Below are 54,774 nucleotides of genomic sequence, written 5' to 3' on the forward strand. Positions count from 1 at the left end.
CGGAGCGTCGCGGCGCTCACCGGGTAGGGCCACCCACAGCTGTACGCCGTGCAGCACGTCGACGCGTCCCGTAGAGACCTCGGAGTGCGCGATCCCGTATCCGCCGGTCATCAGGTTCAGCTCCCCGGGCCGGATCAGCGCGTGGCTGCCGAGGCTGTCGCGGTGTTCGATCTCCCCGCTGAACAGCCAGCTGACGGTCTGCAGCCCGGTGTGCGGATGCGGCGGGACCGTCATGCCGCCGGTCGTGGAGGTGTCGTCGGGCCCGTAGTGGTCGGCGAAGCACCACGCTCCGATCAGGGTCCTGGCCCGCTGCGGCAGCGTGCGCCGCACGAGCATCGCGCGCGGGCCGCCGAGGGGCACCTCCCGGGCGGTAAGCACCTCGACGCCGGGCGCGTCGGCCGGGCGGCCGCCGTCGACCGCCGCCCCGCACTTGAGTTCCGCGGGCTGGGTTTCCACGTTGCTCACCGTCAGCTCCTCCTCGTGCATCGCTCGTTCATCGCCGGGGGGCGGCGCCGGGAGACGCCGCCGGCCGGCCGTGGTCAGGACTGGTCCTCGTTCAGCTTCTCCACGACGCGGTCGGAGAGCTGCGCGAGCGTGCGCAGCTCCGCCGGCGTGACGTGGTCGAGGAACAACGCGCGCACCGCCTCGACGTGGCGCGGGGCGGCCGCCGCGAGCAGCGCCCGGCCCGCGTCCGTGATGACGATGAACGCGCCGCGGCCGTCCTCGGGACACTCCTCGCGCACCACCAGCCCGCGTTTGACCATGCGCGAGAGGTGGTGCGACATCCGGCTCTTCTCCCACTCCAGGGACTGGGCCAGGTCCAGGAACCGGCGGCGCCCCTCCGGCACGTCGGTGAGCTGGACGAGCACCGAGAAGTCCGCGCTGGAGACGTGCGACTCGGTCTGCAGCAGGTGCGCCAGCCGGCCGCCGAGCCGTTCCTGCAGGCGCACGAAGCTGCGCCAGGCGCGCTGCTCCTCGGGCGTCAACCACGGCACGGGCTCTCCCATGGTCAGAGTGTAGGCACAAGACGAGGTTAGTTGACACATCAATCATCCTCGGAGATGATTGAACCGTCAACTAAATTCCGTCTCCGCGGCCGCCGGATCCGGCACCCGCCTGAGGGAGCGCGCTCATGTCTGACCTCGTCTTCGGCCTGGACACGTTCGGCGACGTGCCGATCGACGACGATGGCCGGCCCGTGTCGTACGCCCGGGCGATCCGCCAGGTCGTCGACGAGGCGCTGGTCGCCGAGCAGACCGGCGTCGACGTCATCGCCCTCGGCGAACACCACCGCCCCGAGTACGCGATCTCCACCCCGGAGACCGTCCTGGCCGGCATCGCCACCCGCACCGACCGCATCCGGCTCTCCTCCGGCGTCACCGTGCTCAGCTCCGACGACCCGGTCCGCGTCTTCCAGCGCTTCGCGACGCTCGACGCGCTCTCCGGCGGCCGGGCCGAGATCATCCTCGGACGCGGCTCCTTCACCGAGTCGTTCCCGCTGTTCGGCTACGACCTGAGCGACTACGACGTGCTCTTCGAGGAGAAGATCGAGCTGTTCGCCCGGCTGCTCGAGGAGAAGCCGGTCACCTGGAGCGGCACCAAGCGCGCCGCGCTCGACCACGCCGAGGTCTTCCCCAAGACCGAGTCCGGGCGCCTGAGCACCTGGGTCGGCGTCGGCGGCTCGCCCCAGTCGGTGGTGCGCACCGCCCACTACGGCTTCCCGCTGATGATCGCCATCATCGGCGGCGCCCCCGAGCGCTTCGCGCCCTACCTCGACCTCTACCGGCGCGCCGCCGAGAAGTTCGGCACGACCGCTCACCCGGTCGGCATGCACTCGCCGGGCTTCATCGCGCCCACCGACGAGGAGGCCCGCGAGGTGCACTGGCCGCACTACAAGGTCATCCGCGACCGTATCGGCGCACAGCGCGGCTGGCCGCCGGTCACCCCGGAGGAATACCGGCGCGAAATCGAGCACGGCTCGCTGTACATCGGCTCGCCCGAAACGGTCGCCCGCAAGATGGCCCGCGCCATCGCCTCGCTCGGCGTCGGCCGCTTCGACCTGATCTACACCATGGGCACTCAACCGATCAGCGCCCGCCTGCGCGCTGTGGAGCTGTACGGCACAAAGGTGATCCCGACGGTCCGCGACATCCTCGCGGGCTGACTGGCCTCGTGAGCGGAGAAGACGCAATGGCCGGGAACGTTCGCACGATCGGCATTCTGGGCGCGGGAAAGGTCGGCACCGTGCTGGCCCGGTTGGCTCTCGCGGCCGGCTACCGCGTGCTGATCGCCGGGTCGGGGGACCCGGCCAAGATCGACCTCACCGTCGAGGTGCTGACCCCGGGCGCGCTCGCGGTCACCGCGGCGCAGGCCGCAGCCGAGGCGGACGTGGTCATCCTGGCGCTCCCGCTCGGCAAGTACCGCACCATTCCCGCGGACGCGCTGCGCGGAAAGCTCGTCATCGACGCGATGAACTACTGGTGGGAGGTCGACGGCATCCGCGACGACCTCACCGACCCCCTCACGTCGTCCAGCGAGATCGTGCAGGGCTACCTGTCCGAATCGCGGGTGGTCAAGGCGTTCAATCACATGGGTTATCACGACCTGGAGGATGGGGCGCAGCCCGCGGGAAGCGAGGGGCGCCGGGCCATCGCGATCGCCGGCGACGCTCCGGCGGACCTGGACGCGGTCGCGCACATCGTCGATGCGCTCGGCTTCGATCCCGTCGTCGCGGGCCCGCTCGCCGCGGGAGTGCGCCTCGAACCCGGCACCGAGCCCTTCGGAGCCAACGTCGGGGCCGAGCACCTGCGCGCGATGCTCGACCGCTTCACGCAGTCCGAGCGCGGACGCTTCGTGAACGAGGCGCGGGCGAAGGCAGCCGCGGGAGCTCTGCGCGACGCAGCGTGACGGCCGCCGGGTGGACCTGGAGGGCGCCTTGCGCGCTCTGAGGCGCCGAAAGTTTCAGAATATTGATCTTGTTTCAAGCCGCTGATCGCGGGTTCCCGCTGATCGGGGCCCGGCGGCAGCCGCGGCCGGAACGAGGTTTGGTGACGTCAGCTGGTCGCCGGACCGCCATCAGGGCTCGTGGATCTTTCGAAAGGTCTCGAAAATCGTTGACGGCCCGCGCGGGCCGCGCCGATACTCTCGCCATCGACATAGCTCAAAGACAGAGCTCGAAGACAGTCGATCCGGGCCACCCGCAGCCCGGTCCCCGCGATCAGGGTTCGGGAGATCGGTCAGTCCGCCGCGCTGCAGGACGCCGATCCGCAGTAGCCACCGGCCCGGCCGCTCATACCTGCACCGGGTCACCTCGCGCTGCGCCGACCCGGCGCGCCTTCAATGAGGAAGGAGCACCCTTCATGCACTCCACTTCCCGCCCGGACCGCCCCGGGCGCCGGCTGGCCGGACTGCTCACCCGCGGCAGGCTGCTGATCGGCCTCGGTTCCGTGATCGCGGTGGCCGCCACGACCGTGCTGATGCCGACGTCGGCCAGCGCCGCGACCACGATCTGCTCGAACCGGACCGGCACGAACAGCGGCTACTACTACCAGATGTGGTCCAACGGCCAGGGCTCGGCCTGCATCACGCTGAACTCGGGCAACAGCTACTCGACGACGTGGAGCGGCATCGGCGACTTCGTCGCCGGCGTCGGCTGGAGCAAGGGCAGCGGCCACACGGTCAGCTTCTCCGGCAGTATGCACTCCTCCGGTGGCGCCACCCGGGTCTCCCTCTACGGCTGGTCGACCAGCCCGCTGGTGGAGTACTACGTGATGGAGGACTACAACGGCTCGGCGCCCGGCTCGGGCACCTACAAGGGCCAGATCACCAGCGACGGCGGCACCTATAAGATCTACGAGCACCTGCAGGTGAATCAGCCCTCGATCCAGGGCACCGCGACCTTCGAGCAGTACCTGGCGGTCCGTACCTCTCCGGTCACCAGCGGAACCGTCACGGTGCAGAACTTCATCAACGCCTGGGCCGGCTACGGGATGAAGCTGGGCACGATGAACTACCAGATCCTGGCCACCGAGGCCTGGGGCGGCGGGAGCGGCGGCTCCAGCATCACCGTGCACTGACGAACTCTCCCGCGGCACCACCCAGCGAAGGATCCGCCCATGAGCATCAGACCACGACCATCGAAGCGCGCCGTGCACACGGCGCTGGCCGTCGCGGTGACGGTCTCAGCCGCCGCCGTCGGCTCCGCCGTCAACGCGACCGCGGCGCACGCGGCCGGCTGCAGCGGCTACGTCGGACTCACCTTCGACGACGGCCCCTCCAACGCCCACACCCCGGCCCTGCTCAACGCGCTCAAGCAGAACGGGCTGCGGGCCACGCTGTTCAACGAAGGCCAGTACGCGGCGGCCTACCCCGCGCAGGTCCGGGCCGAGGTGAGCGCCAGGATGTGGGTCGGCAACCACAGCTACACCCACCCGCACCTGACCCAGGAGACTTACTCGCAGATCGACGCGGAGCTCGGCAACACCCAGCGCGCCATCGCCAACGCCGGCGGCGGCACGCCGAAGCTGTTCCGGCCGCCCTACGGCGAGACGAACGCGACCGTGCGCTCGGTGGAGGCCAAGTACGGCCTGACCCAGATCATCTGGGACGTCGACTCGCAGGACTGGAACGGCGCGAGCGTCTCCGCCATCGTCGCGGCCAACGCCAGGCTCAGCAACGGCCAGATCATCCTCATGCACGAGTGGCCTGCCAACACGCTCACCGCGATCCCGCAGATCGCGCACGTGCTGGCCGGCAAGGGCCTGTGCGCCGGAATGATCTCTCCGCAGACCGGCCGCGCCGTAGCGCCCTAGCGGCAGCCGCCAGAGCCGGGCTGTGTGCGGCGCTGCACGAGCGCCGCACACAGCCCGGCTCGCGGTGCGTTCGACGCCGTGTAGTACGATCTGCGCGATCTGGCGATCATCCCACGCGCGGCGGGCGGAGGCGGACATGGCAGGCGGCGACGCGCCCACCCGTGGCAACGGCCTGATACCTGCTGGCACGCCGGCGTCGGCGATCGACACCAGCGTCCCGCATCCGGCCCGCATGTACGACTACTTCCTCGGCGGCCGCGACAACTACGAGGTCGACAGGTACGCCGCCGAGCAGGTCATCGCGGTCGTGCCGGAGGTGCGCGACATGGCCCGGGAGAACCGGGCGTTCCTCGGGCGCGCGGTGCGGTTCCTGGCCCAGCAGGGCATCCGGCAGTTCCTCGACATCGGCACCGGCATCCCGGGCCCGGGCAACACCGGGGACGTCGCGCGCGCGGTGAATCCGGACGCCCGCGTGGTCTACGTGGACAACGACCCGATCGTGCTCGTCCACGCCAACGCGCTGCTGGCCGGGCAGGATCCGCAGCGCACCACGGTGATCCAGGCCGACCTGCGCGACCCGGACGCGATCCTGGGACACCCCGCGACGAACTCAGTGCTCGACTTCGCCGAGCCGGTCGCGATCCTGCTGGTCGCGGTGCTGCACTTCATCATGGACGACGAGGACCCGGTCGGCATCGTCGACCGGCTCAAGCAGGTGATGGTCCCCGGCAGCTACCTGGTCGTCTCGCACGGCACCAGCGACATCGACCCGGAGCGGGCGGCGGAGGCGGTGCGCACCTACAACCGGGGCGGCGCGCGGATCATCGCACGCACCGGGGAGCAGATCCGCCGGTTCTTCGAAGGGCTCGAACCGGTCGATCCTGGACTGGTCCAGCTCCCGCTGTGGCGGCCGGACGCCGAGGTCTCGCACGACATCTCAGGCATCTGGTGGTACGCCGGCATGGCCGGCAAGAGCTGACCGGCTCGGCACAGCCTGCGCATCCGGCCGCCCAGCGCGGAACGTATCAGGGCACGAGCGCGCCGAGGAATTCGTTGCTGAACACGCGATGTGGGTCAAGCGAGTCGAGGGTGCTCACCGCGCTGTCCCAAGACGGATCGGGACCGGCGTTGAACGCGGCCGGAATGGTGGTGCCGATGACGGTCGCATCGGTCCACGCCCCTGCCGTGGTGAATGCCCAGCCCTTCGACCATTCCGGCCGTACCGCGGCATAAGAACCCGAGTAGTTCTCGAAGATGAACTGTTCGAGGTCACGGTAGAACCTGCCCAAGTCCGGCGTGGTCGGCAGGGTCAGCACGTCCAGCCAGACCGCGACGTCCCATTCCGGATGCTCGGCGCGTTCCCGGATCGCGGAGAGTTCCGGCGGCGCGGCGCCCGCGACGGGGCTGGCGGCCGCGGTGTCCAGCCGGGTGACCCGGATCTCCACCGGCCCGTTGATCGGGTAGCTGCCGGCCGCCGCGTAGGCCTGCAGCCGCTGCTGGAAGTAGGTCGCGAATTCCGAGACGACGCGCTGGATGCCGGCGCTGCTGGTGAGCACCGCGTATCCGTTGGCGAACATGCGCAGCGTGGTGGGTTTGACGTAGAGCAGCAGGTTCTTTGACAGGCCCCACAAGTCGGCCGACAGCGTCGCGGTGAGCCCGGCGGCGGCGGTGGTGTACTGCGCCTGGCCGAAGGTGGGCGCGAGGTACCACTGCCCGCTGACCATCGCGCCGGCGAGATCCGCGACCGGCTTGGGTACCGTGTCCGCGAACGGATAGTTGTACGGGGTCGTGGTCAGACGCGAGGTCGCCGGAGCCTGCGGGCTCAGCGTCCAGACCTTGAGCCACGGATTGTCGGTGAACGGGAACCAGATGGCCTCGACGCGGCCCGAGGCGTGCACGTAGGACGCGAAGCTGCGTGCTCCGGCTGTCGCGGGGGCCGCGAACAGTTCGGCTGCCGGAATCGTCACGTCGCTCACGCACCGCAGGTGGTAGTTGGCCCGCACACTCAGGGTGACCTCGGTGAGGAAGGCCCGGCCCAGATGCGTGAGCAGCGCGGCGCACTGCGCGTCGGAGCGTTCGAAGGTGCGCAGCACGTACGATGCGCTCCCGGCGTCCCAGACCACTGCGTCGAGTGACAGGATCCTGTTGCTGAGCGACCCGTAGTAGTCGCCTGCGACCGGGGTCTCGCCGTCGGCCGGGACTGCGGTGCCGTGCGCGTCGACGGCCAGGACGCCGCCCACGGTCAGGTCGCCGGGTGCGGGCGTGGCGGTCACGCCGTAGCCGTTGGACTCGAGATACGCCAGCAGATCGTCCATCACCGCGCCGGTCTGCACGCGCACGACGCCCGGCCTCGCCATGCTCATCGAGGCCAGCGAACTGGTGTCGACGAGCACAATGGGCGAGGCGCAGCCGGTGTCCGCGGTGATCGTCAGCGGCGACCAGCCGTGCCTCCGGCCGCGGGCCCGCAGCCGATACCCGTTGGCCACGGCCCAGTTCGCGAGCGTCACCACGTCCTGCGTGCTGCTCGGTGTGCAAGTCCAGACGTCGTCCGCGGTGAGCCCTCCGGACCAGTTTTGATACGTCTGCTGATACACCGGGTTGTTCGCCGGAAAGCTCGGAGGCGGCGCGCAACTGGCGGCGGCCGCGCCGGGGGAGAGCTTCCCGGCCGGCTGCCACAGCCGTGGGGCGCCGAGGCCCAGGAGCGCTGCCGAGCCCGCCAGCACCCGCCGTCTTGGCAGGCCTGAATCAGAGTCATTCATCGCTGTCCCTCCCCACCCGAGATGTATAAGCGCTCTCCCGTACCCGCGATTGCGCGGTCGAACCGCAGCGGTTACTCAGACAGGTGGCTTCACACGTCCGCGGCCGGCGGCGGCGCGGTGCTGTCGCGGACGACGAGCGTCGTGCCCAGTTCGACGCGGCTTCGGTCCGGGGCGTCTCCGGAGGCGACGGACAGCAGGATCTGCGCGGCCAGCTCGCCCATCTCGGCGAACGGCTGCCGCACCGTGGTCAGCGGCGGGGCGCACCAGCGGGCGACCGCGATGTCGTCGAAGCCGATCACGCTCAGGTCGTGCGGGATGCGCAGGCCGGCCCGGCGCGCCGCCTCGTACACGCCGAGTGCCTGCAAGTCGTTTCCGCACAGCACGGCGGTCGGGCGTTCCGGCTGCGCGAGCAGTTCCTCGGCCAGCCGCAGGCCGTCCTGGAACTGGAAGTGGCCGCTGCGCACCAGCTGCTCCTCCAGCGGCGCGCCCGCGGTCTCCAGGGCCGTGCGGCAGGCCTCGAGGCGGGCGCGGGCGACCAGGAGCTGCGGCGGTCCGCTGATCACCGCGATGCGCCGGTGCCCGAGCTCCAGCAGATGCCGGGCCGCCACCACGCCGCCGTTCCAGTTGGTCGCGCCGACCGAGGGCGTCGCGTGGGCGGGCTCGCCCATCGGGTCCAGCGCCACCAGCGGGATGCCGCTGACCGCGAGCTGGGCGTGCTGCTGCGCGGTGAAGTGCGAGTGCACCGCGATGACCCCGAGCGGGCGGCGGGCGAGCAGCTGCTCGGCCCACGGCCGGCCGGCCTGCACCGGGCTGAGCGCGTCGGTGAAGACGACGGCGAGGTCGTGCTGCCGGGCCACCCGGGCGACGCCGTCCAGGATGTACGTCGTCAGCTCGCCTTCGAGCCCGTAGAAGACCACCTCGATCGCGTCGGCCGGCTCGGTCACCTGCGGGCGCCGGTACCCGTGCTCGTGCAGCAGCGCCTCGACGCGTCGGCGGGTGTCCGCGCCGACGCCGGCATGCCCGTTTAAGACCTTTGACACGGTGGTCGAGGACACCCCGGCCAGTCGGGCGACCATCGCCACGGTCGTCTCGCCGCGCCGGCGCCCGCGCCGGTGGCCGCCGCTCAGGGTGCCGCCTGTCACGCGGGCAGTCTACGGCCCCTGATCACCGCCGTGAAAGTTACGTTCCCCGAAAGCAGAGAAACGTTTACTCCGCCGAGATCGGGCGCTACGGTGACCGCGATCGACGGGCTCGCAGGCCCCTTGCACCCACCTCACCGACGAGCAGGACGAGACAGCATGCGAAGAATCCCCGGACGGGCAACGCTCGCGGTGGCGACGGTCACCTGCGTCATCGGCGCCACCGCATTGGCCACGCGCGCTCCCGCCGCCTACGCCGCGTCGACGGCGACCATCAACGGCGCCAGCGTGCTCCAGCAGATCGACGGGTTCGGATTCTCCTCGGCCTTCGCCCGCGCCGAGACCATCCAGGCCCTCTCCGCGGCGAACCAGAAGCAGGCGCTCGACCTGCTCTTCAGCCCCACCACCGGGGCCGGCCTCGACATCCTGCGCCTCGGCATCAGCTCGACCAGCAGCTCCATCGAGCCGAACAACCCGGGCGGCCCGAGCGCGCCGCCGCAGTACGTGTGGAACGGTAACGACGACGGGCAGGTGTGGCTGGCGAAGCAGGCGCAGTCCTACGGGGTCTCCCGCTTCTACGCCAACCCCTGGAGCGCCCCGGGCTACATGAAGGACAGCGGCAGCGAGGCCAACGGCGGCACCCTGTGCGGGCTGTCCGGCACCTCCTGCGCCAGCGGCGACTGGCGCACGGCCTACGCCGACTACCTGATTCAGTATACGAAGTTCTACGCCCAGGAAGGCGTCAAGATCACCGATCTGGCCTTCACCAACGAGCCGAACTTCACCGCCACCTACTCCTCGATGCGGTTCACCCCGGCGCAGGCGGTCGAGTTCGCCAAGATCCTCGGGCCGCTCGCGCACGCCGCCGGGCTCAACCTGACCTGCTGCGACGCGGTCGGCTGGAGCAGCCAGCTGGGCTACACCCAGGCGATCACGGCCGACCCGGTGGCGAATCAGGACGTCGACATCCACACCGGCCACTCCTACGGCAGCAACCCCACCTCGCCGCTGCCGGCCGGCGGCAAGCACGTGTGGATGTCGGAGTGGGCGCCCAGCGGCAGCGCCTGGAACGGCAACTGGGACGACAGCACCAGCTACGACGGCTTCGCCATCGCCCAGCACATCCAGACCTCGCTGACCCAGGGCGACGTGAACGGATACCTGTACTGGTACGGCATCTCGACCGGCGCCACCCAGGCGTTCCTCCAGGGCAACGGCACCACGTATCAGGTCTCGAAGCGGCTGTGGGCGATGGCAAACTTCAGCCGGTTCATCCGGCCCGGCGCCAACCGCATCGGCTCCACCAGTTCGGACGGGAACATCCAGCTGTCCGCCTACCGCAACGCCGACGGGTCGATCATCGTCGTGGCGCTGAACTCCAACTCCGCCGACACCCCGGTGACCTACTCGTTGCAGAACACCGGATTCACCGCCGGCACCGCGACCCCGTACTTGACCAACTCGGCGAGCAGCACCGCGGCGCAGGCTCCGATCAGCGTCGGCGGCGGTGCGTTCAGCGTCACCGTGCCGGCCCGATCGCTGGTCACGTACGTCATCCGCGGCGGCAGCGGCGGCAGCCCGTCGGCCAGCGCGTCAGCCTCGCCCTCGCCGTCGGCCTCTTCGTCGCCGTCCAGCAGTCCCTCGGCTTCCCCGTCGGCGTCGAGCACCGGCAGCGGCGCCGGTGCATGCAAGGTCTCTGACACGGTCAGCGCCTGGAACACCGGGCTGACCGAGAACATCACCGTGACCAACACGGGTTCCACTGCGGTCAACGGCTGGAAACTCGGCTTCACGCTGCCCTCAGGCCAGACCGTCACCAGCTCCTGGAACGCCACGATCAGCCCGTCCAGCGGCGCGGTCACGGCCACGAATGTCAGCTACAACGCGGCGATCCCACCGGGCGGCAGCACCAGCTTCGGATTCCAGGCCAACCACACCGGCAACGCCGCTCCACCCGCCGGCTTCACTCTCAACGGCGCGGCCTGCGCCTCCGGCTGACCGGCAGTATCAGCGGCACCGGCGGGACCAGCAGCAGTACCAGCGGGATCGGCAGTATCAGTGGGATCAGCAGGCGGATTCAGGCAACCGGCTCGAGGGTGAGCCGCATCGCCTCCACCAGGGCGTTGCGGCTCGCGCCGAACTTCTGCCACGCCTGATCGAACGCCTCGTCCCCTTTCCGGGAACCGCCGTGCGCGATGTCCCGCCATGCGACGAAGGCGGAGATGAGCTCGTCGGCGCACTTTCTGACGGCGGTCGGCGCCTCGAGCGAAAGCGAGAAGCGGGAGGCGTTCACGTCGTTGTCGCGCAAGGCGGTCAGTATCGCGTCCTTCCAGCCGGGTCCGTGCTCGCGCGCCGCGTGCCACACCTGTTCGCCGGCCTTGGTCACGTTCGTCAGGAAGCCGACATACGAGCTCTTCAACACATCGCGCTTGCGGTCATTGCGGCCGAGGGACCAGCGGGCCCGCTCCGACAGTACGGCGGCCCCGAGGCCGGCTGTGGCGCCGAGCGCCGTGCCGAGCAGCGTGCTCCATTCCATGGAAGCAGACTACTGAGTAAAGGCTATGCGCTTGTGTCCGGCGCCGCGCGCATCGCCTGCGCGAGGTGCGTGGCCCGGAACAGCTCGGCGGTCATGGGCGGAGAGAACAGGTAGCCCTGGCCCTGGTCGCAGCCGAGTTCGCACAGGCGGCGGTACTGCTCGGCGGTCTCGATGCCCTCGCCGATCGTGGTCATGCCCAGTGCCCGGGCCATTCCGATCACGGCGGCCACGATGGCCTCGTCCTGACCGAGGCGGCCGAGTTCGCTGACGAACATCCGGTCGATCTTGAGGATGTCCACCGGCGCCTGCCGCAGGTGCATGAGCGATGAGTAGCCGGTGCCGAAGTCGTCCAGCGCGATGCGCGCGCCGAGCTCGCAGAGCGCTTTGAGCACGGTGCCGGCTGAGAACGGCGCGTCGTGCACCGCCGTCTCGGTGATCTCCAGGCTCAGCTGCGCCGGTTCGAGCCGGTGGCGGCGCAGCACGGCGGCGACCTCGTCGGCGAATCCGGAGTCCGCGATCTGACGCACCGACAGGTTCACCGCCATGGTCGGTGCCTGCTCGGCCGGGTTCGCGGCGTGCGCCCGGTGGTAGATCCGGGTCCAGGCGGCGAGCGTGCGGCACGCTTCGCGCAGCACCCACAGGCCGATCGGAACGATCAGGCCGCACTCCTCGGCCACCGGGATGAACTCGGCGGGCGGGAGCAGGCCGCGCCTCGGGTGCTGCCAGCGGATCAGGGCCTCCGCGCCGATCAGGCGCCGCTGGCGCAGCGCGTAGATCGGCTCGTAGAACAGGCGGAACTCGCCGCGCTCCAACGCCAGCCGCAGCTCGGTCTCCACGGCGAGGCGGGAGACGGCCTGTTCCCGGATCGGTTCGGTGAAGAACAGGTGACCTCCCGCGCCGTTGCCGCGCGCTTTGACCTGGTACATCGCCGCGTCGGCGTCGCGCAGCAGCGCGTCGGCGTCCGCGGCGGGTCCGGACTCAGATCCGGACCCGGAGTCGGCCGTCGCGACGCCGCAGCAGGTCGCGATGCCGATGCTCGCGCTGACGTGGATCTCCTGGCCGGCGTGGCGAATCGGTTCGGTCAGGGCGCGATTGATCCGGTCCGCCAGCGCGGCGGCGTCCTCGCGTCTCGACAGCCGCTCGCACAGCACGGCGAACTCGTCCCCGCCGAACCGCGCCACCAGGTCGGTGCGGCGCGCGGCTGCTTGCAGCCGGGCGGCCACGGCGACCAGCAGGGCGTCCCCGGCCGCGTGCCCGAGGCTGTCGTTGACCACCTTGAACCGGTCCAGGTCCAGGAACAGCACGGCCAGCAGGGTGTCCGCGCCCTCCAGCGCGGCCAGCGCCCGATTGGTGCGCTCGACGAAGAGGCGGCGGTTGGCCAGCCCGGTGAGCGGATCGCGCACCGCCTGCTCGGCGAGGGTCTCCTCGATGCGCTTGCGCTCGGTCAGGTCCCGGCTGACCACCAGGAGGCTGCGCACCTGCCCGTCGTCGTCGAACTCCGGGACGATCCTGGACTCCAGGAACCGCCGGGTCCCGCCGAGCACCAGGTTGCGCTCCACGTCCGCGGGCTCGCCGGTCGCGAGCACGTGGCGCAGGGCCGACTCCCAGCCGCGGGTGTAGTCCTCCGGGAAGCCGAGCTCGCTGCTGGTGCGGCCGAGGATGTCCGCGGCCTCCAGGCCGGCCAGCGCCGTCGCGGCCGGGTTGACGTAGGTGTAGCGCAGGTCTCGGTCCATGCGGGCCATCGGATCCGGGCTGGATTCCAGCAGCGTGCGCAGCTCGCGTCCGATCCGCTCCAGCTCGTGCGTCTTGGCCAGCAGTTCGCGCTCGGTGTGCTTGCGCGCGGTGATGTCCCGGGTGATCCCGAAGGTTCCGATGATGCGGCCGGAGAAGTCCCGCAGCGGCTGCTTGGTCGAGCTGAGCACGCATTCCCGATCGCCGATGCGCACGTTCCACTCGTGCAGGTCGGTGACGGGCCGTCCGGTGCGGATGATCTGCCGCTCGTAGGCGAAGGCCTCGGCGGCGTGCTGCGGCGAGAAGTAGTCGAAGTCGGTCTTGCCCACCATCGCCGTCGGCGACTCGGCGCCGATGAGGTCCGCCTGGCTCTGGCTGACCCGGATGAACCGGGACTCGAGGTCTTTGAAGTAGATCGTGTCCGCGCAGGCCGACAGCAGGTTGAACAGGCAGATCTGGTCCAGCCTGGCCGAGTCGGTCCGCTCTGTGCCGTCCATCGCGCCGACCAATCCGTACTTGGCCACCGAACTGCGAACTCCGCGTTCACGGGATATCTGGCCATGATATGAGCATCAGCGCGTTTGTGAACCGTTTATCCGGATGTGAGCCGTCCTGCCGGAAAACCGTGCGGCACCCTCGCCGAGGATGCCGCACGGTCCGGTGCGTTTGTGGCCGCGCAGCCGGCGGCCGGCGCGGTCAGGCCTTGGAGTAGCCGCCCGCGTCGATGTCGGCGACCAGGGTCGGCCCGGTGGGCGTCCAGCCCAGCAGCTCCTGCGTGACGGTGCTGGTCGCCGCCCCGTTCATGGAGATGTACCTGCACATCCAGCCGAAGTGGTCCTGGACCTTGTCCTGCGGAATCGAGGCGACCGGCAGGTTCAGCGCGCGGCCGAGCGCTTCGGCGATCTCGCGGGTCGTGACGCCTTCCTCGGCGGTCACGTGCAGCCTGCTGCCCGCCGGCGCCTTCTCCAGCGCCAGGGTGACCAGGCGCGCGGCGTCACTGCGGTGCACGGCGGCCCAGCGGTTGCTCCCGTCGCCGGGGTAGCCGGAGACGCCCTTCTCCCGGGCGATCGCGGCGATGACCGCGATGAACCCGTGGTCGCCGATGCCGTGCACGGTCGGGGCGAAGCGCAGGCTCACCGTGTGCACGCCGCGGTCGACGAACTCCAGCGCCAGGTTCTCGCTTCCGCCGCGCGGCGAGTCCGGGCCGTGGAACGGGGAGGCGTCGGCCTCGGTGGACGGCCGGTCCGCGGCGAGGCCCGCGATCCCGGAGGCGAGCAGGAACGGACGGCCGGAACCCGCCAGCGCGTCGCCGATGGTCTGGACGGCGGTGCGCTCGGCCGCGCTCGAGTTGGCCGGGTTGGTGAAGTCGTGCTTGTTGGCGAGATGGATCACCGCCTGGGCGGCCTCGGCGCCGGCGCGGATGGAGCCCGGGTCGTCGAGGTCGCCGCGGCGCACCCGCACCCCCTTGGCCTCCAGCGCCTTGGCGGAGGCGTCCGACCTGGCCAGGCCGGTGACCTCGTGGCCGGCTGCGAGCAGGTCGTCGACGACGGCGGAGCCGATCCAGCCGGAGGCTCCGGTGACGAAAACGTGCATGTCATCTCCTTCAAGTCGCGCGGCCGTCGGGCGGGCGCGAGTCCAGCCGGGAATGATGTCTGTGACTGACGTCAGTCACAGACATACCTTACGCCCTGGTGTCAGTCGCTGTCATCCCGCGGCTTGAGTCCCTAGAATCGGTCGCATGGCGCGTTGGGAACCGGGAACCGCGGAGCGGCTGCAGCGGGCCGCGCTCCAGCTCTTCGCCACCCGCGGCTTCGAGCAGACGACCGCCGCGGAGATCGCCCAGTCCGTCGGCCTGACCGAGCGCACCTTCTTCCGGCACTTCAGCGACAAGCGCGAGGTCCTCTTCCAGGGGCAGCAGCGCTTCGCCGCGTCGTTCCTGGACGGCGTGCGGTCCGCGCCGCCCGAATCGGCCCCCATGGAGATCGTCGAGTGCGCGCTGCGCAGCGCGGCTGCGTTCTTCCCGGAGGAGCGCCGCGCGCACTCCCGCACGCGGCAGCAGGTGATCGACCAGAACCCCGCGCTGCAGGAGCGCGAGCGCAACAAGCTGGCCGATCTCGCCACGGGGTTGGCCGAGGCCCTGCGCGAGCGAGGGGTCGGCGAACCGGCGGCGACCCTGGCGGCGCAGTCGGGTGTGACCGTGTTCGGCATCGCCTTCACGCAGTGGATCCGCGACGGCGAACAGCGCTCGTTCGCCGATCTGGCGGCCGGGGTCCTCGACGAGCTGCGGGCGGTGACCGGGAAGACGGCCTCGGTAGCCCGAATCGCCTGAGCGGCGGCCCGCCGATTGGGCGCACCGTCTCGGGGAATCAGCAGCTCTGCATTCGGAGCCGGCCTGGCAGTCCGGGAGGGGCGAGCATGGGTGAATCAGAGGTCGTAGAGGAGGGCCCGCAGCTTGCGCCCAGGGTGGTGCCGCGCTGGTGCGGGGTCCTGCTGGTGGTGCTCGGCCTGCTGACGCTGCCGTGGATCGCGGGCCTCGCCCTGGTGCTGCCGAGCAGCGAGCGCAGCGCGCACTACGACGTCTCGTGGGTCGGCTTCGACGTGCTGTTGTGCGTCCTGCTGCTGCGCACCGGATGGCTGGCGCTGCGCCGCCGGGAACAGAGCGAGGTGACCGCCGCGATGGCGGGCACCCTGCTCATCGTCGACGCCTGGTTCGACGTGCTCAGCGCTCCGGACACCGCCGAGTTCCTGATCGCGCTCGCCATGGCGGTGCTGGTGGAGCTGCCGCTGGCCGGGGTGTGCCTGTGGATCTGCGCGCGGGTGGAGATCGCGCGCCGCCGCCGCGAGGCGGTCCTCGCCACGGCGCTGCGCAGGCGGCTGACCGCGGCGCGGGTCAGGTTCCCGGGTCTCCGGAGGCAGGCTGCCGCGAGCCGGTCCGGCAGGCCTCAAGCTGCGCCGCCACGGACAGGCCGAGCAGCAGCGCGATCGAGGTCAGATTCGCCCACGCCATGAGGGCGATGACGGCGGTCAGCGGCCCGTAGGTCGCGCCCAGCCCGCTGCTGCCGCCGACGTACCAGCTGAGCAGGGCGGTCAGCCCGGCCCACAGCGCCAGGCTGAGCGCGGCGCCGACGGCCAGCCAGCTGAGCGAGGGCTGGCGGCGGCGCGGGGCCCGGCGGAAGATCGCGCTGGCCGAGACGAGGGCCAGCGCGATGCCCAGCGGCCAGCGCGCCACCTGCCAGGCCAGTCGCTCGCCGCCGGACCAGTGGTACACCTGCGCGAGCACCTCGCCGAGCGGGCCGCCGGCCGCCACGACGACCATGCCGGCGGCCATGGGCAGTCCCGCGATCAGCACCAGCAGCAGCGCGTTGCCGTACTTGCGCACCGACGGCCGGTCACGTTCGACCCCGTAGATGCGGTTGGCTCCGCGCTCGATCTGCCCCATCGCGGTCGCCATGGACACCAGCGCGACCGCGAGGCCGAGCCAGAGCGCCAGCGCGTCGTCCTGGCCGCGGGCCCGTCCGGTCTCCAGGGCGTTGCGGACGATCTGCTGGCTCGCTCCGGGCGTGATCCGTTCAAGCACGCCTTCAAGAACCTGGCCCGCGCCGTCGCGGTGCAGCGTCGCCGAAAGCCCTACGAGCGCGATGACAGCGGGGATGACACTAAGGCAGACCTGAAACGCCAACGCTCGGGCGTGGCTGAATCCGTCGGCGTAGCGGAACCGCACGAACGAGTCGCGCACGATCGAGCCCAGACCCGTGCGCCGCAGCGTGACCCACGCGTCGTCCGCGGATAGCTCGTCGCCTGACATCAGCCGGGTCTGAGCGACCTTGGTCGCAGTACTCATAGCCGAATTCCCGCCTCTCGCAGCGGATCAGAGGGCTGCCGCGACTCCGGCGTCCGCACCAGCAGCGCCCCCGGTCTGACCTGGACGGAGAGCAAGGTCGCGGTGCGATACGGATCCCCGTCGAGCTCCAGCGGCACCGGACGGCGCACCCGTGCCTCGACCTGCTTGGCCCGATAGCGGCTGATGTACGGACCGTCGCGCCGCAGCACGATCCGCACCAGCACCCCGAGCCAGCCCCAAAGCCGGCCGTACGGCTCCAGGACGATCACGTCGAGTAAGCCGTCGTCCGGTTCGGCCGCCGGCATCAGGTCGATGCCGCCGTGCAGCCGCCCGTGGTTGCCGATGATCAGAGCTTTGACATGCCGGTGCCGCACCCGGCGCCCGTCCACGCGCAGCGTCACCCGCTCGCCGCGGTCGCGCAGATGGCGCAGGATCGAGGGCACGTAAGCCGGCCAGCCCACGCGCGCCTTGAGCCGTTCCGACGCGTCGGCGATCATCGCCGCGTCAAGCCCGAGACCCGCCATGCCGACGAACACCCGGTCGCCCACCACGCCCAGGTCGATGCGCCGGTCCGATCCCTCCAGCAACACCGCGATCGCCTCGTCGAGCGCGCTGGGGATGCACAGCTGCCCGGCGAGCAGATTGCCGGTGCCCAGCGGCAGGATGCCGAGTACGACACCGGTGCCGCCCAGCGCCTCGGCCACCGCGTTCACCGTGCCGTCCCCGCCGCAGGCCACCACGAACTCGGCGCCGGACTCGACCGCAGACCCGGCCGCGGTCGCACCGTTGTCCTCCGGTGTCGTCATGACCAGCCGGGGCTTCGGCCGGCCCTTCTCGGCGAAGGCGCGAGCCACGCGCTCGTGCAGCTCGGCCGCGGCGCGCGCGTCCGCCTTCGCCGCGTTCACGATCATGACCGTGTCGCTCACCGGCGTCCCTCCGAGATCGCGGAGCGAGATCGGTATCTCGGGCCGCGCGCGGGGGAGAGGTGGGCCCGGCCAGACAGCGGGCGTTGCGCGTACACGGCGTGTACGGCGATCGCGAGCGAGCAGGCGCCGAGGAGGAACCCGGCGACGACGTCGCTGGGATGGTGCATCCCCCGGTACAGGCGCGCGAACGCCACCGCGGCCGGCATCAGCAGCAGGAGCCAGGCCTGCCAGCGTCCCGTCCCGCGCGCGATCAGCCAGGCCACGGCCCCGTACAGGGCCATGGCCGCGGCGGTGTGCCCGGACGGGAAGCTCGACGTGGGCGGCGAATGATCGAGCTCGATGACGCCCGGACGAGAGCGGTGCACCAGCACGGTCGTGATCAGGAAGAGGCTGACCTCGATCAGCAGCGCCGACGCGATGAGCGCCGAGGCCCGCCACCGGCGCGTGACGAGCCGCGCGACGATGATTGCCGCCACCGCCAACAGGACCGTGACCGGCGTGTCGGCCACCGTCGACAACACGCCGGTCACCGTGGTGAGCACCGGGTCGCGATGCGCCGCGAGACCGCGGTCTACGCCGTCTTCGGCGGTGAACGGCCACGCGTGAGCGAACGAGTGTGTCACCAACCACCCGAGCCCGACCATCACCGCGCCGAGCAACAGCACCGAGAGCAGCACCCAGATGACCGCGCGCCAACGCGTCGCGTCGCGGCCAACGGCGGCGCGGTTCGACCGCGTCACGTTAGATTCACTGCGGAGATACACGGCCCGGCTGGTTACCGCTTTCCGCGCACTCATGCGTCCCGGCCGCGCAACGCGTGATGCGCAGCCGGGGTTTCAGGCCACTGACGCCGCTATCAGCGCTCGTCGATCGGTACGAAAGCGCGTTCGGTCGCACCGGTGTAGATCTGGCGCGGCCGGCCGATCTTGCGCACCGGGTCGTTGATCATCTCGCGGTAGTGGGCGATCCAGCCGGGCAGCCGGCCGATCGCGAACAGCACGGTGAAGAACTTGGTCGGGAAGCCCATGGCCCGGTAGATCAGGCCGGTGTAGAAGTCGACGTTCGGGTAGAGCTTGCGCTCGATGAAGTACTCGTCCGAGAGCGCCGTCTCCTCCAGCGACTTGGCCAGGCCCAGCAGCGGATCGTCCGGCGCGAGCTTGGCGATGACGGTGTCGGCGATCTGCTTGACGATCTTCGCGCGCGGGTCGTAGTTCTTGTAGACCCGGTGCCCGAAGCCCATCAGCCGCAGGCCGGGGGTGCGGTCCTTGACCTTGCCGACGAAGGTGGCGATGTCGTCGCCCGAGCCGTGGATCTGTTCGAGCATGTCCAGCACCGCCGCGTTGGCGCCGCCGTGCAGCGGCCCGAACAGCGCGTTGATGCCAGCTGAGATGCTGGCGAACAGGTTGGCCTCGGCCGAGCCGACCAGGCGCACCGTGGAGGTGGAGCAGTTCTGCTCGTGGTCGGCGTGCAGGATGAACAGCACGTCCAGCGCCCTGGTCAGCTCCGGGTCGACCTCGTACGGCTCGGCCGGCAGCCCGAAGGTCATCCGCAGGAAGTTCTCCACCAGGCTCAGCGAGTTGTCCGGGTAGAGGAACGGCTGGCCGACCGACTTCTTGTACGCGTACGCGGCCAGCGTCGGGAGCTTGGCCAGCAGCCGGATCGTGGACAGCTCGACGTTCGGCTCGTCGAACGGGTTGAGGGCGTCCTGGTAGAAGGTGGACATCGCCGACACGGCGGAGGAGAGCACCGGCATCGGGTGCGCGTCGCGCGGGAAGCCGTCGAAGAACCGTTTGAGGTCCTCGTGCAGCAGCGTGTGCCGCCGGATGTTCTCGGCGAACCGCTCGTACTGCGGCCGGGTCGGCAGCCTGCCGTAGATCAGCAGGTAGGACACCTCGATGAAGTCGGCGTTCTCGGCCAGCTGCTCGATCGGGTAGCCGCGATAGCGCAGGATGCCCGCGTCCCCATCGATGTAGGTGATCGCGAAGGAGCAGGCGGCGGTGTTGACGAAGCCGGGGTCCAGCGTGACCAGGCCGGCTTTGGCCGCGAGCTGTTTGATGTCGATGCCGTGCGCGCCCTCGGTGCCGGCGGTCACCGGCAGTTCGAGCTCGGCGCCGGCGTGGCGCAGTGTGACGGACTCTACGGATTCAATGGTGTCTGACATGCCGCTTCCTCGCGCCGATCGGCTGGTCCGGCCGCCGTCGCGGCCACCGCTCCTCCCACCGTAACCCGCGAGCCTGCCGCGAACACCGGAGGAGCGGAGAACGGCACGCGGCTCCCGCCGGGGCGGGAGCCGGGTGCCGCGTTTACCGTCGCCGGATTCAGGCGGCGGAGGTCTGCGGGACCTCGTGCACCAGGATCTCCGCGTCCGGGGCGACCCGGCGGGAGTGCCAGAACCCGAAGCCGACCAGGATCGCCATCAGGAACGCCAGGGTGAAGGACGCGATGGCGGCCCAGAAGGCGATGGCCGCGAACACCGAGAACGCGTAGGCCTCGAGCAGCAGGCCGCGCAGGGTGGTGCCCCGGAAGACGGTCTGGACCTCGCCCTGCAGCGTGGTGTTCGTCGGGTCGGCCTGGGCGGCCGCGCTCACCTTCGAGTAGACCCCGCCGTACGGCATCTCGGACAGGTGCACCGCGATGAAGTGGTCGGCGTAGGCCTTGGCCTGCGGGCCGGTGGTCAGCTGCTGGCCGGCGTACTGGTTGAGGTACGGGCCGATCTCCGGGCTGGCCAGCGCCTGGCTGCCCTTGGCCGGGAAGGTGATCTGCTGCTGGGAGAGCTGGTCGTGGACGTTGTTGCTGGCGAAGCTGTAGCCCCAGGTGGCCAGCACGCCGGCGATGAGAAGCGCCACCACGACCAAGATGCCGCCGAGGCTGGCCAGGATGTCGAAAGTCTTGCGGCGCATGACGCCACCCCTTCTGGTTTTTTCGCGTATCAGGTCTTGGCCCTCACGATCCACCCGAGGGCGAGACGGCAGTAATGGACCGTCCGACCTGGTAATCCGGGCCGAAAGTCCCCAGCAGGGCCCCCGGCTCGGCGGGAGTACAGGCGGCGCGGGACCGAACCCTGATGCCGGGACCTTGGGCCCTGGGCCGGCCTCTCGCGCGCGTGCTTCGCTTGAGGCCGCGGGCGAATTCTGCGGATCCCGCGCAGGCGGAGGTAGGAGACTTCATGGACCTGACGACCCGTTACCTGGGCCTGGAGCTGCGCAACCCGATCGTCGCCTCCGCCGGGCCGCTCTCACGCACCGTCGACGGCGTGCGCCGCCTTGCCGACAGCGGCGCCGGCGCCGTCGTGCTGGCCTCCCTCTTCGAGGAGCAGATCCGCCGCGAGGCCGAGTACGACCCGCAGCCGGGGCAGCTGGGGACGGACGACTTCGCCGACGCGTTGACCTTTCTGCCACCGGGCGGCCAGCGGCACGGCCCGCACGGCTACCTTGACCTGATCGAGAAGGCCGTCGCGGCGGTCGAGGTCCCGGTGATCGCGAGCCTCAACGGCTGCACCACCGGCGGTTGGACGAACTACGCGACCGCGATGCAAAGCGCCGGGGCTGCCGCGATCGAGCTGAACCTGTACTTCCCGCAGGCCGACGCGCTCACCCCGGGCCGCGAGGTCGAGCAGCGGCACATCGAGGTGCTCACCACCGTCAAGGCGGCGGTCGACATCCCGGTGGCGGTCAAGATCGCGCCCTACTTCAGCTCCCCGGGCGAGTTCGCGCTGCGCCTCGACCACGTCGGCGCGGACGGCCTCGTGCTGTTCAACCGGTTCATGCAGACCGGCATCGACCCGGACACCCTGCGGGTGAGCGCCACCTTCGAGCTCTCCCGCCCGGCGGACGCCGCCTACCCGCGCACCTGGATCGCGCGGCTGCGCGGACGCGTCAACGCCTCCCTCGCGGCGACCGGCGGCGTCGACCAGCCCGGCGACGTGGCCGCGTACCTGCTGGCCGGCGCCGACGTGGTGATGACGACCTCCGCCCTGCTGCGCCACGGCCCCGAGCACATCGGTTCGCTGCTCGACGGGCTGTCCGCGTGGATGCAGCGCAAGGGCTTCAGCGATCTGGAGCAGGTACGCGGCATGCTCGCCGAGGCCACGTCGCGGCACGGCAACACCGAGGCCAGCGCCCGCGCCGGATACCTCGACGCCCTGCATCAGGCGACTGAGCTGTACGCGCCGGACCGCTGACGCTGAAGACCGCCGAAGACCGCTGATTCGGAAGAGCTGGTCGGTTTCCCCGTCACGCCGGGTAAGTGCTGGTCTCAGTGGCTTTGACGGTGGCCCAGACCTCGGCGCCTGGAGCCAGGTCGAGTTCGGCGAGGGCGGCCGGGGTGATGTCGGCGGCGATCGGCAGCGGACCGGTCAGGTCGATGCGTACGTGGTCGCCACGCCGTTCGATGCCCGCGACGGTGACCGGCCATTGGTTGCGAGGAGTGCCGTTGGGGCGGGTGCGGTAGAGCGCGACGGCGGTGGGGCGGAAGGCGACGAACACCGGGCCCTGACGCGAGTCGGCGGTAGTGATCTCAGCCCCCTGCGTCAGGAGCACGCGGTGGTCGGTCGCGGTGCCGCGGTAGAGGTTGAGGCCGACGAGGCGGGCGATGTACTCGGTGCGTGGATGCCTGGCGATCTCGCCGGGCGCTCCGGCCTGCACCAGCTGTCCGTGTTCGATGACGATCAGGCGGTCGGCGAGGATCATCGCGTCGAGCGGGTCGTGGGTCACCAGCAGGGTCGCGCCGGTGAAGTCGGCCAGATGGTGGCGCAGCCGGGTGCGGATGTCCAGGCGGGTGTGGGCGTCGAGGGCCGCGAGGGGTTCGTCGAGCAGCAGCAGCCGCGGGCTGGTGGCCAGGGCCCGGGCGAGGGCGACTCGCTGGGCCTGACCGCCGGAGAGGGCGGCGGGGCGCGCGGCGGCGTGCTCGCTCAGCCCCAGGCGTTCGAGCCAGGCCGCGGCCACGGTGCGCGCGTCGGCCTTGGAGCGGCCTTGGCAGCGCAGCCCGAAGGCGACGTTGTCGAGCGCGGAGAGATGGGGGAAGAGCAGGTAATCCTGGAAGAGCAGGCCGATGCCGCGCCGCTCGGTGGGGATGCGGCGCCCGGTCGAGGTGTCTTCGACCACTGCGTCGTCGATGGTGATTCGGCCGCTGCTGAGCGCGTTGAGGCCGGCCAGCGTGCGCAGGGTCGTGGTCTTGCCCGCGCCGTTCGGTCCGAGCAGCGCGACGACTTGCCCGGCCTCGATGTGCAGGTCGAGGTCGAGGGCGAAGCCGGGCCGCTCGACGCGCAGGCGGGCGTCGACGCTCATCCGGCGCCCAGGCTGGCGGTGAGGCCCGCGGCGTCCAGGCCCCCTGTGTGCGCGTCCACCGTGTCCGCGTTCATGCCGTCGTCATCCAGCGCTCGCGCAGCGCGGCCAGCACCGTGATCGAGACCGCCAGCAGGATCAGGCTGAGCACGATCGCGGCCTGCGGATCGTCCTGCAGGGCGAGGTAGACGGCCAGCGGCATGGTCTGCGTGGTGCCCGGGAAGTTGCCGGCGAAGGTGATGGTGGCGCCGAACTCGCCGAGCGCGCGGGCCCAGGCCAGCACCGCGCCCGCGGCGACGCCCGGGGCGATCAGCGGCAGGGTGACCCGGCGGAAGGTGGTCCAGCCGGAGGCGCCCAGCGTCGCGGCGGCGTCCTCGAACCGGGGGTCCGCCGCGCGCAGCGCCCCCTCCACGCTGAGCACGAGGAACGGCATGGCGACGAACGCCTCGGCCAGCACGACCCCCGCGGTGGTGAACGGCAGGGTGATGCCGAACCAGGAATCCAGGTACTGCCCGAGGATCCCGCGCCGGCCGAGGGCCAGCAGCAGCGCGACGCCGCCGACGACCGGGGGCAGCACCAGCGGAACGGTGATCAGCGCGCGCAGCAGGCGCCGGCCGGGGAAGCGCGCGCGGGCCAGCAGCCAGGCCAGCGGCACCCCGAGCACGAGCGCGAGCGCGGTGGCCAGGCTCGCGGTGACCAGCGAGAGACGCAGCGCCTGGAGCACCTGGGTGCCGCGCAGCTGCGCGGTCAGGTCGCTCCACGGGGTGCGCACCAGCAGCCCGATCAGGGGCAGGGTCAGGAACGCCACACCGAGCAGCGCGGGCAGCAGCAGTGCGAGCGGCACGCGCCGGTTCGCGGTCGGGTGCGGGACGCGCCGCGGGCCTGTGGCGCGTCCCGTTCGAGGCCTGAGGCTCGGGGCTCGGCCGGGCATCACGGGCTCTGGAAGCCGGCCGCGTCGAGCACTTCGCGGCCGTGCGCGGAGAGTACGAACGCGACGAAGGCCTGTGCGGCCGCAGCGTTCGGGGCGTCCTTGAGCACGACGATCGGGTAGGTGTTGATCGCCTTGGCGGCTTCGGTGAAGTCCACGCCCTGCACCTTGCCGCCGGCCGCCTTCACGTCGGTCTGGTAGACCAGCGCCGCGTCGACCTCGCCGAGCTCGACCTTGGTCAGCGCCGCCTTGACGTCCGTCTCGAGGGTGACGGGAGTGATCTTGACGTTGCCCGCGGCCTCGGCCTTCGCGGCCGCCGCGCCGCAGGGCACGGTGGTCGCGCACAGTGCGACCTTGATCCCAGGCTTCGTCAGGTCAGGCAGGGTCTTGATGCCCTTCGGGTCGCCGGGCGGCACCGCGATCTCCAGCTGGTTCTTGACGAACACGGTCGGCGTGCCGGTCGCGTCGCCGGCCTTGGTGACGGTGTTCATCGTGGTGGTGCTGGCCGCGGCGAACACGTCCGCCGGCGCCCCGGAGACGATGCTGGCGGCCAGGGTGTCCGAGCCGCCGAAGTTGAACTTGACGGTCACACCCGCGTGTGCCGCCTCGAAGTCCTTGCCCAGCTGGGTGAAGGTACCGGTCAGCGAGGCCGCGGCGAACACGGTCACGGTGCCGGACAGCGCGGCGGCCGACGATGCGGCGCCGGAGGAGGCCGCCGTCGGCGCACCGCCAGAGCCAGAGCCAGAGCCAGAGCTGGAGGAGCATCCGGCCGCGGCAGCCAGCGCCACGGCCCCGGCCAGGGCCAGAGCCGAGGCGGTGCGGCCGCCGCGCAGCGCGAACGTCATGATCACTCCCGGTGGTCTGGGGCCGCGGCGCGGCCCGGTTAGAGCTCGACGACGACGTTGGTGGACTTGACCACCGCGACGGCCACCTTGCCGACCTGCAGGTCGAGCTCGTCGGCGGCCTCGCGGCTCATCAGCGAGACGATCCGGTGCGGTCCGGCCTGGATCTCCACCTGGGCCATCACTCCGTCGCGCACCACCTGGGTCACGATCCCGCGCAGCCGGTTGCGCGCCGAGGAGACCGCGCCGGCCCGCTCCTGCTCGGTGGTGTCGCGCTGGGACGCGGCGAACGCGGCCAGGTCGGTCCCGGCGATCCGCCGGTGCCCGTTCGGCTCGCGCTCGGCGGGCAGCCTGCCGGTGTCGACCCAGCGGCGCACGGTGTCCGCGCTGACGCCGAGCAGCTCGGCGGCTTCACTGATCCCAAACGTCGGCACGTCCACACGATAACCCGGAAGATGCTAGGCGAATCGCCACCACAGCATCGGAGTGGCGATAGAAATGAGACTGTGATCCTCGCATCTGCGAGATGCGGCACTTCCCTACTTCCCTGGCCCTCGGTCCGCGTACGTGGCGTCGATTTGCCTCAGCGTTGGTCGATGCGGTTAGTGTCTTCACCGGCCGGGCACACCATCGCCAAGGTTCGACGACCGAGTCGGTCCTGCGGAGGTCTCGGGGAGGGCGCGAGTGTCGCTACGGCGAGGACGGCACGCGGGGACAGCCGGGCGGTTCGTGCTGCAGGAGGCGAGCGCGTGAGCCGGATACCCGAGACGCTGCTGGCGAGTGTGCGAGCGCAGGTCGCCGCGCGTGAGGCCCGGATGCCGCTCGCGGAGATCAAGGAACGAGCGCTCGCGCGGCCGAGGCCGCAAGGCGGGATCCGGGCGCTGCGCGGCGAGCGGATCGCCGTGATCGCGGAGCTCGATCCCGCGAACGCGGAGTGCTGCGGAGTGGTCGGCCAGTGGGAGGACTGCGGCGTCGGCGCGATCGCCATGGCGCCCTCTCCTCATCCGGCGCCGGAGCCGTGGCGTCAGATGGCGGCGGTGTCTTCGCGCACGCGGATGCCCGTGCTGTGCATGGACCTGGTCGTCTCCAGCTATCAGCTCTGGGAAGCCCGCGCGAACGGCGCGGACCTGGTGTTGCTGACGGCGGCGGCATTGCCGCGTGAAGCGCTGGTCTCGCTCGTGGAGCGGACCGCTTCGCTCGGCCTGGCGGCTCTCGTCGAAGTGCGCGACGGACCGGACCTGGTGCTGGCGCTGCGCGCCGGTGCCCGCGCGGTGCTGGTGCGGGCGCCCGAGCACACGGACCCGGAGGCGGCGCGTGCCGCGATCCGTGAGCTGCTGCCCATGGTTCCCGGCGACGTCGTGCGGGTGGCCGAGTGCGGACCGGCGGGCCGCTCGGATCTGATCGCCTACGCGAGGCAGGGCGCTGACGCGGTACTGCTCGGGCGCTCGGCGCTGGCCGGCACCGATCCGTGCGCGACCCTGACCGGATTGGTGTCGATCGGCGCGCATCCTTCACTCGCCCGACGCGGCGCGCAGACGGTCTGACCCCGCCCCGCCCTCCAGCGAGCCGCGGTTGTCAAGGCACTGCCCCTTTGGGCACGTATCGCGTCCAACGAGGCAGAACGCGGCTCGCGGCATTGCTGGCCGCTGGAGCGGATCCCTACCGTCAAAGCTCTGACGGGCCGCACGTGCGGCCGGTGGACGAGCCGGGAGGGGATCGCGGGATGAGCGAGAGCGACGAGAGCGGCGGCAGCTGGTTCGACGGGGTCGAGCACACGCTCGACGGCGGGCTGGAGGCGGCCGGGCACTTCATTGAGTCGGCGGGCGAGGACGCGGCGCACGCCTTCGAGGCGGCGGGCGCGACGGCGGAGGACGCGGCGAAGCTGGTGGCCTCGGACGCCGACATGATCCCGGGCGTGAGCGAGGTCGTCTCGGTGGCGCAGACGGCGTACCACGCGGGAGCGGCGATCGGCGACGCGGTGACCGGGGACTGGGACGGCGCGGCCGACCAGTCGCTGAGCATGGCGGAGTCCGCCGGAAACGCGGCGACCTTCGGGGCGCTCGGGCTCGCGGAAGGCGCCTGGGACATCGGCAACGCGGCGGGCGGCGGCGGTGAGGGCTCCGACGCGCACCACATGATCCAGTCGGGGCTGCAGGCGGCCGGCAACTGGCTCGGCGACACGGCGTACAACCTCGTGCACGGCGACGATTCGTCCGGCGGCGACACCGGTGCGTCGAGCGCCGCGCCGAGTTCTGACAGCTCGTCAGGCGGCGACCCGGGGCCGAGTGACGCAGGCTCCTACGACGACTCCGGAGCCTACGGTGCGGACATGCCGATCGAGTAGGGCAGGAATGCCTCGCCCGACGTATGCGGGCCGCGTGCGGAGCCAAGAGCGGAGACTTGCGCGGCCCGATGCGCGGCGTGCCGCCGCCCGAAGCTCCTCCTCGCGGCACGTGAGCCGGTCACTCCTGGCCGTGGACAGCGTGCGTGCCGATCGGTGTCGGTGACGCGCCGTCGTGGTTCCGGTTCCGGTTCCGTGCCCGGCCGGTGATCAGGGGCCGCACGATGCGCGGCATCGCATGCCACGACGCCGTGCTGACGGGTTCGAGCTCCAATCCGCACGCCGCGATCAGCTGCTGCGTCGCGCGGTTGCAGCGGCAGCCCCGCGCGAAGCTGCGCCACGGCCCGACCATGCGGTCCTGCCGGCGCGCGAGCCTCGGCGAATCCGCACGCACGTGCTCGATGAACAGCAGTTGGCCGTCGTGGCGCAGCACCCGCGCTATCTCTCGCAGCACGAGATCCGGAGCGTCGACCGTGCACAGCACGAGGGTCGAGACCACCGTGTCGATCGAGCCGTCCGCGAACGGCAGGCGCTCCGCGGGCGCGTCGATCAGCCGCGCTTGCACGCCGCTGCGGCGCAGCCGCTTCTCAAGCCGGGCACGCATCGCGGGGTCCGGCTCGGCCAGGATCAGCTCGCCGACGTCACCGGGATAGTGCGCCAAATTCAAACCCGTGCCGCTGCCGATCTCGAGCGTGCGGCCCCTGACGCGGCTCAGCAGCTCCCCGCGGCGGGCGCGCATGCCCAGCCGCTCGCCGACCCAGACGAAGGGGTCGTACAAGACGGCGAATGCCCGTGCCCACGCTGCTGAACCGGCCGCCGGCGTCACCCGCTCGATGCTGTTCTCCATATCAGTGACCGTACGTACGACGCGGTCATCGGCGCATCGCCCGGCGCGGCCATCTCCGGGCGATGGCCCGTTCCGGCCACCGGTTACAACAGGCCCAGCCGTGCCGCCTCGGCGACCGCCGCCGCGCGTGAGCCGCGCCCGAGCTTGTGGCGGATGTTGGCGACATGGCGGTGCACGGTGTGCGGGCTGAGCACCAGCTGCTCGGCGATCTCCTGGTCGCTGAGCCCGCTCGCGACCAGGGTCAGCACCTCACACTCCCGGCCGGACAGCAGCGCCGCGGCGGGTTCCGAGCTGCGGCGCGCAACGACGGCGCCCGCGGTAGCGGTAGAGCCGGCGGCTTCGGGCGCGAGCACCGAGCGCAGGGCGCGCGCCACCGACGGCGCGTCCCCGGCCCACGGGAAATGGGCGCCGCCGTCGAGCGGGATCAGCGTCGCGCCCGGGATCGCCGCGGCCAGCTCCCGGCCGAGGTGATAGGGGATCGCGCGGTCGCAGCGGCGGTGCACGACCAGCGTCGGCGCGTGCACCTGCTGCGTCTCGGCCCGAACGTCGCCGCGGTAGACGAACCCCAGCAGCGCCGCCGCCGTCTCCGGGCTCGCCGCGGCGCGCTGATAGCGGGCCAGCCGCTCCTGCTCGGCGCTGCCGGCCTCGCCGAGGAGAATGTCGGCCAGCACCCGCGATCCCAGCCCCCAATGCGATCGCACCGTCGCCACGATCGCCTCGCGTACCTCCGGCGACGTGATCGAGGACCCGTCGGCGTACGCGCCGTACAGCAGCAGACGGCTGACCCGCTCGGGGAACCGGGCCGCGAACGCGATCGCCGCGCAGCCGCCGGACGAGCCGCCGATCAGGGTGGATTGCTCAAGTCCCAGCTCGTCGAGTACTGCGCGCAGCAACCCGACCTCGCCGTCGAGCGTCAGATCCTCGGCACGAACGTCGCGGTCGGACATCCCGACGCCGGGCCGGTCATAGCGCACGAGGGCAAAGCCGTCGGCGACCGACTCCCAGAACCCCCGAAACCGCTGGTCCCGCCAGTCGAGCTCGACGTGGCTCACCCACCACGCCGGCGCGATGAGCGGCGGCCCGGCGCCCGTCACCGCGTATGCGACACGGCGACCCGCGAACCGCAAGAACCGAATCGCGGCCTCGTGTGTCATCACCGCGAGCGTACCTGCGCGCAGCCGTCTCGGGATGTGCTCGGGTTCAACAAGTGATCAGGTACGTGCCAGCCGCACAATCGGCAGGCGTCGCGACGATTCAGCCGATGGCGTTCTCCCGTGGCTGCAGCAGCCCGATCACGTTGCCGTCCAAGTCGGTGAAGAGCGCGAACGAACCCACCCGCGGAATGGGAGTGGGCTGCACCAGCGCCCGGCCGCCCAGCTTGACGGCGTGCTCGAGGCTCGTGGCCAAGTCGTCGACGCTGACGTAGAAGGTGACGTACGTCGGCATGTCACCGTGCGTGCGCATCAGCCCGCCGCCGATACCGCCGTCCGAGGAGTCCACGACGGAGTACTCCGGGTCGCTGCTGTGGATCTCCCAGCCGAACAGTTCGCGGTAGAAGCCGGCTGATGCCTCGGGGTCCTTGATCCCGATCTCGAAGTGCACCACTGGATTCGGCATTTCTCCTCCAACCATCCAGAGCTTTGTGCACCTTCCATCGTTGGGCGCACGCGCGCGGGCGGTAGGGCCTAACGGCCGTGCTTGAGTGCCGACATCGTGTGCTCGCGCGTGACGCGGCCCATCGGGATCGCGATCAACAGGATGCCCGCGGCGGTGAAGATCGCGGCGACGACGAACAGCGTGACGCTGATCCACCCGAGCGAGGGCGCGGTGATCCCTACGTCGATATGCGCGCTGACCGGCGCCGAGCCGTCGGCGTTCATCACGACGACCATCCACGTGCCGTCGCGCGACGGCCAGGTGAGCGTCTGCGTGCCGGTCCCGGTCGCCGAAACGGTCCAGATGGAGGAGCGGTCCGGTGCGACGGCCGGTGCGGCGCCCGGATGATCGACGACGGTGTCGCGGCCGCCGCTCAGGTGGGTCAGGGTGCTGTGATGTGTGCCGGCCAGATACGCCTGCGCGGCGTCGGCCGGCGCGATGCCGACGAACACCGCGGTGGCCGGATCGGCGGCGGTCACGGTGACGCGCACGTCGCCGATCAGCGAGGTCTGATACCAGAGGTGCCCGTTGCCCCAGAGCGTCACCTTGTCGCTGGTCATGGCGTAGCCGCCGGTCCGGTAGTCGGCAGCGGCGACGGTGAGATATCCGCCGTGCCGAGCGCCCAGGTCGGCCCACAGCAGCGTGCCGCCGCCGCCGAGCGCGACCAGGCCGGCCAACACGAGCATAACGCCGCCGATGATCGACGCGACGCGGCCGGGGGAGTAGCCGGGAGCGGCACGAGGGGCCGGCGGTTGCGTCGGAGGGGCGCTGGACGGCCAGCCCTCGCTGTAACCCGGCATCTGGTGCGGCGCGGTGCCACTCATCTCCACCATCTCCCGCGATCGACGCTAGCGGCGTCACGCAGCTGCGCCAGAGCCGTGCGTCCCGGAGTATGGCGCCGATCAGCCCGACCCGGCTCGGGTTGCCGCCCTTCGCGAACATCACACAGGACGATGGCCTCTTCGACGCACGACCCGCATCGGCTATGGATGAATGCAGGAACGCGCCGACTTTGTCGGGCCGTCGGACGGATGGGAGGTGCGGCGGTGGCGTGGGTGCTGGTCGTGATCGCCGGGTTCTTCGAGACCGGGTTCGCGATTCTGCTCAAGCAGAGCGAGACCTTCACCAGGCTGTGGCCCACCGTCGGGTTCGCTGCTTGCGCGCTGATCAGCTTCGGACTGCTGACCTGGGCGCTGCGCGGGCTGGAGATCGGACCGGCGTACGCGGTGTGGACCGGCCTGGGAACCGCCGGCACGGCCGTTGTCGGCATCATCGTGATGGACGAGACGGCCTCGGTGCTGAAGCTGGTGTCCATCAGCCTGGTGCTCGCCGGCATCGTCGGACTGAACCTCTCCGGAGTCACCCCGTGACGCGCTCGGCGCGCGTGCCGTTCTGGAGCCGAAGCCGCGAGGGCGACGGATCCGGCACGCGCGCCGGGTTCGCGCTCACGTCGTCAGTGGCGAACGGGGGGTTGATCGATCACCTCATGGGTGTACGGTCCGAGCGCGCCGCCCGGCGTGGGAGCGGCCGTGAACAGATGACGCAGGGTGGAGAGGACCCACAGGCCCATCGTCGCGCCGAACAGCACGGCGAGGGCGGGCCCGTTCGCGGCGATCAGCGCGATGGCGCCGCCGACCAGCGCGGCCAGGCCGAGCAGGCCGGTGAGCGTGGCGTACAGCTCGACACCGGTGCTGCGGTGACCTCCTTCGAACACCTCGGCCGCGGAGCCGAGCGCGCAGCCTCCGACCGTGCCGAGGATCAGGATCGCGGTGGCGTTGCCCCGGGTGCTGGATAGCAGCCAACCGTCGGCACCGCGCAGGTGCGCCGTGTAGACGGCGATGATGGCGGCCATGAACGGGACCGTGGCCGCGTCGCGCCAGGTGAGTCTCATTGCTCGTCCCCTCCTTCTGGGAGTAAGGGGCTTTGAGTTCACCGTTGCTCTGCCGTCCCGGGCGCGCCAGTGGCGAACGGCCCACGACCTGGCGGCCGTTTCGCTACGAATCCACGCCGCCGTCCATGCGTTCGACGACCTCGCGGCGCGTCTGATTGACCGCCTCGTCCAAGCAGTCCAGCGCTGCGCGAAGGCGTTCGGCCACGACTCCCTCGTCGTTGAGCAGCGAGAGCGCGCCGTGGACCTCGAGGCTCGCCCGCAGCAGCGCCTCGACCACGGCGTGTTCGATCAGGCTGCCACCGACGGTGGGTCGCCTCGCCTCGTGGGGGAGTTCGCTGACGCCATGCTGACTGCCGAATGCCTGGATCACTGCCGGACCACCTCGTTCGCTCAGCCGCACTTGAGCGGAGCCGTTGAGCCGTCGGGGTCCAGGACAGCGTGGCAAGAGTGCCTTTCGGCCGGCGCGCGTGCAGAAGCCCGAGATTCGCGGACCGACACACACATCCTAGAGGCCGGGGGCATGAGCCGCCAGGAGACCGGGAGAATCGCCCGCGCCGGTTCCCGGTAGGGCCTAATCCGGAGCCGGGTAGGGCTAACGACCCTGGTGACGCGGACCGGGCGGACCTAGGTTCGAGCCGTGTCAAGCCCTGAGCTCGGGATCGCGTCCGCGTCGCCGCCTACTGCGGAGCAAGCGCACGCGGACGTCGACGCCCGGCAGATGGCGCGGCTCCTGCACGTCTCGGCGGTGAGCGTGTTCGTCGCGGACCGGCGCACTGGCGAGCTGCGTTCCGCGGCAGCGTCCCATCCCGCGGCGCGCGAGTTGGACGCGATTCAAGCAAGCGTTCACGACGGGCCCGCATACGCCGCCCTTCGCGATGGAGAGGCGCTTTCCACGGCGATCCACGGCGCCGCCGACGCCAGGTGGCCGGTGTTCACGAAAGCCATGGACGGCTCGTCGTTCGCCGGAGCCAGTGCGGTGCCGGTGATGCGTGATGGCCATGCCACCGGTGTGATGATGCTCTATTCGCAGCGCGCGGTCGGGCTTCGTCCGACCTCATCGCACTACGCGCTCGCCAGGCTCTTGGCCTCGGCGCTCGTGGCTGCCGCCGTGCGTGAGGAGGCGATGCGCGACCTGCGGGACACGATAGCGGGACTCGGGGCGTTGCTGGATCGGGTGAACCGGCTCGTGCAGGACGGCGCCGCCGGGGTCGCCGCGGTTTCCCAGGACTAGACCCGTGCCAGGACCTGGGTTGCTCGGCGCGATCTGATGGAGCGTCATGAGAGCCGGTTCGGGTGCGGGTTCGATAGGCTCGGCGCGTGTCCGCAGGTCTTCGCGCCGCAAACCTGGAAGTGCATCCGGCAGATCGCCGGCGCACGGGCTACGCTGCCGAATCCGCCGGCGGCCTCCCGTGACTGATCCGCGCGCAGTTCACTCCCCGGGTGAGGGCTACGCGGCCGTGGCCATCGCCGCGTCGGCGGGCGGCATCTCCGCGCTCGAGACACTCCTGGGAGAGCTTCCCGCCGCCTTCGCCGTGCCCGTGCTCGTGGTTCAGCACTTGGATCCCCGGCGCGACACGCTGATCGCCGAGGTGCTCGCCCGCAGCACCGCACTCACCGTGAAGCTCGCCGAAGACGGAGAGGAACCGCGCTCCGGAGTGGTCCACATCGCGCCGCCCGGCTGTCACCTGACCGTCGTGGCCGGCGGTGCCCTCGCCCTCTCGGACGCCGCGCCGGTGCATTTCGTGCGGCCCTCGGCTGATGTCCTGTTCGAATCGGCGGCGAGCGCATACGGCGCGCGCCTGCTCGCCTGTGTCCTCACCGGCACCGGCCGCGACGGGGCGGACGGGGTCAGTGCGGTCTGCCGGTACGGAGGTACCGTGATCGTGCAGGATCCGGAGACCGCCCAGTTCGGCGGAATGCCTATGGCGGCGGTCGGCGCCTGCCCGGAGGCCCGTGTGCTTCCGCTCGAGCAGATCGCCGCCGTGATCCGCGCACTCGTGGCGGCGCCGCGGCGATGACCGGCAGCCCTGTCCGCAATCAGCGCGCGCACGGCGCGGGAGGATCGATGTCGGACGCACCCGCCCAGGGCGACGAGCACCGCGAGTTCGAGGACCTGCTCGTCTTCATCCGCGACAGCCGCGGCTTCGACTTCACCGGCTACAAGCGCTCCTCGCTCGCGCGCCGGATCCACAAGCGGATGGCCGAGCTGGGCGCCGCCTCACACGCCGACTACCGCGACCTGCTGGAGGCGGACGCCGAGGAATTCCGCACCCTGTTCAACACGGTCCTGATCAACGTCACCGGATTCATGCGCGACGGCGAGGCCTGGACCTATCTGCAGCGGGAGATCGTGCCGCAGGCGGTGGCCGACGACGGCGAGATCAGGGTGTGGAGCGCCGGCTGTTCCACCGGGGCGGAGGCGTACTCGGCTGCGATCATCTTCGCCGAGGTCATGGGCATCGAGGAGTGCGTCAAGCGGCTGAAGATCTACGGCACCGACGTCGACGACGAGGCGTTGCAGACCGCGCGTACGGGCACCTATTCCGCCAAGGCGCTGCGGTCGCTGCCCCCGCAGCTGGTGGAGAAGTACTTCGACACCGACGGCGAGGACTACTCGTTCCGCGCCGACCTGCGCCGCCGGGTCATCTTCGGCCGCCACGACATCACCCGCGACGCGCCCATCTCCCGGCTCAGCCTGCTCATCTGTCGCAACACCCTGATGTATTTCAACGCTCAGGCGCAGACCGACATCGTCGACCGCTTCCACTTCGCGCTCAAGCCCGCCGGCCACCTGTTCCTCGGCAAGGCGGAGATGCTGCTCTCCGACGGCGACCGGTTCGAGGCCGTCAACATGAAGAACCGGGTCTTCCGCCGCCGCGCCGGGGAGTCGCGGCTGCAGCACGCCCCCCAGCCGGCCAGGCCGGAGAGCGCGGCGGCCCGCGAGTCGCGCGCCGCCGGCCGCAGGCGCGCCGCCCGGGACCTCACCCTGGAGACCGCGCCGAACGCGATGATCACGCTCGACGCCGACGGCGTCGTGGTGATGTTCAACGCGCAGGCCCGGGCCCTGTTCGGCTTGATGGCGCACGACCTGCACCGGCCGTTCCGGGACTTGGAGCTGTCCTACCGCCCGCTGGAGCTGCGTGCGCTGGTCGAGCAGGCCGAGTCGGAACATCGCAGCGTGCGGATGCCGGCGGCGCAGCGCCGGCTGCCGACGGGGGAGACCCAGTACCTCGACGTGCTGGTCCAGCCGCTGTCCACGGCGGACCGGGAACGCGCCGGAGTATCGCTGACCTTCGTCGACTGCACCGCGACCGTCCGGCTGCAGAACGAGGTGCAGCGCATCCGCCAGGACCTCGCCACGGCCTACGAGGCGCTGCAGTCGACGAACGAGGAGCTGGAGACCACCAACGAGGAGCTGCAGTCCAGCATCGAGGAGCTGGAGACCACCAACGAGGAGCTGCAGTCGACCAACGAGGAGCTGGAGACCACCAACGAGGAGCTCGAATCCGGCAACGAGGAGCTGCAGGCGGTCAACGACCAGCTGCGCAGCCGCTCCGCCGAGCTCGACGAAGCGCACGCGTTCCTCACCGGCGTGCTGGCCAGCATCGGCGCCGGCGTCGTCGTCCTGGACGCCGGCTCCCGGGTGCGCAGCTGGAACACGAGGGCCGAGGACCTGTGGGGCTTGCGCGCGGCGGAGGTGGAACTGAAGGAGTTCTTCGCGCTCGACTTCGGACTGCCCACGGCCGAGCTGAGAGAAGCGGTCGAACAGTGCCGCGCCGCCAAAACCCGCGTCGGGCCGATCCGGCTAGCGGCGATCAACCGCATCGGGCGCGCCATCACCTGCTCCGTGATCTGCTCGCCGCTGCACCAACCGGCCGAGGGTCTCGTGCTGCTCATGGAAGAAGCCGACCGCATCGGCTGACCGCGATGGGCGGGTTGGCGCGAGCGGGCCCCGCGCGGGTGGATCGGAGTTACGCTGCGGCTATGACGCCCCCTCCGTCGGTGCCGCGAACCGTGCGCGTCGCCCTCGGCTGGGCCGCGCTCGAGCGGCAGCGGGGCCGTCGTGCGGCTGCGGTCGCCGCGCGGCACGAGGAGCGGGCGACCGCTGGCCCCGAGGTCATGCGCGAATTCCACGAGCGGCTCGCGCAGACCCACCGCCGCGCCGAGCAGCGGCACTACACCGCCGCCCGCATGCACGAGTCGTTCGCGGCCCGCCTGCGCGCGCGGGAACCGGAAGTCGCGCAACTGCTGCGGGTGTTCATGGCCGCAGTGGCGGAGACCGCGGATGTCGCGGGGGCCGCCGTGACCCTCTTCGGGCCCGAGTCGGTCGAGACCCTCGCGGCCGCCTCGGATGAACGCGCCAAAGCCGTCCAGGACATCGAGTTCGCCCTCGGCGAGGGCCCCGCCCATTCCAGCGTCGAGCTGCACAGCGCGGTACGGGCGCGCGGCGCGGCGTTGCTGGAACGCTGGCCCGTCTTCGGCCCGGCGGCCGCGGACCTCGGCGTGACGGACGTGGTCGCGGTCCCGGTCCAGCCGGCGGGAACCCCGCTCGGCGCGCTGACCGTCTTCGATCCGAGCGACCCCGCCGTCCAAGACGGATTCGAGCGCCTGCACGTGATCGCCGACACTCTCTCCCGGATCATGCTCAGCCCGCGGCAATCCGCCGAAGGCCGCGGCGGCGCGGCCGAACTGCCGTCGCTGTTCGCGCAGGCGGACATACACGCCACGGTGCACCAAGCCAGCGGCGTGCTCGCGGCTCAGCTCGGCTGTCCGCTGGCCGAGGCCCTCTCCCTGATCCGCGCCCACGCGTACGCCGAGGGGGTCTCGATCGACAGCGTCGCCCAGGACATCGTCGACCGCCGGTTGCGCCTCGACCGCTGACTTAGCGCGGAAATCGCTCGGATGTTCTCGCCTCGGACGCGGCGCGCGGGACGATGCTCACGGATGTGGCAGTAGCCTGGTCGCGACGGATTGGGGTGGCTCATGGTGGGCAGAGCCCAGGCCGTTCACGACCTGCTCGTCACGCTGGCTGACAGCGTCGGCGTGGAATCGCAACAGCAGAACCTGCCGCAGCTGCTCGCGGACGGGGCGGCCGGTGTGGCCAAGACGGACGCCACGGTACTGCTTGACGAGGCCGGCACGCTGGCCGTCGCCGCGGCGCACGGAACCGAAGCGGCGGACCTCGCCGCGACGGAGGTCGAATCGGGCCAGGGTCCGAGCGTGGACTGCTTCCGCGACGGCGCCCCCGTTTCCTGCACCGACCTGCTCGACCAGGCCCTCCTTTGGCCGCTGTGGGCCGGGCAGGCGCGCGCGGCGGGATTCACCGCCGTGCACGTCAGGCCGCTGCGACGCAGGCAGTACCGGATCGGCGTCCTGATTCTCCTGGCGAACGAGGCCTCACCGCAGCTGACCCACCGGCAGCTGGCCACGGTGCAGGCGCTGGCGGACGCCGCGACCGTCGGGCTGCTGCATCAACGGCTGCTGCGCCGCCAGGCGCTGGTCACCGCCCAGCTGCGCTTCGCGCTCGACAGCAGGATCCTGATCGAGCAGGCGAAGGGGGTGCTCTCCGAGCGCACCGGCAGCACCGTCGACCAGGCCTTCCAGCTGCTGCGCGAATACGCCCGCAGCCACGGCCGCAAGATCCACGAGGTCGCCGCTGACGTGATCGGCGACAGCCTGCGCCTGCCGGACCGCGCGGCCGACCGCCCGCAGCCGCCCGCGAAGTGAAATAACGGGCGCGTCCCCCGTTCGGGTGCCGGATTCGGGACGTTCGGCCGTTGGCCGGCGGCCCCGGGGCGTCTGGAATGGACTCAGTGCGACGACGCGGAGAGAGGCGATCACGATGCACGCGAAGGTAGGCGACACACTGCACATCCACGCCAGGCACACCGACTCGCCGGACCAGTGGGGCCGGATCGTGGAGATCCGCGGCACGGACGGCACCCCGCCGTACCTCGTCGAGTTCCCGGACGGGCACGTGGGCCTGCTCTTCCCCGGTCCGGACGCCGTCATCGAGTCCCAAATCCCGGCCGGCGAGCGGTCAGCCGCGCTCAGCGGCCATCGCCGCCGGGTCCACACGCTCCGCGGCTGGTGACCGCCCGCCGCCGGCGAAGGGAGTCTCGTCGTGTTCTTCGTCGATCGGCAGGACGCCGGCGAGCAACTGGCCGCGCGGCTGGAGTACCTGCACGGCCCTGACGCCGTCGTGGTGGGGTTGCCGCGCGGCGGCGTCCCGGTAGCCGCCGAGGTCGCCGAGGTGCTGGGCGCGCCGCTGGACGTGTGCCTGGTGCGCAAGGTGGGCGTGCCCTTTCAGCCGGAGCTGGCGATGGGCGCGATCGGTGAAGACGGCGTCCGCGTCGTGCACCAGGAACTGGTGCGCGCGGCGCGGGTGAGCGAGCGGGAGTTCGCGCAGGTCGAGCAGAGCGAGCGGGCCGCGCTTGAGCGGATGCTTCGCTGGTATCGCGGCGGGCGCGGGCCGCTGGACGTCAGGGGCCGCACGGTGATCGTGGTCGACGACGGACTGGCCACCGGAGCAACCGCGCAGGCCGCCTGCGCCGTGTTGCGCCGCCGCGGCGCGTCCCGGATCGTGCTGGCGGTGCCGGTCGGCGCGCCGGAGGCGGTGGAGCGGCTGCGCGGATTCGCGGACGAGGTCGTCTGCGCCCGCGCTCCGCGGGACCTGTCGGCGATCAGCCTGTACTACGCGCGATTCCAGCCTGTCAGCGACAGCCGGGTGATCGAGTGCCTTGAGCACGCGGCCAAGCGCTTCGGTGACGTCGCGGCCGCCGAGACGGCCGTGGCCGGCTTCGGCGGAGCCAGACGCGCCGCGCGCGTGCCGGAGGTCGAAGTCACGCTAGGGCGGGTGCAGCTCCCCGGCCGGCTGGAGATTCCGGAGAACGCGCGCGGGATCGTGGTGTTCGCGCACGGCGCGGGCAGCAGCCACACCAGCCCGCGCAACCGGTTCGTCGCCGGCCAGCTCAACCGCGCGCGCCTCGGCACCCTGCTGTTCGACCTGCTCACCGCGCAGGAGGCCGCCGACCGGCAGGCGGTGTTCGACATCGACCTGCTCGCCGAGCGGCTGACCCACTCGATGCGATGGCTGCGCGAGCAGCCCGGCGCGGCGCGGCTGCCGATCGGCCTGTTCGGCGCCAGCACCGGGGCCGCCGCCGCGCTGCAGGCCGCGGCCGACCCGGACGCCGACGTCGCGGCGCTCGTCTGCCGCGGCGGTCGACCCGACCTGGCCGGCCCGTACCTGTCCGCGGTATCGGCACCGACGCTGCTGATCGTCGGCTCGCACGACCACGCGGTGATCGACCTCAACCGCCGCGCCCAGGCCAGGATGCGCTGCGAGAGCCGGCTGGTGCTCGTCGCCGGGGCGGGTCATCTGTTCGAGGAGCCGCACACCCTCGGGGTCGTCGCGCGGCTGGCCCGCGGCTGGTTCGCCTACCACCTGCAGTTCGGCGGCGTCGAGCGTTCGCCGGCGGACTCGGCCACGCTCAGGCGCGCCCGAGTCCGGGCCTGAGGGTGTAGTCGGTGAAGCCGAGCACACTTCATCGGACACCTCCCGCATCCGAGTACTGAACTACCGTCGCGTCGTGCTCAGTCGCCGTGTCCGAGGCTGGAAGCGAGCTCGCTGAGCTTGCTCAGGCGCACTTCGAGGCTCGGGTGGGCGGACAGCAGCCCGGAGAACGCTCCCCGCGTCTTGCCGACCGGAGCGATGAAGAACGCGTTGAACGCCTGGGCCGTGCGCAGATCCCGGGCCGGGATGCGCGCGTTCGCGCCGGCCAGCTTGACCAGCGCGGAGGCCAGCGCCGACGGACGGCCGGTGAGGATGGCGCCGCCGCGGTCCGCGGCCAGCTCCCGATACCGTGACAGGGTTCTGATCAACAGGAAGCTGATCGCGTACACGGCCGCGGACACGACCATCAGCCCCAGCAGCATGGCGAGGAACGCGGGATTGCTCTGCCGTCCGCGGCCGCCGAAGAGCGTGCCGTAGAACGTCAGGCGCACCAGCAGTCCGGCCAGCACGCCGAGGAACGAGGCCACCGTGATCACCGCGACGTCGCGGTGCGCGACATGCGCGAGTTCGTGCGCGAGAACCGCCTCGAGCTCCTCCCCGTCCAGGCGGCGCATCAGTCCGCGGGTCACGCACACGACGGCGTGATCCGGATTGCGCCCGGTCGCGAACGCGTTGGGCAGGTCGGTGTCGGCGATCGCGATGGCGGGCTTCGTCATGTCCGCCTCGGCGCACAGCCGCTCGACCACAGCGTGCAGGTCCGGCTGCTCGGCCGGGGTGACCAGATGTCCGCGCATCGCGAAGAGCGCCATCCTGTCGGAGAACCAGTACTGCGCGAACAGCAGCGCGGCGGCGATGAGCAGCACCGGGAGCCAGGCGCGCAGAATCGCGAACAGCGCGGCCGCGAACGCCACGTACAGCAACCCGAGCAAAAACACCGTGCCCAGCATCCGCACCGTCAACTGCCGATCCGCAGGAAAGCGCGTACGCACTCCGCCGCTCATGGCACTCAGCCCTCCCAGCCGGCGCACTGCCGCACTCGGAATCCGCTTCCTCTCCTTCGAGTGTGGTCGCCTTCCGGCGCGGCGGAAAGGGCCGTTCGCACCGGGTCAAGAGGCCGTGCGGTTCACTACGGCGCACAACCGGACCGTGCTAGTGCCCTTATTCGGTGGGCGTCTGATGACAATGGTCCCTGTCGCCCCAGGGCCCCCGCGCGCATGCTCGTGACATGGACGGCGACGGACTGTTCCGCGCGGACGGCGTCACCAAGGTCTATCCGAACGGGGTCAGGGCCAACGACGCGATCTCCCTGCACGTGGCGCTGGGGGAGGTGTACGGCCTGCTCGGGCCGAACGGCGCGGGCAAGACCACCCTGGTGAAGCAGGTCATCGGCCTGCTCAAGCCGACGTCGGGGCGCATCACGCTGGGTGCCCGCGACCTGGTGGCGGATCCGGCCGGGGCGCGCCAGCTGTGCTCATACCTTCCCCAGGCGCAGGTACCGATCGACTCGTTCCGGGCCCGGGAGGCGATCGTGCTGTGCGGACGGGTGCGCGGCGGCGGCCGGGCCGAGGTGGAGCGGCGGGCGGACGAGCTCATCGAGGCGCTCGACCTCGGCCAGTGGCGGGACAAGCGCGGCATCGGCCTGTCCGGCGGCGTGAAGCGGCTGGTCGGGTTCGCGATGGTCACGGTGTGCCCGGGCCGGCTCGTGATCCTGGACGAGCCGACCAACGACGTCGACCCGCTGCGCCGCAGGCTGCTGTGGGAACAGGTGCGCCGGCTCGGGGACCGGGGCGTCGCGGTGCTTCTCGTCACGCACAACGTGCTGGAGGCGGAGAAAGCCGTGGACCGGCTGGCGGTCATCGACAACGGGAGGCTCGTCGCCGAGGGCACGCCTTCGGCGATGAAGGCCCACGATCGCGGCTACCTCAGGCTCCAGCTGATGATCGCGCCGGGACGCGGCGCGCCCGCGCTGCCGCCGTTCGCGCACCGCTCCACCCTCGTCGGCCGCAATCTGATGACCGTGATCGCCCGACAGGACGCCGCGGTCGGGATCTCGTGGGCTGAAGCAGCCATCGCGGCCGGCGCGGCGGAGGAGTACGCGCTGAGCGCCACCTCACTCGAAGACGCCTATATCGAGCTGACCGGCGTCAACTCCAGCGATGACGGCGCCGACGGTGACGGTGACGGCGGTGGTTACGGCGGTAGCAGTAGCGACGGTGGCGGACCCGATGACCTCGAGGGCTGAGATGGCGGGGCTGAGACCGGGCTGGTCGTGGCCGCAGGCGTACTGGCGGATGGTCGCCTGGGAGTTCGCGGATCTGCGCTTGTACCTGCCGGTGCTCAGTGCCGTCCTGATCCTGCAGGGCGCCGGCCTGGCACTCGGCGTAGGTCTGCTCTTCAGCACGGTGCCGCGGGCCGCCGCCGTCTTCCTGGTCACGGGGGCGCCGGTGATGAACCTCATCACGGCCGGGCTCATCTTCGAGCCGCAACTCGTCGCCGAGCAGCGCACCCGCGGCAGCTACGAGTTCCTCCAGGCGCTGCCCGTTCCGCGCAGCGCCGCGGCGCTGGCCTGGTACACGGTGGCGCTGGTCACCGCGCTGCCCGCGGTGGCCCTCACGCTGTTCACCGGTGTGGCGCGCTACCACCTGGACCTGACCGTGTCGCCGATGGTCGTGCCCGCCATGCTGCTGACCTGCCTGACCGGGGTGCTGCTCGGCCTCGCCGTCGCGCACGGCGTCACGGTGCCGATGGTCGCGATGCTGCTGAGCACCACGCTGATCTTCGTGATGACCGGATTCAGCCCGGTCGCCTTTCCCGCCGGGCAGCTGCCGGGCTGGCTGGCCGCGGCGAATCAGTGGCTTCCGTTCGGCCCGATGGCGACGGTCGTGCGGGCCGCACTGGTCAGCGGGGTGGCGAGCGGAGTGCCGCGCGCGTATCTCGTGGTGACCGCGTGGGCGGCCGGTTCGGCGCTCGTCGTGGCATGGGCGCAGGGGCATCGAAGGTGACCGGAGGTGGGTCGTGAACGTGCGGCGCGGCGTGCGGTACTGGATCGACAGCTACGCGGCCATGCTCAGGTTCGATCTCGCCGCGCAGCGCAACTGGCTGCCGATGTTCGCGCTCATGCAGATCCTGTTCGGCGCCGGCATGGCGATCATCTACGGCTTCTACATCGGTCACCTGTCCAAGGACGCCGCCCTGTTCATCGTCAGCGGTTCGCCCGCCCTCGCGGTGCTGACCGCCGGGCTGATCGGCGTCGTGATGATGGTCACCGAGCGGCAGCAGGCCGGCACCTGGGATTTCATCTGGTCGCTGCCCGCCCCGCGATCCGCCGCCGTAGCCTCCACCTTCACCGTGTTCACGCTGCTCGCGGTCCCCGGGATCGTGGCTACCCTGGCGCTGGCCGCCTGGCGATACGGCGTGACCCTGACCGTGTCGCCGATGGCGGCGCCCGCGCTGCTGCTCTCCTCGGTGATGGCCACCTCGGTCGGCTTCACCATGGCCCAGCTGGTCGCCAGGCCGCTGGTCACCAACGCCATCGTCAATGCGCTGATCTTCGTGGTGCTGCTCTTCTCGCCGGTGCAGTTCCCGATCAGCCGGCTGCCGCTGTGGCTGGCCGACGTCCACCGCGTGCTGCCGATCTACTACATGGGCCAGGTGCTTCGAGCCTCAGTGACGCGAGGGCTGGTCTCGAACCTCGCCTTGTCGTACGCCGTGCTCGCCGCCTGGACCGCGGTGGCCTGGGCCGGGGCGGCTTGGGCCATCGCTCGCCGGCGTTAGTCCGCGCCTGGCACCTGCGGCCGAGCGACGCGAGCCGCGCGAGTTACCGTCACCCTTCCTCGGTGTACAGCGCCTCCACGTCGCCGGCGAACTGCGTCAGGACGTGTTGCCGCCGCGTTTTCTGAGTCGGCGTCAATTGGTCGCCGACCGTGAAGTACCCCGGCACGATGCGGAAGCGCTTGATCTGTTCGGGGCGGGAGACTTCCCCGTTCACCTCGTCGATCGCGCCCTGCACCGCCTCGCGCAGCGCGGGGTCCTCGTTCAGGTCCGCCACGGTGGCCGAGGGCGACAGGTGGTGCTCCGCCTTCCATTCCTCGAAGGACTGCGGGTCGAGCGCGACCAGCGCCGTGATGTACGGTCGCCGGTCACCCACGACGACGCACTGCTCGATCAGCCAGTGCGCGGCCAGCCGGTCCTCCAGGAAGGCGGGGGCGACGTTCTTGCCCGACGCGGTCACGATCAGGTCCTTCTTGCGCCCGATCACCGAGAGGTATCCGTCGTTCAGCTCGCCGAGGTCGCCGGTGTGCAGCCATCCGTCCGCGTCCAGCGCCTCGGCCGTGGCCCGCGGGTTGTTCCAGTAGCCGCGGAACACCGCCGGGCCTTTGACCAGAACCTCCCCGTCCGGGTTGATCCGCACGGTGTTACCCGGCAGCGGACGGCCGACGGTGCCGACCCGCAGCGCGGCGGGCAGGCTCAGGGTGACTGCGGCGGCCGTCTCGGTCAGGCCCCAGCCGTCGAGCACGTTCACTCCGACGCCGCGCATGAAGTGCCCGAGCCGGGCATCCAGCGGAGCGCCGCCGCTGGCGGCGTACCGCAGCTGTCCGCCGAACGCGGCGCGCAGCCGCGCGTACAGGAGCCGGTCGAACAGGGCCCGCCGCATCCGCAGCCGCCAAGACGGCGATCCGTCGGCCAGTGCGCGGCTGTACGCCACGGCCGTCTCCGCCGCGGCGTGGAACAGGCGCGCCCGGCCGGACTGCTGCGCCCTGCGCTCGGCGCGGTTGTAGACCTTCTCCAGGACCCGCGGCACGACCAAGGTCACCTCGGGCCGGAATCCGGCCAGCTCCCGCGGCAGGTCGTCCAGATCACTGGTGAAGCCGATCCGCATACCCGCCCGCACTCCGGCCAGGGTCGCGACGCGGGCCAGCACGTGCGCGAGCGGCAGGAACACAAGCATCGACGAGTCCTCCACGAGCACGAGGTCGGCGATGCCCTCGGCCTCGAGCACACTGCTGACTTCCGCCACGAGGTTGCTGTGCGTCAGCACGCAGCCCTTCGGCTGGCCTGTCGTGCCCGAGGTGTAGACGATCGTCGCCGGGGAGTCCGCCGTCGCGGACCGCCTGCGGCGTTCGACCTCGTCGCGGGTTATCGCCGCGCCGGAGGAGGAGAGCGCGGCGAATCCGGCGTCGTCCACCGTCCACATGCGGTCGGCGAGCGATCCGCAGGCCGCTGCGACCTCTGTGCCCAGCTGGCCGCCCTTGACGAACACGCCGGTCGCGCCGGAGTCGGTGAGTATGCCGGCGATCTGCGCCGGCGCGGCGGTGGGATAGGCGGGCACCGTGACGGCTCCAGCCGCCCAGATCGCGTAATCGCACACGACCCACTCGTAGCTGGTATCCGCTATCAGCCCGATGCGATCACCGGCCTGAACGCCGGACGCGATCAAACCGGCGGCCACGGCGAGCACTTGATCGACGAACTCGCGCGCGGTCACGGACCGCCAGCCGGCGCCGGCCTTCCGCGCGAACGAGAGGTGGTCGGGGCGCTGCGCGGCCCAGTCGAAGATGTCGTCCGACGTGTTGCGCGCCGGCCCGACGGTGAACCGCGCCGGCGTGGACGACTGTAGATTCAGTGATGAGACGGCCACGCTTCCAGCGTCCTGCGCCCGGCTCCGGGCGGCACGGGTCTTAGTTCGCCATCCGCGCGGGTCATTCGTCCCGAGGCGCCAGGGCGCCGCGGCGGGTCCGCGGCTTACCGGCGAGGGAGTTGCAGGTCGCGGCATGGTGCGCAATCGCTACGCGGACCTCCTGCGGGTCGGGGCCATCGGCGGTGTCGTCTACGGCCATTGGCTCCTGATCTCGGTCATCTACCGGGACGGGCGGCTCTCGGGCCTGGACGCCGTCGACTACGTCAGCTGGGGACGCTGGGTCACCTGGCTGTTCCAGGTGATGCCGGTGTTCTTCCTGGTGGGCGGATTCGTCAACGCGCAGTCCTGGAGCTTCCATCACGAGCGCGGCGAGGCCTGGACGCGGTGGGTGCGCGAGCGCGCCCTGCGGTTGCTGTGGCCCACGGCGGCCTTCGTCGTGGTGGCCATTCTCGCCGTGATGGCCGCCGAGGCCGCGCACGTGCCGTCGGCGGAGCTCGCGGAGTCGGCCTGGCTGGTCGCGCTCCAGCTGTGGTTCCTGCCGGCCTACCTGACGCTGATCGCGCTCACGCCGGTCATGTTGGCGCTGCATCGGCGCTGGGGCTTGGCAGCGCCCTGCGTCATGGCCGTGGCGGCCGGGTCGGTCAGTGTGGTCCTGACGGGGCGGCATCCTCCCGCAATCGGGTATGCCAACTACTTGTTCGTGTGGGGCTCGATCCATCAGTGGGGGTTCGCCTGGCAGGACCGGAGCCTCACCACGCCGCGGTGGCGCCTGTACGCGCTGACGGCGGCCGGGGCCGCGCTGCTGACCGCGCTGGTCGTCTCGCGGGCCTTCAAGGTGGACATGGTCGGCTCCGGGAACACGAACCCGCCGTCGATCGCGCTGCTCGCGTTCGCCGCGGCACAGTGCGGCCTCGTGTTGCTGGCCGAGCCGTGGATGTCCCGCGTCCTCGCCGTCCGGGTGCGAATGTGGCACGCGGTAAGGCGCCTCAACAGCACGGTTATGACGGTGTACCTGTGGCATTTCGTGCCGGCAATCGTCATCGCAGTGGCCTTCTATCCCACGAAGGTCATGCCGCAGCCGCCGATCGGCAGCGCGCGGTGGTGGGAGCTGCGGCCGGTGTGGTGGGCGCTGCTGACCGTGGTGCTCGTGCCGCTGGTTGCCGCGGTGACGTGGGCAGAACGTCCGATGCTGCGTCTTCCCTCTGGCCTCGGCTCGCCTGGGCGCTGGTCGCCGCTCCTGCTGCCGGCAGGGCTGATCGCAGCCTCGGTGGCACTGGCCCGACTGGCCATCGGCGGGTTCGCGCCCGCGGGACACGTGCCCGTGTGGACCCTGCTCTTAGGCGCTCTCGGGCTTGTGGCGACGCTGTTCAGCGGCCGCGCCACCGGCGAGCTGGAAGCTCGATCCGATCCGGGTTCAACGCCTTGACGCCACCGAGCCGTTGCCCGCCCTGGCTGCGCCGAGGTCCGCGGCGGCGGTGACGGCTTGGCGCGCGTCGCCGTGGGCGCCGAGGTACACGGTGATCCCCATCGTGCGCAGCATCCGCATCATGCCGGGCCCCATGTGCTCGGCCACCACGGCGCCGACGTGCTGCTCGCGCACGAACCGCGCCACGCGTGCGTGGTGCGCGCCCTCGCTGCCGGTGTCGTGCAGGGCATCCCAGCACACCTCGTGTTCCCACCAGCCGGTGATCTCGCCGTCGTCGATGTCCGCGACCGCGACTTGGTGGGCCCGGCCCCAGCGCCCGTCGACCAGGTCATCTCCGGTGATGGGAACACAGATCCTCATCGCACACCCTCCTCAAGCGACGGGCTGATCGGCCCTGACCAGGTGGAAGACGGGATGCAGCGCGGCTTCGGCGCTGAAGTCCTCGACCGGGGAGTCCGGCCGGGCGCGGAAGTACGGCTGCGTGACCTTGGCGATGCGGACGTAGTGCTTGAGGACGTATCCGGCCTGCTGCGCCGGCAGTTCGCGCACCTCGTACACGCGGGTCGTGCGGCCGCGGGTCAATTCGACCTTCCCGGCGGCACGCGCGTTGTGCACCCAGGAGACCGGTCCGTACGGAGCGACCAGCCAGCGCTGCCCGTTGAGCACGACCAGCGTCACCGGGTTCCTGCGCGGGCGGCCGGTCTTGCGGCCCCGGGTCGTGAGCAGGTAGGTGTGCGGGATCAGGCCTGTGCGCGCGAGGACGCTGGTGAACGCGTTCTCCACGTGGCGCAGGCGGCCGGGCTGGTACCGGCGGGTCGGCCACACCTGGTCGCCTCGCGGCGGAGTGTTCTGGGAATCCGCCTGGGCTTCAGGCGCGTGCCCGTTGGCGGCCTGGTCGACGTCCGGACCCGGCTCGCTCTGCTCCAGGCTGCTCTGCTCTGAGATCCCCTTTTCCGACGTGCTCTGATCGGACACTGCGATCGCCTCATTCCCTCATGCCCTGCCGCCAGGCTCGCACTGGGCGCAGCCCGGCCCCAGGGCATAAGGACCCGGATCCAGCCGGCCGAACCGCGTCATCGAAGGTCACGCCTGTGCGGCGGGCGGTCAGGCCTTCGGCTCGACCGGCGGCTCGCCAGGCTCGACGGGCTCGGCTGCCGGCGTGTCCGGCTCGGTCTCCGGCGGAGTCTGCGCCTTCGGCGCGCTCGCCTTCTGCGGCGCTTGCGGGCTTCTGACGTAGAGGCCGCGCAGGTAGCGCAGCATGGCGTTGTACCGCGTATCGGTGCCTGAGTGTCCGGTGCTGCTGACGGTCTCCCGGCGGGCTTCTGCGCCAGCTCGGTGGCTTTCGGCTGAGGTGCCGTTCACGGTGCCCGCCTCCCTTCTCGGTCCCGGTGGATCACAGCATCCCGCGCCGGACCGGCCGTGACCAGGGCCGTTCGGCCCGTCATCGCCAGCAGGCGGCGCCTGGTCCCGTCCTCGAAATCGCCTTGTTCGAGGGTGAACTCGATCCGCGCGAGCGCGTCGTTCAGCTGCGGAATCCAGTGGCGCCGCAGAATCCGGATCTGGCGTCGGGTGGCGATGACCGCGGCGTCGAGCGCCCGCACGGCGGCGAGCGTGACCGCGGCGCGGCAGGCGGCTTCGGCGGCACGCGCGTATGCCGGACGGGCGCAAATCAAGGCCGCACTGCCCGGATCGGACGCAGCTGCCGTTTCCGAGGGCGTTGTGAAAGAAGCCTCGGCGGGGAGCTTGACGCCCATCGACAACGTCTCTCGGATGACGACCCCGGCCGTGCCGGAGGGCCGAGTCCCGCGCAGGCCGTCGTGGCCGGACGCCGCGAGGGCCCGAGCCAGCCAGGCGTCCGCCTGCGCCGCCGCCTCATGCCAGGCAGTCAGCGCGTCCTGCGCGGCGCGCGTCCTGACTTGCTGCTCCTCCAGCAGCACGTGCAGTTTGCGCTCGAGCAGTTCGGCGCCGCGCGTCGCGGACGCGAGCCGCCGGCGCAGCCGAAGCCGACCGGCTCGGCCCGGAGGCACGCGCACCCCGGTCATGACGATCGCCGCCCCGGCTGGGCCGTGGCTGCGCAGTCGATGCCGAGCAGCTCATCGGACAGCATGGTCAGCTCGCTGCGCGGCAGGGCGAGGGCGACATCGCGGCACCGTTCGAGGATGTCTTGGAGCGTCCGGTTCTCGCGAGGACCCTGATCGATGAGGGTGCGGTCGAACTCCTCCTCGAAGGTCAGGTAGCGCCGGTCGGTTTCGCCGAGCGTGTCGGCGCCGATCAGGTCGGCCAGGTCGCGCACCTGGCGGGCGCGGGAAAGGGAGGCGAGCAGCTGCGCGGCGAGCGGACGGTGCTCCGGCTCCGTGCGGCCAGGGCCGGCGCCGTCACGCATGAGGCGGGAAAGGGAGGCCAGCGGGTCGACCGGGGGGTAGATGCCGCGCGCCGCGGCCTGCGCGGACAGCACGATCTGTCCCTCGGTGATGTAGCCGGTCAAGTCAGGCACAGGGTGGGTGATGTCGCCTCCCGGCATGGTCAGCACCGGCAGGACGGTGACCGATCCGGGCCGGCCGCGAATCCGGCCGCAGCGTTCATAGAGGGATGCGAGATCGCTGTACAGGTAGCCGGGATACGCCCGACGCGCGGGAATCTCGCCGCGCGCCGCGGACACCTCGCGCAGCGCTTCGGCATAGCTCGTCATATCGGCGAGGATGACCAGCACGTGGCGGCCGCCGACGAAGGCCAGGTTCTCCGCGATCGTCAACGCGATGCGCGGAGTCATGATGCGCTCAAGCACCGGGGCGTCAGAGGTGTTGATCAGCAGAGTGAGTTCGCCCGCGGCCGCGCGTTCCTCCAACGCGCCGCGAACGAACTGCGCGTCGGCGTGGGTGAGGTCCATGCCCGCGAACACGACGCAGAAGGGCTGCGATCCGGCGGTGGCCTGGGCGGCGATCTGGGTGGCGAGCTCGAGATGCGGCAGGCCCGGCAGCGAGAAGATCGGCAGCTTCTGGCCGCGCACCAGCGTGGTGAGCGCGTCGATCACGCCGATGCCGGTGAGTACCGGCTCGCACGGCGGCTCGCGGTGCACGGGGTTGATCGGGCGGCCGTTCACGGGCGCGGTAGCCGGTCCGAAGACCGGCGGTCCACCGTCGACCGGTGTGCCTCGTCCGTCGCAGATGCGCCCCAGCCAGCGCGGGCCGACCGGGATGCGCAGCGGCGTGCCCTCGAAAGCGGCGCGCGTGGCCGCCGGGTTGAGTCCGGCGGTGCCTTCCAGCACCTGGACGACGGCCAGGTCGCGATCGACCTCGACGACCACGCCGTGCCGCTGCTCGCCTTCGTCGGTGGTGATGCGCACGTATTCGTCGAATCCGACCCCTTGCACGTCGCGAACGACCATCAGCGGTCCGCGCAGGGAGCCGATCGACGTGTATTCGGGCTCTGGCAAGCTCGTCCCTGCCGCGCTCTCGTTCGTCATGGCGTCGTCCCCGCCTCGGTCAGCGCGTCGAGACTTGCGAGCACGGCATCGCGCCGCGCGCGGATGATCTCGATTCCATGCGGTCCGGCGTCCTCGCGGGCGCGCAACAGCGGACCGAAGTCGACGGCCTCCACCGCGGGCGCCCCGGCGACCACGGCGATGTCGTGGCAGTGGTCTGACACAGCCGACACCGCTTCGAGCAGAGCGGCGGTCTTCTCATCCGAGCTGTAGGCGTCGGCGTCGGACAGCGCGCTCTGCTGGAGCACGCCCTCACGCGCGAGCCGGCCGGCGAGCACATCCATGCGCTCGGCCGGCGGCAGCGCGCCGATGCCGACCAGATCGACCAGATCAGCCAGCCGGTCGGCGCGCGCGAGGGTGTGCACCAAGCGGTCCCGCAGCGCGGCAGGACCGGTGGCGTGGCCGACCAGGGCGGCGTCGCGGGAGAACGAGTCCGCCCAGGAGACCGCCGGGTAGTGACGCGCGTAGGCCAGGTCGCGGTCCAGCGTCCAGCGCGCCCGCACGAAGCGTTCGGTGTGCGCGGTGACCGGCTCGGCCATGTCCCCGCCCGGCGGGGAAACCGCCCCGAGCACGGTGACCGAGCCGGGGCCGGCGCCGAGGGTCTCGACCGCGCCGGCCCGCTCGTAGAACGCGGCGAGGGCGGAGGCCAGGTCGGCCGGGAAGCCCTCCTCGGCGGGCAAGGTGCCGGAACGGGAGGCGAACTCGCGCCGCGCCTCGGCCCAGCGTGAGGTCGAGTCGGCGATGACCACCGCGTCGTGGCCCATGTCGCGGAAGAACTCGGCCACACACGCCCCGACGTACACGCTGGACTCCCGCGCCATCATCGGCATGTCGGAGGTGTTGGCCACGACGACGGTGCGTTCAGCCAGCCGGCCGCCGGTGCGCGGATCTTCCAGCCGGGACAGTTCGTCGACGACTGCCGCCATCTCGTTGCCGCGTTCCCCGCAGCCCACGTACACGATCACGTCCGCGTCGCACCACTTGGCGATCTGCTGAAGCAGCACCGTCTTACCGGTGCCGAAGCCGCCGGGCACGGCCGCGGTCCCGCCCTTGGCGATCGGGAAGAGCAGGTCCAGGGCGCGCTGCCCGGTGTGCAGCGGCTCGGTGGCTGCCAGCCGCCGGATGAACGGACGCGGACGGCGGATCGGCCAATGCTCGGTCAATGTGACGGGCCGTCCGGCGACGCGGGCTATCACGGCGTCGGCCGGATAGTCTCCGGGCTCCGCGATCCACTCCAATCGCGGCTCAGGGTCAGGGTCCTGCGCAGGGGGAGCGAGGACGAGATATTCGACGGCCCGCGAGACGGCGAGGGTGCCCAAGCGGTGACCTGGCGGGATGAGGTCGCCCGGTTTCGCCTGGGGCGTGAAGCGCCAGGTGCGTTGATCGTGTGCTGCGCTCGTGTCTGCTGTGCCGGATTCGTCCCGTCCGAGCCACGTTCCAGCTTCGGCGAGGGGTCGCAGCAGGCCGTCGAAGATACCGCCGAGCAGGGCAGGTCCGAGGGCGGCCGACAACGCGCGGTTTTGCGGCACCGCCTTGTCGCCGGGTGCGAGGCCGCCGGTGTATTCGTACGCTTGCACGGTCAGCAGCCCGTCCTGAACCGCCAGCACCTCACCGGGCACGCGCGCGGGACCGAGCAGGACGAGTTCGGAGATGGCCGCACCGCCTCGCTCCAGTTCGACTTCGATCAGCGGCCCGGCGACCCGGCGGATCACGCCGCTCGCCGTTGTTGCAGCGGCGGCGCGGTTTGCAGTGCCGTCGGCGATCGCGCTGTCGAAAGCACTGTCAGTATTCAGATCGTCCATAGCCGCGCGACCTCCTCCCCGAGTCCGTCCACGGCGCGCGCGGCGATCGCCGGCAGGCTCAAATCGAGCCGGCGCCCACGGGCCGTCGCGGTCACCCCGCCACCCTCGTCGTCGACGATGACGGCCTCGGAACCGAGCGCGTCACGTGCGCGGTGCTCCAGCGCGGCTCGGACGGCCGGGTAATCCGCGCTGTCCCGCAGTGCTCGAATGCCATGCTCGATGCCGTCGCGGACCGCGTCGTAGACGGCACGCTGGGCGGCGAGGTCGAGGGCGCGCGCCTCGCGGCGGGCGGCGGTGAGCAGTTCGGCCGTATCGGCGGCGGCCAGCGCTGCGCCTCGTGCCCGCGCCTGGTCGAGGATCGTCCGGGACCGCGCCTCGGCTGCGGCGATCGTCGCGGCGGCCTCGATGCGGGCCTCGCCGACGAGCTTTTCTGCGTCGGCGCGGGCGCGCTGGAGCAAGCGATCCCGCACGGGATCCAGCGCTCGGTCGTCCTTCAGCTTCACCGGTGCGCTCATGACGGCATCACCACGGTGATCGGGTATGAGGTGGATTCCACGACGGCCGACCCGAGCGCGAGCGCCGCGGTCTTCGTCAGAATGACCACGACGACGTCCTGGGGCAGTTCCCGCCAGGCCGACCGCACCGCCGCCGGATCCTCGGCCGGGCGCAGGAGCACCCCGGCCAGGGCGAATCCTTCGATGAGCGCGCCCTCGCCCAACGCGGCGATCGTGCCGGCGCGGTCCATGCCGATCACGACTTCCCGATGAGCAGCACCGCGACGACGAGCCCGTAGATGGCGATGCCCTCGGCGAGCCCGACCACGACCATCGCCCGCCCGAACAGCTCAGGCCGCTCGCTCATCAGCGCGAGCGCGGCGGCTCCGGTGTAGGCGACGGCGAGCCCCGCACCGAGACACGACCCGGCGATCGCGATGCCCGCGCCGATCAGCGCGCCGCTGTTGCTGCCGCCGCTGCTCGCCGCCGCGGCGGCCGTCTGGGCGTGCGCGCTGCCGGCGCCGAGCGCGACGATGAGCACGGCGAGGGCCGCGGTCAGCAACCCGCCGGTCATCGCGAACAACGCCCGGCGTGCTCCGCGCGCGGAGCGGCGAGCCGTGAGCACCGCCAAAGTCGCGCCGACGAACAGCGTCGGTGCGCCGATCAACCAAGCGATCATGAGGTCATCTCCTGTGCGGGCAGCCGGAACGGCCGGAAGGGCCGGCCCTCCGGCTCGAAGATCCGCGAGAACAGTTCGTAGTACTCAAGGCGCATCGCCTGCACGCCGGCGACGAGCCCTTCCAGGGCGAAGGCGAGCGCGTTGCCCGCGAGGAAGAGCAGCGCCGCCCCGCACACGCCGACCGGGCCGTGGTGCGCCAGGCCGCTCGTGCCGCGCCAGATGACGTCGCCGAGCGCGGCATGGGTGAGACCGAACGCGGCGAGCCTGGCGAACGACACCACGTTCGAGCCGATCCGGGTGACCAGGTCGAACAGTCCGATGCCCACCTGGAAGCCGCCGGCCGCTCCGCGCGGCGAGACCATGGCCAGCCCGATCCCGGCGGCGATGATCCCGAGCAGCGCGAGCGCCGCTCCGGCTGTCACGAGCGGCACCGAGTGCGCGAGCGCGCCCGCGCAGCCGAGGGCGGCTCCGAGGAAAAGTACGGAGCCTGCGACACCGGAGACCGCGTAGAGCGCTGCCCCGGGACCGCCTTCGCGCCAACGGTTCGCTGTACCGACCCCATAGGCGATGGCGAGCAGCACCGCGCCGAACGCGATCGCATACCCGAGCAGCGGCAGCGGTTTGTCGAGCGGTTTGAGCCAGAGGGCCGGGACGAGCCCGGTCGGGCCGAAGAACTCGCCGTAGAGCAGACCGCAGGCCGTGGCGGCCAGACCCGCTCCGGCGACGAACGGCCACAGGTGCCGCACGCCTGCCAGGAGCCTGATTCGGCCGGAACGCAGCAGCAGGGCGCAGCCGACGAGCAGCGCGCCGTGTCCGGCGTCGCCGAACATGAGGCCGAACATCAGGATGTAGGACAGGCCGGCCAGCAGCGTCGGGTCGAGGTCTGCGTACGGAACCGTGCCGTACGCGCGCACGAGCGGCGAAAAAGCTTGGCGCGTCGTTCCGGCGTCTTGCAGCAGCGTCGGTGGATCGACGCCTCGTGGGCGCGGTAGCACGACCACCGCTCCACCGACCTGCGCCAAGCGCGCCGCGAGACGTGGGACTTCGGCCGCGGGGCACCAGCCGGTGAGCGCCGCCGTCTCATCGTGCCGAGTCGCCGCGTCGGTATACCGGCTGATCAGATCCTTGTCAGACGGCGCCGACGCCGCATCCGAGGAAGGCCCGTCGCATTCGATCTCCACGCATCCCGCCTCGCCGGTGCGCACGATCGTGGCGCGCAGATCGTCGAGTCCTGCGGTGAGCGCGACGCGCTGCATCTGTACCGGCAGCAGCGTATTGCGCCACCGCGCCGGAGCGCCGCGCGCGGCAGGAAGGGAGCGCTCACCGGGAGACATCGCCGCTCCTCGCCAACCGGCCGCCCCGATGCGCCGAGGCCAGTGCGCCCCGGACGGCGTGAGCGTCCGCGAGAAGCAGCGCGGCGCAACCGAGAACCGGCTCCAGTTGGAATCTCGGGGATCGCGCCAGGTCCGCGGCGTCCGATTCGACCCGCGACCACCAGCGCTGTTCTCCCCGCCAAAGCTCCTGCGGGCCGTCGAGCCCGGCCAGCGCCCAGCCCGCCGTCACCTTCGGCAGCGCCGCGGTGAAGGAATCCCAGTCGGCGGACTCCACCGCGCGGGCACCGAGCAGCGGGCGCGCTCGCGCCGCGCCCGGGGCCCCGGTCGGCCGTCCCAGCAGGAAGCGCTGCCTGGCGATCGTCAGCGCGGCGGCCGCCGCGCCCCAAGAGCGGCTGTCGGGATGGATCGCCGCGAGCCGGCTCGCCGCGGACAGCCGCAAGTACTCGGTCAGGCCCGAGGGATCGTCAGTTCCCGGATCTCCCCAGGCCGAAGCCGCCAGCACGGCGCGCAACGCGGCGGCGGAAGTCGCTGCCGCAGCCCTGTCCCAGCAGGTCGCCAGCGCGCCCAGCCGATAAGGCGCGGGAACCTCGGCGCCGGCGATCCCGCGCAGCCGGTCCGCGAGGTTGCCGATCTCCAGATCGGCGACCAGCACGCGCAGCACGCCGACTCCCGAGCCCGGCACCCATCCGCCCAGGACACGCAGATTCCACACGACGCCCTTGTTCACGGCGCGCTCCGCATCGGCCGGGCTCGCGTCCGGGGAGAGGAAGCGCCGGTAGCTCGTATCCGCCAGTTCCTCGAGTGCGGCAGTCAGACTCGGCTGCGCGGCCAGGCGCGCCGCCGCGCCCGGGCCGACTCTCCGATCCAGCAGCGCCTT

At 71.3% G+C, this 54,774-nt stretch carries 57 protein-coding genes and 1 pseudogene (1 of these 58 only partly in view); 23 read left to right on the forward strand and 35 right to left on the reverse strand.

The genetic code is table 11. From position 1 onward, the window contains the following. On the reverse strand, positions 1 to 465 hold a 465-nt coding region (locus VFB40_RS08885; protein WP_324848826.1), incomplete at its 3' end, for a pirin family protein. 74 nt (positions 466 to 539) lie between these two features. Continuing rightward, a complete protein-coding gene (locus VFB40_RS08890; protein ID WP_324848827.1) occupies positions 540 to 1,007 on the reverse strand; it encodes a MarR family winged helix-turn-helix transcriptional regulator in 468 nt (155 codons plus the stop codon). A 125-nt stretch (positions 1,008 to 1,132) separates the two neighbouring features. Between VFB40_RS08890 and VFB40_RS08895 the strand changes: the two genes are divergently transcribed. From VFB40_RS08895 to VFB40_RS08915, 5 genes and pseudogenes are all read left to right on the forward strand, one after another. Further along, entirely contained in the window at positions 1,133 to 2,164 is a 1,032-nt protein-coding gene (locus VFB40_RS08895; protein WP_324848828.1) for an LLM class flavin-dependent oxidoreductase, read from the forward strand. Positions 2,165 to 2,190: 26 nt separating this feature from the next. Beyond that, entirely contained in the window at positions 2,191 to 2,907 is a 717-nt protein-coding gene (locus tag VFB40_RS08900) for an NADPH-dependent F420 reductase (protein ID WP_324848829.1), read from the forward strand. A gap of 452 nt (positions 2,908 to 3,359) precedes the next feature. Continuing rightward, positions 3,360 to 4,076 (forward strand): glycoside hydrolase family 11 protein, encoded by a 717-nt coding sequence (locus tag VFB40_RS08905; RefSeq protein ID WP_324848830.1) that lies wholly within the window; start codon positions 3,360 to 3,362, stop codon positions 4,074 to 4,076. 39 nt (positions 4,077 to 4,115) lie between these two features. Continuing rightward, a pseudogene (locus VFB40_RS08910) lies at positions 4,116 to 4,808 on the forward strand (polysaccharide deacetylase family protein); the annotation flags it as partial. A 139-nt stretch (positions 4,809 to 4,947) separates the two neighbouring features. Then, positions 4,948 to 5,790: an SAM-dependent methyltransferase gene (locus VFB40_RS08915; protein ID WP_324848832.1), complete on the forward strand. Its 843-nt coding sequence runs from the start codon at positions 4,948 to 4,950 to the stop codon at positions 5,788 to 5,790. A 46-nt stretch (positions 5,791 to 5,836) separates the two neighbouring features. On the opposite strand, the gene VFB40_RS08920 is transcribed toward VFB40_RS08915, so the two are convergent. Both VFB40_RS08920 and VFB40_RS08925 read right to left on the reverse strand, forming a co-directional pair. Then, on the reverse strand, positions 5,837 to 7,570 hold the full coding sequence (locus VFB40_RS08920) for a cholesterol oxidase substrate-binding domain-containing protein (RefSeq protein WP_324848833.1): 1,734 nt from the start codon (positions 7,568 to 7,570) through the stop codon (positions 5,837 to 5,839). Positions 7,571 to 7,659: 89 nt separating this feature from the next. Beyond that, a complete protein-coding gene (locus VFB40_RS08925; protein WP_324848834.1) occupies positions 7,660 to 8,712 on the reverse strand; it encodes a LacI family DNA-binding transcriptional regulator in 1,053 nt (350 codons plus the stop codon). 156 nt (positions 8,713 to 8,868) lie between these two features. Here VFB40_RS08925 and VFB40_RS08930 point away from each other — a divergent pair, with 156 nt between their 5' ends. Continuing rightward, positions 8,869 to 10,707: a cellulose binding domain-containing protein gene (locus VFB40_RS08930; RefSeq protein ID WP_324848835.1), complete on the forward strand. Its 1,839-nt coding sequence runs from the start codon at positions 8,869 to 8,871 to the stop codon at positions 10,705 to 10,707. Between the two features lie 79 nt (positions 10,708 to 10,786). Here the strand turns inward: VFB40_RS08930 and VFB40_RS08935 are convergent, their stop codons facing one another. The 3 genes from VFB40_RS08935 to VFB40_RS08945 all read right to left on the reverse strand — a co-directional run bounded on the left by VFB40_RS08935 (position 10,787) and on the right by VFB40_RS08945 (position 14,569). Beyond that, complete coding sequence (locus tag VFB40_RS08935) at positions 10,787 to 11,245, reverse strand: hypothetical protein (protein WP_324848836.1); 459 nt, start codon at positions 11,243 to 11,245, stop codon at positions 10,787 to 10,789. Between the two features lie 23 nt (positions 11,246 to 11,268). Next, on the reverse strand, positions 11,269 to 13,500 hold the full coding sequence (locus VFB40_RS08940) for a putative bifunctional diguanylate cyclase/phosphodiesterase (protein WP_324848837.1): 2,232 nt from the start codon (positions 13,498 to 13,500) through the stop codon (positions 11,269 to 11,271). A gap of 172 nt (positions 13,501 to 13,672) precedes the next feature. After that, positions 13,673 to 14,569 (reverse strand): SDR family oxidoreductase, encoded by an 897-nt coding sequence (locus tag VFB40_RS08945; protein WP_324848838.1) that lies wholly within the window; start codon positions 14,567 to 14,569, stop codon positions 13,673 to 13,675. 145 nt (positions 14,570 to 14,714) lie between these two features. Between VFB40_RS08945 and VFB40_RS08950 the strand changes: the two genes are divergently transcribed. Both VFB40_RS08950 and VFB40_RS08955 read left to right on the forward strand, forming a co-directional pair. After that, positions 14,715 to 15,305, forward strand: coding sequence for a TetR family transcriptional regulator (locus VFB40_RS08950; protein WP_324848839.1), 591 nt, complete (start codon positions 14,715 to 14,717; stop codon positions 15,303 to 15,305). 86 nt (positions 15,306 to 15,391) lie between these two features. Then, positions 15,392 to 15,985: a hypothetical protein gene (locus VFB40_RS08955; RefSeq protein WP_324848840.1), complete on the forward strand. Its 594-nt coding sequence runs from the start codon at positions 15,392 to 15,394 to the stop codon at positions 15,983 to 15,985. Here VFB40_RS08955 and VFB40_RS08960 read toward each other — a convergent pair. The 5 genes from VFB40_RS08960 to VFB40_RS08980 form a co-directional block, all read right to left on the reverse strand. Next, a complete protein-coding gene (locus VFB40_RS08960; RefSeq protein WP_324848841.1) occupies positions 15,867 to 16,817 on the reverse strand; it encodes a YihY/virulence factor BrkB family protein in 951 nt (316 codons plus the stop codon). The genes VFB40_RS08955 and VFB40_RS08960 overlap by 119 nt on opposite strands. Next, positions 16,814 to 17,743 carry a diacylglycerol/lipid kinase family protein gene (locus VFB40_RS08965; protein WP_324848842.1) on the reverse strand — a complete coding sequence of 310 codons (930 nt, stop codon included), beginning with the start codon at positions 17,741 to 17,743 and terminating at the stop codon, positions 16,814 to 16,816. Before VFB40_RS08965 ends, VFB40_RS08960 begins: the two co-directional genes overlap by 4 nt. Further along, positions 17,740 to 18,483, reverse strand: coding sequence for a phosphatase PAP2 family protein (locus VFB40_RS08970; protein WP_324848843.1), 744 nt, complete (start codon positions 18,481 to 18,483; stop codon positions 17,740 to 17,742). The genes VFB40_RS08965 and VFB40_RS08970 overlap by 4 nt, the downstream gene beginning before the upstream one ends. 116 nt (positions 18,484 to 18,599) lie before the next feature. Beyond that, positions 18,600 to 19,904 (reverse strand): citrate synthase, encoded by a 1,305-nt coding sequence (locus tag VFB40_RS08975; RefSeq protein ID WP_324848844.1) that lies wholly within the window; start codon positions 19,902 to 19,904, stop codon positions 18,600 to 18,602. Positions 19,905 to 20,061: 157 nt separating this feature from the next. Beyond that, a complete protein-coding gene (locus VFB40_RS08980; RefSeq protein WP_324848845.1) occupies positions 20,062 to 20,643 on the reverse strand; it encodes a hypothetical protein in 582 nt (193 codons plus the stop codon). Positions 20,644 to 20,909: 266 nt separating this feature from the next. Here VFB40_RS08980 and VFB40_RS08985 point away from each other — a divergent pair, with 266 nt between their 5' ends. Continuing rightward, positions 20,910 to 21,923, forward strand: coding sequence for a dihydroorotate dehydrogenase-like protein (locus tag VFB40_RS08985; RefSeq protein ID WP_324848846.1), 1,014 nt, complete (start codon positions 20,910 to 20,912; stop codon positions 21,921 to 21,923). A gap of 52 nt (positions 21,924 to 21,975) precedes the next feature. Here the strand turns inward: VFB40_RS08985 and VFB40_RS08990 are convergent, their stop codons facing one another. The 4 genes from VFB40_RS08990 to VFB40_RS09005 form a co-directional block, all read right to left on the reverse strand. Beyond that, entirely contained in the window at positions 21,976 to 23,028 is a 1,053-nt protein-coding gene (locus VFB40_RS08990; protein WP_324848847.1) for an ABC transporter ATP-binding protein, read from the reverse strand. Between the two features lie 70 nt (positions 23,029 to 23,098). Beyond that, positions 23,099 to 23,956 (reverse strand): ABC transporter permease, encoded by an 858-nt coding sequence (locus VFB40_RS08995; RefSeq protein WP_349261403.1) that lies wholly within the window; start codon positions 23,954 to 23,956, stop codon positions 23,099 to 23,101. Then, a complete protein-coding gene (modA, locus tag VFB40_RS09000) occupies positions 23,956 to 24,798 on the reverse strand; it encodes a molybdate ABC transporter substrate-binding protein (protein WP_324848849.1) in 843 nt (280 codons plus the stop codon). The genes VFB40_RS08995 and modA overlap by 1 nt, the downstream gene beginning before the upstream one ends. A 38-nt stretch (positions 24,799 to 24,836) precedes the next feature. After that, positions 24,837 to 25,229 (reverse strand): TOBE domain-containing protein, encoded by a 393-nt coding sequence (locus tag VFB40_RS09005; protein ID WP_324848850.1) that lies wholly within the window; start codon positions 25,227 to 25,229, stop codon positions 24,837 to 24,839. 315 nt (positions 25,230 to 25,544) lie between these two features. Here VFB40_RS09005 and VFB40_RS09010 point away from each other — a divergent pair, with 315 nt between their 5' ends. Then, positions 25,545 to 26,339 carry a beta/alpha barrel domain-containing protein gene (locus VFB40_RS09010; RefSeq protein ID WP_324848851.1) on the forward strand — a complete coding sequence of 265 codons (795 nt, stop codon included), beginning with the start codon at positions 25,545 to 25,547 and terminating at the stop codon, positions 26,337 to 26,339. 179 nt (positions 26,340 to 26,518) lie between these two features. Further along, a complete protein-coding gene (locus tag VFB40_RS09015; protein ID WP_324848852.1) occupies positions 26,519 to 27,139 on the forward strand; it encodes a hypothetical protein in 621 nt (206 codons plus the stop codon). A 118-nt stretch (positions 27,140 to 27,257) separates the two neighbouring features. On the opposite strand, the gene VFB40_RS09020 is transcribed toward VFB40_RS09015, so the two are convergent. The 4 genes from VFB40_RS09020 to VFB40_RS09035 form a co-directional block, all read right to left on the reverse strand. Next, a complete protein-coding gene (locus tag VFB40_RS09020) occupies positions 27,258 to 27,983 on the reverse strand; it encodes a class I SAM-dependent methyltransferase (protein ID WP_324848853.1) in 726 nt (241 codons plus the stop codon). Between the two features lie 83 nt (positions 27,984 to 28,066). Then, positions 28,067 to 29,137: an alpha/beta fold hydrolase gene (locus tag VFB40_RS09025; protein WP_324848854.1), complete on the reverse strand. Its 1,071-nt coding sequence runs from the start codon at positions 29,135 to 29,137 to the stop codon at positions 28,067 to 28,069. 100 nt (positions 29,138 to 29,237) lie between these two features. Then, positions 29,238 to 29,600 carry a VOC family protein gene (locus tag VFB40_RS09030; RefSeq protein WP_324848855.1) on the reverse strand — a complete coding sequence of 121 codons (363 nt, stop codon included), beginning with the start codon at positions 29,598 to 29,600 and terminating at the stop codon, positions 29,238 to 29,240. 68 nt (positions 29,601 to 29,668) lie between these two features. Then, positions 29,669 to 30,463, reverse strand: coding sequence for a hypothetical protein (locus VFB40_RS09035; RefSeq protein ID WP_324848856.1), 795 nt, complete (start codon positions 30,461 to 30,463; stop codon positions 29,669 to 29,671). A gap of 222 nt (positions 30,464 to 30,685) precedes the next feature. Here VFB40_RS09035 and VFB40_RS09040 point away from each other — a divergent pair, with 222 nt between their 5' ends. Further along, complete coding sequence (locus VFB40_RS09040) at positions 30,686 to 31,009, forward strand: DMT family transporter (RefSeq protein WP_324848857.1); 324 nt, start codon at positions 30,686 to 30,688, stop codon at positions 31,007 to 31,009. Between the two features lie 83 nt (positions 31,010 to 31,092). On the opposite strand, the gene VFB40_RS09045 is transcribed toward VFB40_RS09040, so the two are convergent. Further along, positions 31,093 to 31,530: a hypothetical protein gene (locus tag VFB40_RS09045; RefSeq protein WP_324848858.1), complete on the reverse strand. Its 438-nt coding sequence runs from the start codon at positions 31,528 to 31,530 to the stop codon at positions 31,093 to 31,095. 103 nt (positions 31,531 to 31,633) lie between these two features. Continuing rightward, complete coding sequence (locus tag VFB40_RS09050; RefSeq protein ID WP_324848859.1) at positions 31,634 to 31,900, reverse strand: hypothetical protein; 267 nt, start codon at positions 31,898 to 31,900, stop codon at positions 31,634 to 31,636. Between the two features lie 267 nt (positions 31,901 to 32,167). On the opposite strand from VFB40_RS09050, the gene VFB40_RS09055 reads away from it, so the two are divergent. The 7 genes from VFB40_RS09055 (at position 32,168) to VFB40_RS09085 (ending at position 39,046) form a co-directional block, all read left to right on the forward strand. Further along, positions 32,168 to 32,761: a hypothetical protein gene (locus VFB40_RS09055; RefSeq protein ID WP_324848860.1), complete on the forward strand. Its 594-nt coding sequence runs from the start codon at positions 32,168 to 32,170 to the stop codon at positions 32,759 to 32,761. 178 nt (positions 32,762 to 32,939) lie between these two features. Next, entirely contained in the window at positions 32,940 to 33,548 is a 609-nt protein-coding gene (locus VFB40_RS09060; RefSeq protein ID WP_324848861.1) for a chemotaxis protein CheB, read from the forward strand. A 47-nt stretch (positions 33,549 to 33,595) separates the two neighbouring features. After that, positions 33,596 to 35,452, forward strand: a complete 1,857-nt coding sequence (locus tag VFB40_RS09065; RefSeq protein WP_324848862.1) for a CheR family methyltransferase — start codon at positions 33,596 to 33,598, stop codon at positions 35,450 to 35,452. 62 nt (positions 35,453 to 35,514) lie between these two features. Then, the gene (locus tag VFB40_RS09070; protein WP_324848863.1) at positions 35,515 to 36,411 is read left to right on the forward strand and encodes an ANTAR domain-containing protein; all 897 of its coding nucleotides are present in this window, start codon (positions 35,515 to 35,517) and stop codon (positions 36,409 to 36,411) included. Between the two features lie 102 nt (positions 36,412 to 36,513). Then, a complete protein-coding gene (locus VFB40_RS09075; RefSeq protein ID WP_324848864.1) occupies positions 36,514 to 37,257 on the forward strand; it encodes a GAF and ANTAR domain-containing protein in 744 nt (247 codons plus the stop codon). Positions 37,258 to 37,372: 115 nt separating this feature from the next. Next, the gene (locus VFB40_RS09080; RefSeq protein ID WP_324848865.1) at positions 37,373 to 37,624 is read left to right on the forward strand and encodes a DUF1918 domain-containing protein; all 252 of its coding nucleotides are present in this window, start codon (positions 37,373 to 37,375) and stop codon (positions 37,622 to 37,624) included. Positions 37,625 to 37,654: 30 nt separating this feature from the next. Then, the gene (locus tag VFB40_RS09085; protein ID WP_324848866.1) at positions 37,655 to 39,046 is read left to right on the forward strand and encodes a phosphoribosyltransferase family protein; all 1,392 of its coding nucleotides are present in this window, start codon (positions 37,655 to 37,657) and stop codon (positions 39,044 to 39,046) included. Positions 39,047 to 39,123: 77 nt separating this feature from the next. Here the strand turns inward: VFB40_RS09085 and htpX are convergent, their stop codons facing one another. After that, on the reverse strand, positions 39,124 to 40,032 hold the full coding sequence (gene htpX / locus VFB40_RS09090) for a zinc metalloprotease HtpX (RefSeq protein ID WP_349261404.1): 909 nt from the start codon (positions 40,030 to 40,032) through the stop codon (positions 39,124 to 39,126). Positions 40,033 to 40,268: 236 nt separating this feature from the next. Between htpX and VFB40_RS09095 the strand changes: the two genes are divergently transcribed. The 3 genes from VFB40_RS09095 to VFB40_RS09105 are packed head-to-tail and all read left to right on the forward strand — an operon-like array spanning position 40,269 to position 42,817. Then, positions 40,269 to 41,285 (forward strand): ABC transporter ATP-binding protein, encoded by a 1,017-nt coding sequence (locus tag VFB40_RS09095; protein WP_324848868.1) that lies wholly within the window; start codon positions 40,269 to 40,271, stop codon positions 41,283 to 41,285. Then, the gene (locus VFB40_RS09100; RefSeq protein WP_324848869.1) at positions 41,269 to 42,045 is read left to right on the forward strand and encodes an ABC transporter permease; all 777 of its coding nucleotides are present in this window, start codon (positions 41,269 to 41,271) and stop codon (positions 42,043 to 42,045) included. Before VFB40_RS09095 ends, VFB40_RS09100 begins: the two co-directional genes overlap by 17 nt. Positions 42,046 to 42,058: 13 nt before the next feature. After that, positions 42,059 to 42,817 (forward strand): ABC transporter permease, encoded by a 759-nt coding sequence (locus tag VFB40_RS09105; protein WP_324848870.1) that lies wholly within the window; start codon positions 42,059 to 42,061, stop codon positions 42,815 to 42,817. A 49-nt stretch (positions 42,818 to 42,866) separates the two neighbouring features. Here VFB40_RS09105 and VFB40_RS09110 read toward each other — a convergent pair whose 3' ends face one another. Further along, positions 42,867 to 44,681 carry an AMP-dependent synthetase/ligase gene (locus VFB40_RS09110; RefSeq protein WP_324848871.1) on the reverse strand — a complete coding sequence of 605 codons (1,815 nt, stop codon included), beginning with the start codon at positions 44,679 to 44,681 and terminating at the stop codon, positions 42,867 to 42,869. Positions 44,682 to 44,814: 133 nt separating this feature from the next. On the opposite strand from VFB40_RS09110, the gene VFB40_RS09115 reads away from it, so the two are divergent. Continuing rightward, complete coding sequence (locus tag VFB40_RS09115; protein ID WP_324848872.1) at positions 44,815 to 46,107, forward strand: acyltransferase family protein; 1,293 nt, start codon at positions 44,815 to 44,817, stop codon at positions 46,105 to 46,107. Here VFB40_RS09115 and VFB40_RS09120 read toward each other — a convergent pair. The 11 genes from VFB40_RS09120 to VFB40_RS09170 all read right to left on the reverse strand — a co-directional run. Further along, positions 46,096 to 46,467 carry a NifB/NifX family molybdenum-iron cluster-binding protein gene (locus VFB40_RS09120; protein ID WP_324848873.1) on the reverse strand — a complete coding sequence of 124 codons (372 nt, stop codon included), beginning with the start codon at positions 46,465 to 46,467 and terminating at the stop codon, positions 46,096 to 46,098. The two genes, VFB40_RS09115 and VFB40_RS09120, sit on opposite strands and share 12 nt — an antisense overlap. Positions 46,468 to 46,479: 12 nt before the next feature. Next, positions 46,480 to 47,082, reverse strand: a complete 603-nt coding sequence (locus VFB40_RS09125) for a nitroreductase family deazaflavin-dependent oxidoreductase (RefSeq protein ID WP_324848874.1) — start codon at positions 47,080 to 47,082, stop codon at positions 46,480 to 46,482. Positions 47,083 to 47,211: 129 nt separating this feature from the next. After that, positions 47,212 to 47,469 (reverse strand): hypothetical protein, encoded by a 258-nt coding sequence (locus VFB40_RS09130; protein ID WP_324848875.1) that lies wholly within the window; start codon positions 47,467 to 47,469, stop codon positions 47,212 to 47,214. Then, on the reverse strand, positions 47,466 to 48,149 hold the full coding sequence (locus VFB40_RS09135) for a V-type ATP synthase subunit D (RefSeq protein WP_324848876.1): 684 nt from the start codon (positions 48,147 to 48,149) through the stop codon (positions 47,466 to 47,468). The genes VFB40_RS09130 and VFB40_RS09135 overlap by 4 nt, the downstream gene beginning before the upstream one ends. Then, entirely contained in the window at positions 48,146 to 49,570 is a 1,425-nt protein-coding gene (locus VFB40_RS09140; RefSeq protein WP_324848877.1) for a V-type ATP synthase subunit B, read from the reverse strand. The genes VFB40_RS09135 and VFB40_RS09140 overlap by 4 nt, the downstream gene beginning before the upstream one ends. Beyond that, positions 49,567 to 51,390 (reverse strand): V-type ATP synthase subunit A, encoded by a 1,824-nt coding sequence (locus tag VFB40_RS09145; protein WP_324848878.1) that lies wholly within the window; start codon positions 51,388 to 51,390, stop codon positions 49,567 to 49,569. Before VFB40_RS09145 ends, VFB40_RS09140 begins: the two co-directional genes overlap by 4 nt. Further along, on the reverse strand, positions 51,378 to 51,905 hold the full coding sequence (locus VFB40_RS09150; RefSeq protein WP_324848881.1) for a hypothetical protein: 528 nt from the start codon (positions 51,903 to 51,905) through the stop codon (positions 51,378 to 51,380). The genes VFB40_RS09145 and VFB40_RS09150 overlap by 13 nt, the downstream gene beginning before the upstream one ends. Beyond that, on the reverse strand, positions 51,902 to 52,144 hold the full coding sequence (locus VFB40_RS09155) for a hypothetical protein (RefSeq protein ID WP_324848883.1): 243 nt from the start codon (positions 52,142 to 52,144) through the stop codon (positions 51,902 to 51,904). Before VFB40_RS09155 ends, VFB40_RS09150 begins: the two co-directional genes overlap by 4 nt. Next, on the reverse strand, positions 52,141 to 52,563 hold the full coding sequence (locus VFB40_RS09160; RefSeq protein WP_324848885.1) for an ATP synthase subunit C: 423 nt from the start codon (positions 52,561 to 52,563) through the stop codon (positions 52,141 to 52,143). Before VFB40_RS09160 ends, VFB40_RS09155 begins: the two co-directional genes overlap by 4 nt. Then, the gene (locus VFB40_RS09165; RefSeq protein WP_324848887.1) at positions 52,560 to 53,897 is read right to left on the reverse strand and encodes a V-type ATP synthase subunit I; all 1,338 of its coding nucleotides are present in this window, start codon (positions 53,895 to 53,897) and stop codon (positions 52,560 to 52,562) included. The genes VFB40_RS09160 and VFB40_RS09165 overlap by 4 nt, the downstream gene beginning before the upstream one ends. Further along, a protein-coding gene (locus VFB40_RS09170) for a hypothetical protein (protein ID WP_324848889.1) crosses the window boundary here: on the reverse strand, positions 53,884 to 54,774 show its 3' portion. It continues 36 nt past the right edge of the window; 891 of the gene's 927 nt are visible here — the last part of the coding sequence; the start codon falls outside the window, past its right edge; it ends in the stop codon at positions 53,884 to 53,886. The genes VFB40_RS09165 and VFB40_RS09170 overlap by 14 nt, the downstream gene beginning before the upstream one ends.

The sequence above is a fragment of the Actinocrinis sp. genome, from assembly GCF_035650855.1.
GTDB lineage: Bacteria > Actinomycetota > Actinomycetes > Streptomycetales > Catenulisporaceae > Actinocrinis.

What these genes read in the sequence shown, in the direction of transcription:
- VFB40_RS08895 (WP_324848828.1), top strand. Translation starts at nt 1,133, where the DNA reads ATGTCTGACCTCGTCTTCGGCCTGGACACGTTCGGCGACGTGCCGATC.
- VFB40_RS09160 (WP_324848885.1), bottom strand. Translation starts at nt 52,563, where the DNA reads ATGATCGCTTGGTTGATCGGCGCACCGACGCTGTTCGTCGGCGCGACT.
- VFB40_RS08935 (WP_324848836.1), bottom strand. Translation starts at nt 11,245, where the DNA reads ATGGAATGGAGCACGCTGCTCGGCACGGCGCTCGGCGCCACAGCCGGC.
- VFB40_RS09015 (WP_324848852.1), top strand. Translation starts at nt 26,519, where the DNA reads ATGAGCGAGAGCGACGAGAGCGGCGGCAGCTGGTTCGACGGGGTCGAG.
- VFB40_RS09070 (WP_324848863.1), top strand. Translation starts at nt 35,515, where the DNA reads ATGACGCCCCCTCCGTCGGTGCCGCGAACCGTGCGCGTCGCCCTCGGC.
- VFB40_RS08920 (WP_324848833.1), bottom strand. Translation starts at nt 7,570, where the DNA reads ATGAATGACTCTGATTCAGGCCTGCCAAGACGGCGGGTGCTGGCGGGC.
- VFB40_RS08995 (WP_349261403.1), bottom strand. Translation starts at nt 23,956, where the DNA reads ATGCCCGGCCGAGCCCCGAGCCTCAGGCCTCGAACGGGACGCGCCACA.
- VFB40_RS08915 (WP_324848832.1), top strand. Translation starts at nt 4,948, where the DNA reads ATGGCAGGCGGCGACGCGCCCACCCGTGGCAACGGCCTGATACCTGCT.
- VFB40_RS09120 (WP_324848873.1), bottom strand. Translation starts at nt 46,467, where the DNA reads ATGAGGATCTGTGTTCCCATCACCGGAGATGACCTGGTCGACGGGCGC.
- VFB40_RS08945 (WP_324848838.1), bottom strand. Translation starts at nt 14,569, where the DNA reads ATGCACGTTTTCGTCACCGGAGCCTCCGGCTGGATCGGCTCCGCCGTC.
- VFB40_RS09045 (WP_324848858.1), bottom strand. Translation starts at nt 31,530, where the DNA reads ATGAGACTCACCTGGCGCGACGCGGCCACGGTCCCGTTCATGGCCGCC.
- VFB40_RS08985 (WP_324848846.1), top strand. Translation starts at nt 20,910, where the DNA reads ATGGACCTGACGACCCGTTACCTGGGCCTGGAGCTGCGCAACCCGATC.
- VFB40_RS09025 (WP_324848854.1), bottom strand. Translation starts at nt 29,137, where the DNA reads ATGACACACGAGGCCGCGATTCGGTTCTTGCGGTTCGCGGGTCGCCGT.
- VFB40_RS09100 (WP_324848869.1), top strand. Translation starts at nt 41,269, where the DNA reads ATGACCTCGAGGGCTGAGATGGCGGGGCTGAGACCGGGCTGGTCGTGG.
- modA (WP_324848849.1), bottom strand. Translation starts at nt 24,798, where the DNA reads ATGACGTTCGCGCTGCGCGGCGGCCGCACCGCCTCGGCTCTGGCCCTG.
- VFB40_RS08900 (WP_324848829.1), top strand. Translation starts at nt 2,191, where the DNA reads ATGGCCGGGAACGTTCGCACGATCGGCATTCTGGGCGCGGGAAAGGTC.
- VFB40_RS09065 (WP_324848862.1), top strand. Translation starts at nt 33,596, where the DNA reads ATGTCGGACGCACCCGCCCAGGGCGACGAGCACCGCGAGTTCGAGGAC.
- VFB40_RS08950 (WP_324848839.1), top strand. Translation starts at nt 14,715, where the DNA reads ATGGCGCGTTGGGAACCGGGAACCGCGGAGCGGCTGCAGCGGGCCGCG.
- VFB40_RS08990 (WP_324848847.1), bottom strand. Translation starts at nt 23,028, where the DNA reads ATGAGCGTCGACGCCCGCCTGCGCGTCGAGCGGCCCGGCTTCGCCCTC.
- VFB40_RS08975 (WP_324848844.1), bottom strand. Translation starts at nt 19,904, where the DNA reads ATGTCAGACACCATTGAATCCGTAGAGTCCGTCACACTGCGCCACGCC.
- VFB40_RS08890 (WP_324848827.1), bottom strand. Translation starts at nt 1,007, where the DNA reads ATGGGAGAGCCCGTGCCGTGGTTGACGCCCGAGGAGCAGCGCGCCTGG.
- VFB40_RS09030 (WP_324848855.1), bottom strand. Translation starts at nt 29,600, where the DNA reads ATGCCGAATCCAGTGGTGCACTTCGAGATCGGGATCAAGGACCCCGAG.
- VFB40_RS08980 (WP_324848845.1), bottom strand. Translation starts at nt 20,643, where the DNA reads ATGCGCCGCAAGACTTTCGACATCCTGGCCAGCCTCGGCGGCATCTTG.
- VFB40_RS09135 (WP_324848876.1), bottom strand. Translation starts at nt 48,149, where the DNA reads ATGACCGGGGTGCGCGTGCCTCCGGGCCGAGCCGGTCGGCTTCGGCTG.
- VFB40_RS09035 (WP_324848856.1), bottom strand. Translation starts at nt 30,463, where the DNA reads ATGAGTGGCACCGCGCCGCACCAGATGCCGGGTTACAGCGAGGGCTGG.
- VFB40_RS09150 (WP_324848881.1), bottom strand. Translation starts at nt 51,905, where the DNA reads ATGAGCGCACCGGTGAAGCTGAAGGACGACCGAGCGCTGGATCCCGTG.
- VFB40_RS08930 (WP_324848835.1), top strand. Translation starts at nt 8,869, where the DNA reads ATGCGAAGAATCCCCGGACGGGCAACGCTCGCGGTGGCGACGGTCACC.
- VFB40_RS08905 (WP_324848830.1), top strand. Translation starts at nt 3,360, where the DNA reads ATGCACTCCACTTCCCGCCCGGACCGCCCCGGGCGCCGGCTGGCCGGA.
- VFB40_RS09145 (WP_324848878.1), bottom strand. Translation starts at nt 51,390, where the DNA reads ATGGACGATCTGAATACTGACAGTGCTTTCGACAGCGCGATCGCCGAC.
- VFB40_RS09080 (WP_324848865.1), top strand. Translation starts at nt 37,373, where the DNA reads ATGCACGCGAAGGTAGGCGACACACTGCACATCCACGCCAGGCACACC.
- VFB40_RS09115 (WP_324848872.1), top strand. Translation starts at nt 44,815, where the DNA reads ATGGTGCGCAATCGCTACGCGGACCTCCTGCGGGTCGGGGCCATCGGC.
- VFB40_RS09095 (WP_324848868.1), top strand. Translation starts at nt 40,269, where the DNA reads ATGGACGGCGACGGACTGTTCCGCGCGGACGGCGTCACCAAGGTCTAT.
- VFB40_RS09165 (WP_324848887.1), bottom strand. Translation starts at nt 53,897, where the DNA reads ATGTCTCCCGGTGAGCGCTCCCTTCCTGCCGCGCGCGGCGCTCCGGCG.
- VFB40_RS09140 (WP_324848877.1), bottom strand. Translation starts at nt 49,570, where the DNA reads ATGACGAACGAGAGCGCGGCAGGGACGAGCTTGCCAGAGCCCGAATAC.
- VFB40_RS09075 (WP_324848864.1), top strand. Translation starts at nt 36,514, where the DNA reads ATGGTGGGCAGAGCCCAGGCCGTTCACGACCTGCTCGTCACGCTGGCT.
- VFB40_RS08955 (WP_324848840.1), top strand. Translation starts at nt 15,392, where the DNA reads ATGGGTGAATCAGAGGTCGTAGAGGAGGGCCCGCAGCTTGCGCCCAGG.
- VFB40_RS09020 (WP_324848853.1), bottom strand. Translation starts at nt 27,983, where the DNA reads ATGGAGAACAGCATCGAGCGGGTGACGCCGGCGGCCGGTTCAGCAGCG.
- VFB40_RS08960 (WP_324848841.1), bottom strand. Translation starts at nt 16,817, where the DNA reads ATGAGTACTGCGACCAAGGTCGCTCAGACCCGGCTGATGTCAGGCGAC.